We start from the raw sequence: 57,671 nt of genomic DNA, 5'->3' as shown, positions 1-57,671 counted from the left end.
CAATGTCCTCTCGAAGCCAGATTTCCCTTTACCTCGTTGAACTAGCATTATACGCTTAGTATCTTTTTGTTTATTTGCAGTTGGATACAAATAAACATATCCCTTATTTTCTAGCGTACCAATATCTCGAATATCAAGGAACCCTTCAACTAAAAAAGTATTCCCAGAAGCCATATCAGTCCATGCTTTGTTATAGTCATCAATAGAGTAATATTGATTATTTGCTTTCAATTGACTCTTTACATAATTAATTACTTCACGGTTACTGCTGTTTAAAAATTCAACGAAATCAGTCACAAACCTTATGTACTCTACATTTATTCCTACAGTAGGTTTCCTAAGAGTATTTTTCAGACCACTTCGGTAATTGCGATTCTTTTTCTCATCACTACCGAAATTCGATACTCCTTGTTTTATAGGTGAAAAGATATCGCTGTTATCAATTTTTATGACAGTCTTCTCTTTTCTAGATTTTCCTTTTATTCTTTCTCTTAAGGGTATATATGGTGTGCTATATCCGCAGTCCAAAACATGTTCTTCTCCTGGTAATAGAGAGAAAAATCCCTCTTTACGATTGACTACCTTTAGCTTTGCATGGCATTTAGATTTGAAATAGTTTTTGCAATAAAGTGTATAACCTACCTCTTTCTCAATATCTCTTTTGATTAATGCTTCCTTTGGGTCTATCGGTTTTGCTTTTCCATTTTTCATATAAATTGCATCATACATAGAGTCACTACTTTGCCCCATATCCACCCTCCGTTTACCTAAGCAACATGGATTTTATATAAAAGAATGATTTTATTTAAACACCTTGAGTATAGCCTGATTTGTCAATAGTCACGAGATGTTCGATATCTTCGTAATGCTCTGCATTCATAACCTCAAAAATATCAATGCCTAGATTTTTCTTCAAATTGCTTTTTGCATGCAAAACAATCATATTGTCAGCATTAATACCATTTGGCATTTGTGGTACACCCGCATTTGTTTTGATTTCTATTCCATTAACATTGAAGGTTACTTTTACTGTGTTTTGCATTATAACTTCTCCTATTCTCTACGATTTTATGTAGACCTAGAAAACTAGTAATTCCTTCCTAACCTTATAACTTTAGTATACCATTTTTATCCTGAGTGATCGATATGGTTATGATCTTTTTGGAAAATCAATAACTCATGCAGCTCAATGTTTAGGTGTGTACAGACTTTATCTAAAAGCTCTCTTGGATACCGCTCCATTTCATCTCTATAGAGCTTTCTAACAGTCGGATACTCATGATCAATTTCTCTGGATAGTTGCCTGATGCTGATCTTCCTTTCGTCTAATATGGGCTTTAAATTAGATTTAATCATTGTTATCACCTCAGGTTTTGATCACTTAAAATGATCATTAAATTTATAATAAAAGGGTCAAGAATTTTATTGACCCTTCATAAAGATTTATTATCTAATCGAGTCAAGATACAGTCCAATAAAATTTTCAGACCACTTATCATTGCTTAAATCGAATCTATCTCTAATTTTAATCAAGTCACACATAACATGAATCTCATTTTTTTTCATTTTATTATATTCTTTTAAAATTTCACTAAATAAAATCGGTGACAATTGGTACGAAAACTTTAATAGTTCTGAATCTGTAAAATTGCAATATGCCAAGTCAAACCATACACTTATATCAATATGCATATTTGACAATATTATTTTATAATCAAAATCCCCTATTTCAACAGTGAATTGCTTTGATGATGGTTCAAATTCATTATTTATATTTGTTTTTTTCAAGTTTCTTAATAGCTCATAATATAATTCAATTTGAAAAAAGATAATTAAATCAACATCATGTGTACCCAATTTATTGTACAACTGGTCGTTTAATTGATTTTGCAATATTATATAAAATACTTTGACAGAGTGTTCACCTGCATTTTCTCTTATTAAACTAATTATTTTATCTAAGTTCATGTATGGAGCTGTTGCAAAACATCTTCCTATATCTTCAAGAGCATCAATTGTCCAGGCGTCATGTACAATCAAGTTTAATATTTCATTTAAATTTCTTAATGTTTTACTCACTAACAAAGGATCATAGTTTCTTACATCATCGTTATGACTAATCTCTCTTTTCAAACCATAGTGCTTAAACTCAAGAATGTTAAAATGGAGTTCTTCATGAATTAACTTTAACGATGTTTCTAACAACAAAGCTGATTCTCTTTGCTTCGAATATTCAGGGTTGTTTTCTTTAGATAACAAGCTTGTACCAAAATCAAGGATCTTTACCCTTAAATTGTTCTTATTACTGCTGTCTATGTTGTTACTAGTAATCAGAATGTTTTTGGTATGTAGATCACCATGAAACAAATGATTAATATGACATTTTTCTATAGATTCAATTATTTGTTTAAATAACTTATACCTAAATTGAAAAAACACATTTCTATAATCTTTTAACCAATTATATAGAGTCTCTCCCTCAATCCATTCCATTATAGAATAGGAATACCCTTCTGGCGTCTGAGCAGCCAGATATACTTTTGTAATTGCTGGATCATTTAAATTAGCTAACTTAGTTACTTCCTCTTTGTACTGTTTGAAAACCACGTTATAATTTTCCGCATTTTTATTCGGCATCCAAAACTTAACTGCACATTCTCTATTTAGTGTTTCTTGAACACTTTTGATAACAATGCCATTAGCGCCGTCACCAGATAATTCAATATATTTAATATCTTTTATGAATACGTCATTCCATTTGGTTTTATTATTTGCGTATTCAGAAATCCATTGACTTCTTTTTCTTGTATTTTTCGAGTCTAAAGGCATCAATTTTAACACACCTTCAGTAAATTCATAATCAATTGGCGTCCTAGACATAATAATCTCCTATTTTTATATTATTTATTGTATATAAGTATACCTTTTTCACGTTTGAATATATACATTTTTATACAAATGGTGCTACTATTTTATTTAGATTCCATCGGCGATGTTCGAAATCTCCATTACGATTTTATATTTTTACTGTACTCTTTAATTAACCTTCGCTTCTCATAAAATTGTTGTTTTATTCAGAGTTGTTTAAGATGCTTGAATTGAGGTGTATTCAACTCCTCCTCATATTCACTTTCAAGATATTTTCTTATGTCATCAGCAGATGCGTATAGATATGTGAAAGCCATGTCTAATACAGCTTTTCTTTTTCTTATGTCCTTTTTCGTCAACCCTGTTCCTTCGCCTTCATCAATAGAACCAAGCAAATCATATAAAGTTTGGGTGAAGTCTTTTAAAGCATAAGTCATATGGTCAAAGTCTCTGTTTTGCGCTTCTTCAATATCTGATTCATCTAGCCTTTTCATCAGTTGCACAAATTCATTTTCCAAACTGCACCCTCCCTTAATCGTCTGACCCATCGTATAATTCTTGTTCATCATGATCTTCAAGAAATTCAATGAAATTTTGCCATTGGTCTGTTCCATTTTCTATGCAATCAACCAATTGATCTTTCACATGATCATTGCTTATATTGTTTTCTTTCATCCAGTCACGTATTTTATTAGCGGACTCTATTGCATGTTTATAATAATAGCCACTATGTACTATGGCTTTCTTAATATCGTCAGGAACATGCATCACTCCGCATCCTCCTCTAACCCTACTACGAGCCTTTCAACTGCTCCTATCTCATATAAGAACTTTTCAACGTCACGAATCAGGCTATCTATGGTATCTGCCGCATATCCATCTTCCTCTTGTGCTATCTCTTGTAAATCATCCATAGTAAGTATTACTTCTCTCAATGCCTCAGCTTGCTTTTTGTTTATTCTATGACCTTTGAAGTCTTTCATATTCTTCCCTCCATATTCAGAACTCACAAGTTCACCATACGATTTTAGATCACCTATTTTTTCTCTTGTTTTTTTAAACAGTTGAATTTCATCTTCGGTAGCTTCACGCTGAATTGAATCTTTAACCCAATCATTCGTATACAGATCACACACTTGACCATCTTTGATATACAATATTTCCGTACATACAAAGACATCTAGCATATTAGGTTTGTTTGGCAGGATTTTAATTATATTTATTTCAGTGCTTCCTTCTTCTGTGCTTTCGAGAGCATAATATTGTCCTACCTTAATCTCCATATCTTTTTCTCTCCATCCTGTTTATTTCAGTCTGAATTGTTTTCTTATTTTTTCATATTCTCCACTGTTCTTTAACTCTTGAAGAGTTGGATCAGTTTCATCAATAATAGCGTTACCACAGTTGCAATCCCATTGTATAAATGTTTGATTTTCACAAACTAAACAAATCGGGGTTTGGTAATCAGGCGGCGAATAATCTTCTCTATCTTTATATAAAGGATACATTTCATCAAAGAACCTTTTAACTTCCCGATCAGTCATGACAGCTATTGTGCTTGAAACTGTTTTTTCTCCAAGCTTGTTGATTAAGAATTGCACACGTTCTTTCCTTCTTTTTGGTACGGAAGCCATTGTTTAAACACCCCGATTCTGTTTAAAATATGCATTTTATTTAAACAACTCCAACCTGCTCTTCTATAAAGCTAGTAAAATCATCTTGTTTAATTGGTGTGGTAATTTTCTCGTTTATTAATTTCTTATATCTTATAGCCATTCTATTGATCCATATCATGTATTCATAAATTTTATATTCATCACCTGGCTTTATTCCTTGAGATAACATATAGTATCTGAACCTAATTTGACACTCATCATAAGGAGGCGCAATACTCATGTATTTTGTCCTCCTTGTAAGCATCCCAATGTTGCTTCTTCAATATTCAGTCTCAGAATGATTCTCATAATTTCTTCTTGGAACCCTTCACTGTCTTTTTTAAATGAAAGTTCCGTTAACTTTTTCATATCAGTAAGATTAAGTTTTGGTAATACTCTTTTCAAAAATTGATCTTTTGCTTTTGCAAAGTTTTCTTTTTCTTTTTTTGCCTCTCTCATTGATTTTATGCTTACTACCTTTGTTGATTTAACTTCTTCTGGTACTTCATCTACTTGCTTTGTTTCTTCTTTAATTGGCTGAGGTGCAGGATCTGTAATAAAGCTTTCAACTAACTCAGCTTCACCATTTTTGATTAGTTCTAATGCTTCAACTTTTTTAATTGGGAAACTTCTCATTTGAGCCCAGCTATATCTATAGTATCTGTTTCCTTTTTGTTTAATTAACATCATCTTTAACCTCTCCGTCATCATGTAATATTATTTTTATTCTAATTTTATGTAATAAATTCTTATCCCCTTAACTTGTTTTAAGTATAACATGATCATTATAAACTATCAATGGTAATTTTATTTTTATTCTAAAAAATTTATATAAGTTTTCGTTCAGCTTGCTGAACAAAACCGGACGTAAAGCGCCCTTCTTTACGGACGTATGTACTTAAAATGTTCTCCCTTTTTTAAAATTTATTTTTATACCCTTTCCCTAAAGACTTAGGCTCTGAAACCCTTGATATAACTGACTTTTTTTCAAAGTTTAAGAGGTTTGTTCTATTAACCTATTCATTTAACCATTCTAAAAGCAGCTTCCTCATCCTTAAAGATGGAATGAATAATGTTATTTCTTTACCATCTCTTATACCTGATCTCCATATCCACTGTACTAATTCAGATAAAGCAAATAAATCCTGATCAATTGCAATATTATATTTATTCTTAAAATAACTATAAAGGATTGTATTAACGTATCTGTTTATTGTATAAGCTAAATGTTTCTTATGCTTATATTCATTTGTAGCACGTGCATTGCAGGAAACAAAACCTTTTGTATATCCATTACCTTTTATTTTATTCTTATGTTCTGAATAGGTCGTCCACATTGCTTCATCACTTGATGACTTAACAATGTTGTTAAAGTAATTGAATACATTGTTCTTTACTTTTTTGATTGTATAAGGTGACTTATCTTTGTACCAGGTTGATGATAATGAATAATCTAACTGGCCTACAGCATTCAAGTTACCTTCATAAATTTTAATCTTATTACGGATCATTTTCTTAACGTTGTTCTCAAAGTTTTTATTGTATTGAGTAAACCGGTATTCCCCATCTACATAGGATGAGACATATTTTTCATATGCAATATTATTTACATCATAATAATACCTTTGAATCTGAGCATCAAACATGTAAGTTAATATGTAAACCTCTTTAAACAATTTGAATACCTCAGCTGGAAAGTTCCAAATCAATATACTGTCTTTAAAATAAACAAGATTATTGTTCAATGCCATATCTCTAATGTCATTGTAACGTGTCTCATAATCCCTTTTATCTTCATTCCATTTAACAAATCCATCTTCAACATAGATAAGATTAGAATCAAATAGTGTTGTAAGATCATGTGTCTTCACTTGTAGCTGCTCAACTACTTCCATAACCTCATCTAATATTAAAGTATAGTTACCTGAAAGGATAAGCTCTTTTGTTTCATCGTTTGCGTTCTTAAATAAGTTATGTGTTGCAACAATGTTTTTATTCTGTGATAAGAGTTCATGAAGTGATTCAAATTTATATTGAGTCTTATCCCCTTTTGTTCTTACTTTAGGTTCATACATTTGTCTGTTGGTTACACTTTTCTTTATCCGCTCAACCTCATTAAGATAAGGTGTGACAAATATAAAGTTATCTTCTGGGTTAGCGTTGTTCATGTAGTTAATAGCTGCTGATGTCTTACCAGATCCCATTATGGAATCAACTACTTTAACTATATTCATTTAGCATCTCCTTTTCATTTAATTAAAATAAAGGAACGATAAATGTTTACCGCTCCTTATTTACAGTTTGATATTTAACTGGTGTGTTCAAGGTTCATGGTGTTTAACTTTGCTTATCTCTTCTCTGTACTCTAAAAGGTCTGAATCAATTCTGTCAGTTGTTTTCTTGATGGAGTCAATATCTTTCTTGAGCATTTCTAATTCCTTAGCAAGCTGCCGAATAGCATCCAGGAATTTTTTCTCCACTCATCTCACCTCAATGATTAATTATACCATGAGGCCTATAAGATTAGTGTGACTTGTTTCTTAGTTTAAGGAATACAAAATAGATGATCCATAACAGTATGGCAATGATACATGTGACTATGAATGTTGTATTGATTAGTGTTTGTGCTTCGCTGCTGAAGTAATCTTTGATGAGTTGAAACATCAAGAATAATCCAATGAATGTGATATGGGTAAACCATAGTGAGAATCGTTTCATGTTTACAATGTGCTTGATCATGTTATAATATGGGTAGGAACTAAAGGAGAAGTTCATTCCCCTTTAGCTTAGCTCTCATCGGCGTATACGTTGGCGTTGTCTCTTTGGTCGGAGCCGCTTGCGTATACGCTTTTTCTTTTTGCTTGTCCCATTCATTAAGTTTCTTACCTTCTCAACTATTGTGAGGCAGTTAATAGTAAGAACTGTTAATGAGATGAGGAAAGCAACTAAGATACCCACTTTCTCAAGCACTATGTACACCTCCTTTCCTGTGACTCTATTATAACACAATTAATCGTCAAAGTCATTTTATTTTTATTCTAATTAATTATATTTTGTTGGTGATAGTAATGATGAGTATATTCGTCTGTATGATGATTTAGCTGTTAGGATAGCAAATGATATGGGAATGAACATTGGATGGCTTACATAGGTGTTATATTGATTCTGAGAGCGTGGTAGTGTGATAGAGGGATTTGAATTATGAGTGTTGTGTATATGGGTGAGTAAGTCGATGAGTTTAGCGTGTGTGAAGAGTGATAAGCGAAGGATATATGATTATATAAGGTATGGTTATGTATAGTGATGAGTATAAAATAAATATGTCTTCGATTCCCTCGGATTCGTTATAAATACGATTATCTTTAATGAACGGTTATTCATTTTTATATTGCTGATTAATTTAATTTTTTGAAATTTATTCTTGTGTTTGGCCTGGAATTATGTTAGAGCTGTGTTGAATAAGCAGGAACAAGTAATTCCCTACATAAGGTATATTATATGGGGTTTTCACTGCCAGTATATGGGGGTATATTTACATCTAATGGTAAAATAAGAGGAACAAATGTGCCCATAGCACTTCCATTTCCACACCATTTACAAATTTACATTTTCCCAATTTCACATTAAATCGTCCTTTTTCACATCGTAATCGCTATCGTAAAAACATATATTATCAATGTTTTTTTCTCTTCAAATTTCTCCTTTTTCATTAATATCTCCTTAAAACGACTTCTTTCCCCTACTCCCACTTACGTTTTACGAGCGTTTGTCTCCTATTCACTAATTAAAGTGTCAAATATCCTTATGTTTACTGTCTTTTTTAGCCCTTTATAAATTTTTACGATGAGCATGTTTTTCGTGTACAAATAACATTACGATATGCAAACCAAATCCAAAAAATAAAAAAGGTGATCTTAATTTCGATCACCACCTTTTCTTGTGTCTATTCCCATTTTTCATCATCTGATATCCACTTATTTGCTCGTAAATCCAACGACTTATAATCATCATGAATAACAAAGTATGAAGGCAAGTTCATTATATGACCTTGAGCTGCTTTCCAACACTCATAAAACCACTCTGTGAATGCTTTATATTCTTCCCTTTCTATTTCAATATCGTTGTTTTCATAAAACTCGTCAAATTCCTTTTTATTCTCCCTAGATAGTTGAAAATATTTAATATCAGGTATAACTTGAGTGCTCCCTGAAAAGATTGTTTTGTCTTCTCCTTCATAAAACACTTCACTTGCCTCTTTATCCATTGAAAACATTCTTATTGATATCTCAAATCTTGTTGGATCAATAAAGGCCATGTAGTCTACTAAATCAATACCATTATAAAAATTGTAGTTGATTGTTTTTTTGATTTCCCTTGTTAATAAAGCTGAGTGTTGACCGAGATTTTGCTGAACTGTTTTGATATAGTCTTCCAGTGAGAACATTTAATTACCCCTTTTTATTATTTGTTTGCTTAATAAAGTAGTAAACTACCCATCCAATTAAGATGACAGACAGCCCCCAATATTTTTGCTGAGTTGGAAGCATGTAAGATACTAAAATAGCTAAGGCTAGTGACGGCAACATAATCATGTAGTATTTCTTTCTATTTTTCATAATTTTCATCCCCTTTTTATTAATAAACTACATACGTTTATATCGCCTATTAGTTTCGATAATAAAACTCGAAATTAAAAATTTTTGAAATTAGTGTTTACAAGAATAAAAATAAAATATATAATCAAGTCACCTGCTAAACACAGGGATTTTTATTAGTTTTATTTAGAATAAAAATAATATTACTTGTGGAGGTGATTGAATGAAAAAACAGTATATGTTTAGTAACTTAATTGGTTTTCTTGAAACTAAAGTTATTAATGAAACAGCAACACTAGAAGAAGAAAACCTTTATCAAGACTATTTGTGGTACGGAACAGTTAATAAAAAAAGTCATACATACAGAAATTTAGTGTCTCAATATTTAAATAGTAGTTATTAAGAATAAAAATAAAATAGTTAATTAATTTACAAGGGGAGAATTTATTGAAAGGAAAAAAAGACGGTCTAAATAAGCAAGTACATATTTACAGTATTGATACTTCTGCTTTTTATAATGATCAAGAAAACAAATTACATAACAAAATTTTAAAATCATATAGGTACAGAGATCATCTCAAAAAACTTGAACATGTTGATAAAAAACATAAGAAGTACATAACGCAAAGGATTATTTCCTTAAAAGAAAAGCTTTATAACGCCTTTAACAATCATAATCAAATAAGAACACTTAGAACAGATTCACTTAAAGATAATAATGTGATTTCATTATTTGATTCAGTCTTAACTCGAACGTTGGGAATCAAAGAAAACACACTATCTGAAGAGATTATGGTCGTCCAAACTTATCATTTTCAAATTTTAAGGGACATTATTGATAAAGGATTCATACATAACAATGAGAAATACGTTTATTTCACTAGCAGTGCCGGTCAAATACGAACCAAAAAGTCTTGTTTTATCAAGCAAAGCACCTTAGATAAGTATCAAAATGCTTTAACTTGTGGTCTTAGTGTGGAGCAAATCAATGCTCAAGGTGGGAGCAGCATAAACAAATGGAATAGCTACATGGCCTTATCGAATAGCGCCAGCAGTCCATGGGAAATTGATATTGATAAAGCAATTGTTGTAAATGACTTAGAAACAAACGTTTCCAGCCTGGTTGATTATATTGACCGTGATACATATGAAATCACTCGTAAGGTTATGGATATTCCTGTAGAACATACAGATGGTTGCGGAATGATGCTTCCTAGTTTGAGCCAGAAAAGTTTTATGGTCAGATTGCCATGGGTTAAGGGGCTGCTAGTTCCATTTGATTTTAGAAAGTTTGCTGAAAAACACAGTTCATTTACAGTTAAGGACGTCTACGGTAAAGAATGGGACATTATTAAAGATGATATCCAAATTATTTTTACGAAAAGCCAGTTTAAGATGTGGAAGTACTATGATTCATGGGATGACTATCGCCACAAATTCAAAAAGTATAGATGCCTAGGAGCTAAATTGAATGAAGAAGATCCTTCTGTTGAGGGAAAACTGACTTACCAGATGCTACAAACACTCACTGATATCACAGGTGAGGAATTGAAACAAATAAGCTCAAAGACTGTCAGAGAGATTACTCAATTAGGCACTGATAAAGAAACCATGATGAAAGTTTTGGGGGCTACCGAGAAAAATAAACATAAGACAAGTCTTCAAGAAGCTCTACTGATATATCCAGAGCTGCTAAATGATGATCACACCAAAGAAATCATTAAGAATAAGAAGAAGAGTATGATTAAGGACGCCAAATCAGGAAAATTACTAGTTAATGACGCCAGGTATACGTATTTATGTCCAGATCTTTATGCTTTTTGTGAAAAACTATTTCTTGGAATTGACAATCCAAAAGGACTACTCACCGACAGCAATGTCTATTGTTCTTTATATAATGAAGGGCATATTGATATCCTCCGCTCCCCTCACCTATACAGAGAGCATGGCGTTAGGTGGAACAAAAAAGATAAGGAATATGAAAAGTGGTTCATTACCCCAGGTGTTTACACCAGCATTCATGATCCGATATCGAAACTGCTGCAGTTTGATAACGACGGGGATAAGGCCTTAATTATTTCTGATGAGCTAATCGTCAATATTGCCAAGCGTAATATGGAGAACATCGTTCCTTTGTATTATGAAATGTCTGTAGCCCAGAAACAAGAGATCAATAGCAGGAACATCTATGAAGCTCTAACTCTTGCTTATGGAATCAATATAGGGGAGTACAGTAACAACATTACTAAGATATGGAACAGTGACAATATAAACCTGGACGTGATCAAATGGTTATGCATGGAGAATAACTTTACTATCGATTTTGCAAAAACCTTATTCATGCCCACCCGCCCTGATCATGTTGATGAGAAAATCAAAGATTACATAAAAAATAAAGTGCCCCACTTCTTCATCAATGCAAAGAATAAAGAAGAACATAGCGTAGAATTGATTAATGAAAGTACAGTAAATAAGTTAGACTCAATTATCCCATCCGACCGAATTAATTTCGCAGCTATTGCAGGAAGGTTCGATTATCGTTTCCTGCTTAAGAACAAGGAGATTAAAGTGGACGATGCAATTATTAGTGAATACAAACGATTAGACCAGAACAAGAAATGGCTGATGAATGATGAAGACATTAAGCCTGGACAAAAACTTTATGTTTATAGGGTCATTAAAGACAGATTGATGAAGGTTCACTACGACGAGCAATATGTTTCTGATGTTTTGGTTAAGCATTTATATAAAAAGAAAAGCAAATTTAAATCAACATTATGGGAGTGCTTTGGCGAGACTCTATTAGAGAATCTAAGACATAACTTAAAGACTTATAGAGGATGCTGTAGTTGCGGTAAGATGTTCAAATCAGCATCGAACAAGGCGAAATATTGTCCAACCTGTGCAAAGAAAATAGCACAAAAGCAAAAAAACAAGTGGAAAAGGGATAAATGGAGGAAAGAAGAAAAATAGAAAGTGCCTTGAGCCTTACTCCCCCAAGGGGTACAGCGATTTTACCGAAAAAAGTTCAACAAAAAAAGTGCCTTGAACCCTTGGTGCAACTGGGCTGAAAGCCCCTTTTGAGATAATCGCCATAAGGGAGAAAGAAAGCTAATTTCCACATAAAAGGGTGAGTAAGTCTCCCATTTTCCAAAAAAGCGCATACGTTACCGTAATTATACTTTAACACAAAAATAAGCAAAACCACTAGGAGGAATTAAAACATGAACAAAACAGAATTTGGTGGAGCAGTTGCAGAAAAATTAGGAGTTACTAAGAAAGAAGCTACGCCAAAAGTAGAAGCAGTATTTGATGTTATTGTTGAAACACTAGCAAAAGGTGAATCAATCAAGTTTCCTGGAGTTGGTACATTTGAAGTCCGCGAACGTGCAGCACGTAAAGGGAGAAATCCGCAATCAGGCGAGGAAATTGATATTCCAGCAACAAAAGCACCTGCCTTCAAGGCTGCAAAAGCTCTCAAAGATGCAGTGAAAGCTTAACAATCTATAATGAGGGATTAGCATCCCTCCCCTCTCTTCACCTATAAATGCGGTGGCGGAATAGGTAGACACGTAGACTGAGGTGGTATGGCTAACCTTCTGGAAACTCAGGGCCGACCTTCTTACGAAGACTAATAGTCGGCAAATTGCCGTTCATGCGGGGTGCAAATCCTCGTCCGCATTCACTTCAGGTGTTAAGAGAGATTATTTGATTGCCAACATGGGGGTGTTGTCAATCAACCGTTGATTACTGATATATGGGATATCAGTTCTCGACTAATGTCCATTTATGAAGGTAAAGACTAATCTAAATGAATATTAGTGGAGATTCCTCTCCAGTGTGGACTAGCTTTTCTTGATTAAACAATATCTACTCCCTTGTTTTCTGTATCATTCTGACACAAAACTGCGGCTGGTCTTGCAGTTAGTCGGATAATAGTCATTTATGAGGGTGCGAGGTTAACTCGGATGTCTGTATCTTAAGGAGACAGGTAAATGGCTATTATCGGGCTAAACATGTCGGTAAGACCTTTGCTACTCAAGTTTTTTATGTAGGGTGAATCCCATCACAGTCTTACTATGGGTGACATGTGGCCTGAATATTAATTGCGGTGTACTGCTTCGGCTTACACTTAGGTAAGGCAGATGTGTCTTCCTTACCTCAAATTTCACTTAGCAACATATTCGCTATTTATTCGCTACTTCTCCTTCATTCTGAATGGAGACTCATCTTTCCCATGCACATACCTCCTTACACGGGTCAGAGAAAACTGTGCAAAATAAGAGACTGGCGATCTACACGCATTGTATGTAGATAAGGTGTGTGACCTGACATGAAAAGACAGGAATGTCTCTGAAAAGGGTTATATGGGTCTTACCTTTTCGATTACTTTTGATTAAAACGAAGGATAAAATTTGTTTTATTGGCAATTTATTTAAGAATCTATTAGAATATAAAAGATGTATGTCTAAAGGAGAAGATAATAAATGTCAAAAATCGCTTTGTTCGAAGCTTTACCTTTAAGAAATGCAATCTCAAAACGTATTCAGGAACTGTTACAGGAACGAGATAGTGTTGCATATGTTGAACATGATAAAGATGAAAAATATACAAAACCAACAAAAACTGTAGACCAAATCACAGCTGAGCTGGAATCGACTAAAAAAGATTATCGTGAATTGGTAGTACTAATCGCTAAAGCCAACCTGGATGCAAAAGTTTTGTGGGATGAAAAGGAATTATCGATCACAGAAGCGCTTGAATTAGCACAGCAACTTAGAGGTGAAGCGAATAAACTCAAAAGTTACGGTCGTTCTCAGAAAACTGAACGAGTAAATTCTTATTCTGATGTTATTAGTTATCGTGAAGCCTTGTTTGATCCTGATAAGATGCAAACTAAAGGATTAAAGTTAGAAAGAATGGCTAATCGTCTTTCAAACTCTATTGAAAAAGCTAATCATAATTATGAAATTGAGTTTGAAGCAGCAGATAAGTATCTATAAAAGCTAAGGTTTTAACTTAGCTATGAGGGTAAAATCACTTTTATCTTGATAGCTGGGTGTAAAACTGCCCAGCTTGGACAACAGAGAAGTAGAAAGCCGCTTTAGTTTAGAGCGTATCTAAACTGTAATACCAAAACTCATTTATTTCCTAGGTTGGAGACGGATTACGTTTTACAGCTTACGAATTACGAGATTTACGAGTTTACGGACGCAAACCTTTATTAGTGATATTTTAATCAAAAATATACTCTGTTCTCTGTTGTTCCAATAATTTAACTCATGTGCCAAGCTGTACAAGGATTTCCTGAAGACGTCATAATGACGTCTTTTGTTATTTTCAGATTTCCCTGTCGATCCGAAGGCTTACGTTCCTACGCGAGTTACTGGTGTAAGATGGGGGTAAGAAAATAACTAGAACAATAGTATTTAAAAGTCATTTACCCTTTTTTGTAGCTTTTACTTTATCATAACCAAACATATAGCCAAAAGCTATCAATGCTGCCCCACCAAAACGAAGATATTGATGATATTCAAAATCTTTAAAAACAGTAACCGCTCCAACTAACAACAAAACACCTATTATAATAAAGGCATTTAAAACTTTGTCTAACAAAAAAAAAACACCTCTTTTTCAAATTTCATCTACACTTCATTATACCTATTGTGGATTATTTTTCCACACAAAGTACTTCTTGATAACTGGAATGGGTCTGTAATACAAATGTACGAAAGTTATCAATAATCTCCTTCGGGCGTTTCCCCAACGCCTATCCGACTTATCTTTCATCTCCTTTATATCCCCTTCTCGGACGTTACCGATGCTTCGGATCATCGGGCTTCCGAAGGAGCTTATTGTACGTAAATAAAACAAATAATTGGAGGAATCGTCTTGGCTAAAGGAAAAAAAGAATATTCTTTTAAAAAATGCACTGTGAACATTGATGAAGATCAAATTATTGAGTATAAAAATGATGGGATACATATCCACTCATTATCTAAGTACCTAAGAGAAATTGAAAGCAAAACAGAACCGATTGATTTCACTTTAAAAAGCGACAGTGAAGTTGTGCCTCAAGAAACTGAAGGACTTTCTGAGTAGGTGGTGACTGAATGACAGCTATTTTAAACCCTGTGCTGCACCGTGAAAAGGATGAATCCTTTACTGACTACCACATCCGACTTTTTAAAAATAAAGATACTTATCACATTGACACAAAAACGATTGCCGCTCTATTAAACAAAGATCAAGGTACAAATTATGATGAGAGTAAATGGCGCAAAGATTTTAAGCAATATGAACGTTGGAATGATTACATAATTTCCAAGAATTTAGATGAAGAAATTCTGAAGAAATACGAGGAAGTGCGACTACAATCTGAAAAAGAAAAGATTAGAACTCGTGACCAAAAAAGAGAATATAGAAAAAGTATAGCGAATCAAGCTCGCTTTGAAAAAATCAAGGATGATGTAGTCCAAGCTATTGTTAATTTAGAATCAAAAAGACCTCTTCGTTTCACTTTCCCCCTCCCTGCTGCTGCTGAAAAGCATGGGCTTGCTTTATTCAGTGACTGGCACTTCGGAATGGAAATAGATAACCGCATCAATAAGTTCAATAAAGAAATATTCGATGAACGAGTTGAACATCTCACAAACAAAGTAATTGAGTATGGAAAGAAGAATCATGTCTCCACATTACATGTTGCAAATCTTGGCGATTTAATTGGAGGTCTTATACATGTTTCAACAAGAGTTCAGGCTAATGAAGATGCTGTAGAGCAAATTAAATATGTGTCAGAAACGCTTGCTGAGGTGTTAGCTATGTTGGCCAGCGAGTTTCAAGAAATAAAGTTTTACAACGTAGCTGGTAATCACGGTCGTCTCTCCCCTTCTAAGAATGATGTGGGAATAAAAGAAAACTTTGAATACCTCATTAATTGGTATCTCGAAGCTAGATTAAGAGATATTAAAAACATTTCAATTGAACCGGAACAAGATGGTTTTATCCCCGCTAAAATCAACAATCAAGAAGTCGTGTTTGTCCACGGTCACTATGATCGTGTTGATCAATGCGTAACCCGCCTACCTCAATTACTTGGCTATATCCCTTCTTACATATTCGGTGGTCATATTCATCACAACTATGAAAAAGAATATGGCAGCACAACAGTTGTTGTAAATGGAGCGCTTGTTGGCGCAGATGATTATGCAATGCAAGGTCGCTTTGGTACGAAACCGTCTCAAAAGTTTATGGTCTTTGATGATAATGGTATTGAGGCTACATACATAATTCGTTTTAAAAATGAAAAATAAAGGAGGAACATGCTTGGATTTAGCAATGCACGAAGTGTATAACCTTCACTTGTATGATAGACAAACTGAGGAATCTTTAGTTGATTTAACAACACTTCAAGATGTTGAAATTTTTTATAGTGATGAACATGAAACGTATTTGATTTTTGCAAAGAATGCTCTGCTAAATTTTGAGGCGCTTAAATTTTTAGGTGATTATAAAGCTCCTACCTCCTTTGAATCAAAGTTGGGAAAGAAACAATATATTTCTGTTTTAACTGAGACACCTAAGCATGAATTCAAACTGTTGGCTGAAACTGTCGGTTCTCGCCCTGAGTCATCAGAGGCCCATAGAGTCACCTTAGAATTTAACTATGTAGAAATTATTTCTAGAGCTGAATTAAAAGGTGTTAACGGAGAAGTATCGGGTTTAGACTTGATTTTTAAAGTGAACCCAGTTGATAAAGAATTTTTTAAAATTCACTTTTGATAAAACTTTAATTTTATTCAGATTGGAGTAGCGCAAGTGGCTGATTACAAAGATGTTTACGAGTCTTTTTGGAAGCAAATCATAGAAGATGAAACAGGAAACATTAACAAAGATCAACTAATGAAAGAGCTGTGTGTTTATAAGTATCTATTGGACTCTATTCCTGGTGTTTATGAAGAAGTAACTTGTAATACTGTAAGTAAGCCATTTGCTGATCCTAAATATGTTATTGAGTCTCATAGAGAAGCTTTTATAAATAAAAGAATTGCCCTAGATGATTTAAGAAACATGAGTGTGGCAGCAAAACACTATTCACCATATGAGACAGTTGTGAGCCTAGGAGCTATTGAAGGTTTATTAAAGTAATACAAAAAAACGATTGAGGATGATGACGAAAATGACGAATGAAGATTTTAAATACTTAAATAAACACTTAGAAACTCTCTCAGAGTTAAAACAGTCTGGATACAGATGTGATTCTGAGATTAAGCGAGTATTAGAAGCTATTCATTTAACTATTTTTGGAGATAAAATCGAACCGCCATTCAAACGAATGAAAGTTGTTTTTAATGACGTTGATAAATCACTACAAGAAAAGTTCCATAAAAATGCACCTAAGGTTGTTCTGGTAAATGATTCTCAGAGAGGTAAAGGCAAAACAACTCTTCTTCTTAGGTTATCACAAGAGAATAATATTCCTTTACTTGTAGGTGCTCATAAAGAGGTTTACAGAGACTTGGCTAAAGAAAAAGGAATTAGTTGTACTATTATCTCAGCCAATTATTTAGAAGGTAATCATTTTCCGAATGGCGTTTATATTGACTGTACTGTTACTAAAGATCAACTCAAAACAATTAAAAAATTAGGAATTGATGTCAAAGGAGGGTTTCATCACGATGAAGTCCTCTCTTCTTTAGTTTAAACACCTTTTTAGAACGCCCAGTGATGATTGCGGTACTCTCCTTCCGCTCTATTGCTGGGCGTTTCATAAAATGTGTTTACATCAACTAACTTTATGGAGGTGAAATATGTCTGCTGAAAAAATAAAATGCTCATGCTGCGGCAAAGAACACAATGCCAATCAATATTATATCTCAGAATCTCCTTTCAATTCTGCAACTGGCAAACTGTCAGTATGTAAGAGCTGTCTCCAAAATGAATTCCAAAAAGACAAAGATAACTTAAAGAATGTGCAAAATATCTTGAGAATGATTGATCGTCCATTTGTTTACGACTTATGGGTTTCCGCTGTTAATGAATCAGAGTCCAAGAAAAAATCAGCTGGAAATGTGTTAGGTACGTATATGAAAAATATCGGAATGAAAGATTACAAGTCAAAAACTTGGGCAGACAGTGAGTTTGACTTTGAAGAAGAACAAGAATATACAACACAGCTATTACTAGCTAAAAGTACAGAAGATATATCTAAGGAAGACATAGATGAATTAATGCAATTCTGGGGTCGTGGTCTTGATGTTGAAGATTACATTTGGCTTCAGAATGAGTACATTGACTTCACGAATAGATATGAATGTGACTCTAAAGGGATGGAACTTCTTATAAATGAAATATGTTTGACTCGGCTAGATATCCGCAAACGGCGTGAAAATGGTGAAAAAGTCGATCAGCAGCAAAAAACTCTTCAAGATTTACTTGGATCAAGTAATTTAAAACCAGTACAAGAAACTGGAGCAAGTGGAGTGGAACAAGAGTCTTTTGGCACTCTGATCAAAAAATATGAGAACGAGAGACCTATTCCTGAGCCAGAGCCTAGGTGGAAAGATCCTGATAAAATTGGGAAATACATTAAGGTATTTTTCCTTGGGCATCTGTCCCGAATGCTTGGTTTGAAAAATCAATATTCAGAGGAATATTGGGAAGAAATGAATAAGCACACTGTTGAAGAACCTGTTGCAGAAGAAGAGGATCGAGAAAATGACCTCACATAAAAATTTTACAACAGATCGCAACAAGCACAGTCGAGGAATCAATATTTTTAAAAAGGGAAACAACTTTAAAAAGAAATCAAAATCCGAACGATTAATGGATGGTATCGGTGCATGGACTTCTTTCTATAGAGCAAACCCACATCGCTTTGTAAAAGAATACTTGGGAATTACACTTAAATTGTTTCAATGTATTTTAATTTACATGATGGTACATAACCATTATTTTATGTACCTGGCTAGTCGTGGTCAGGGTAAAACTTGGTTAACCTCTGTATACTGCTGTGTGCAAGCCATACTCTTCCCAGGTACTAAAATAGTTATCGCATCGGGCACAAAGGGACAAGCTCGTGAAGTCATAGAGAAAATTGATGACTTACGTAAAGAATCGCCTAATTTAAGGCGAGAAATAGAAGATTTAAAAACCTCAACGAATGATGCTAAAGTGGAGTTTCATAATGGCAGCTGGATTAAAATCGTAGCCTCAAATGATGGCGCCCGCTCCAAACGTGCAAACCTCCTTATTGTAGATGAATTCAGAATGGTTGATTTTGAAATCATCAGTAAAGTACTTCGAAAATTCCTGACAGCTCCCCGTTCTCCTAAATATCTCGAAAAAGAAGAATACGCTCATCTAAAAGAACGAAACAAAGAAATTTACTTGTCTTCCTGCTGGTATAAGGTTCATTGGTCATTTAACAGATTCATAACTTACTACAATGCCATGATTAAAGGATCCAAATACTTTGTTTGTGGTCTCCCTTATCAGATCGCAATTAAAGAAGGCCTTTTGGATAAAGATCAGGTTAGAGATGAAATGGCCGAAGAAGACTTCGATCCTATTGGTTGGTCTATGGAAATGGAAGCTCTCTGGTTTGGTGAATCTGAAAAAGCTTATTTTAAATTTGAAGACATTGAAAAGAACCGCAAGCTTGCTTCTCCCCTCTTCCCTCCTGACTATTACAATCTGATCAAGGATTCCAACTTCAAATATGAAGGCAAGAAACCAGGAGAAATTAGACTTGTAAGCAATGATATCGCTGGAATGGCCGGTAAGGATAATGACGCCAGTGTTTACACTGTATTCAGACTGATTCCAAACTCCAATGGATATGATCGTCATATTGTATACATGGAGAGCATAGTAGGCGGTCACACAGGAACTCAAGCAACAAGAATTCGACAAATATACGAAGATTATGATTGCGATTATATTGTATTGGATACTCAGAGTATCGGACTAGGTGTGTATGATGCATTATGCCAGCCTCTATATGATAAAGAACGTGCAAAAGAATATGAGCCATTTTCATGTATTAACGATGAAAGAATGGCTGAGCGTTGTACTTATCAAAATGCCGAAAAAGTAATTTATAGCATTAAAGGTAATGCACAATTGAACAGCGAAATTGCTGTATTACTCAAAGATGGATTCAAACGAGGGAAAATCAAAATTCCTATCAACGAAAATGAAGGAAAAGAATATCTGAAAAGATTTAAAGGCTATGAAGGGCTATCTCCTGAAGTTAAAGGAAAATTCCTTTCAAGCTATGCTCAGATTACCCTTCTGATAAATGAAATGATCAACTTGGAAGCTGAATATAGCGATAACGGACAAGTTAAGCTTAAAGAGCCAAAGAGTAAACGAAAAGACAGATATAGCTCAGTGGCTTATGGCAACTATATTGCTACTGTATTAGAAAGACAGTTAAACAAACAAACTGAATATGACGTTGAAGATGAACTAGTCTATTTTTAAAAGAAATGAGGTGAAACATGGTAACCTTAAATAAAGTTGACATTGAGTCTGAAGAATATAAGCAAATGCTGAATGACTATTCAACTTATACTTCTACATTTGCTTCCGGCTTTATCTCAAATATGTTTTCCAATGGCATTGTTACGGAAATTGAGGCCGAACAATTAAAGAATTATTTTTCTAACCCCGATGAATTTCAAGAAGAAATTGAAGATCTTGCTGAGTATTTTTACATTTCGACTGCAGAGATTCACCAATTGTTTGAATTGATTGAAGCCCTCCCTACCCTCAACTATAAAATTGACTCCTTTAATAAAGTTAAGTCTTCAGATAAGCACATTTCTCTTTTGAATAAATCCTTACATAAGGTCAAACATAAAAGACTTACTAGGGATCTGTTAAAACAGGTAGCTACAGCTGGCACTCTTGTTGGTATATGGCTTGGGGATGCTAAGAGCCCCTATCCGTTTATTTTTGATGAGATTAAATATGTATTCCCCTCCTTTAGAAGAAATGGAGACTGGGTATGTGTAGTTGACATGGAGCTGTTCACTAAGTATGAAGATGATCACAGAAATGAATTGTTAAAAAGCCTCTCCCCTTATATTAAACAAAGCGATTATGAAAACTTCATGAAAGATCGAGAGAAATATCGATTTAAGGAATTGCCACAAGAAAGAACTTTTCCACTACGCACAGGGACGCTAAAAAGAAATCAAGGATTGGGAACATCTTGGGTTACCCCAGGTCTATATGACGTTCTCCATAAAAAGAAACTTAAAGATGTTGAAAGATCGATTGCAAATAAAATTATTAACGCTGTTGCAGTTCTAACGATTGGAACAGATAAAGGTAATGGCGAATACACAAACATGAAGCTGCCTAAAGCAGTTAAACAAAAAATTCATGGTGGCGTTAAAACAGCTTTGGAAAAAAACCAAAAAGATGGAGTAACTGTAGTATCAATCCCTGACTTTGCTGATCTCAATTTTCCAGATGTTAAAGCAGATGGATTAGATGGAGCAAAATTTGATCATATCAATAGCGACATTCAATCTGCTTACGGCTTATCCGGCTCCCTTTTAAATGGTGATGGAGGTAACTACGCAACTTCGTCATTAAACTTGGATACATTTTATAAGCGTATTGGCGTTTTAATGGAGGATATTGAACAAGAGGTTTATCAAAAGTTATTCAACCTTGTTTTGCCTGCTGCCCAAAAAGACAATTACTATATGAATTACGATAAAGACAAGCCGCTCACTCTCAAAGAAAAAATGGACATCTTAATAAAATTAAACGATAAGGGCTGGTCTATTAAGCACGTAGTTGATAATTTGGCAGGAGTTTCTTGGGAGAGTTACCTTGAACAAACTCTATATGAAACTGAAGAACTTAAACTCCAAGAAAAGATTATCCCTTATCAAACTTCATATACCTTCACCGGGAATGAAGCAGGTCGCCCAAATGAGGGTAATAAAAACAACGACAATACGGTGAAGTCAGCTACCTCCAACGGTAATGACAATCCTATTTAAAACTTCACTTTTGAAGGGAGGTGAAATTATTTGACAAAGAAGCAAAAGAAAAAACTATGCCAACTTCAATTAAATGAGATTAAAACATCAGATGATCCAACAAAGTTGTCATGTAGCTTTGTCATTATTGATTTCGATGTCTCTCACAATAACGCAGTAATTTCTAAGGAAGTTGCTCTTGAAGCTGCTTCAACAATTATTAATAAACCGATAGTTGCAAAGTATTACGAAGTTGAAGAATCAAATACTTCTACAGATGCTTTGGGAACTCATGAAGCTTTTCTAGACACAGACAAGCACGGAGAACTTGAGGTGAAGAGAGATACTGCCCCAATTGGCGTCTTTACATCTGAGGGATACATAACTGAAATTGAAACCCCAGAAGGTAAAAAAGAAGTATTGGCAGCAGATGCAATCCTTTGGAGCTCTCGATTTAAAGATGCATGTGAGCTTTTACTCGAATGGTATGGTCGGGGCATTAACATTAATACAAGTTGTGAGATCCTTTATTCAAATTACACTATGCAAGATGGCATTGAACACCTACAGTCCCCCATCTATTTCGAAGGTCACGCAATTTTAAATTCAGAGAAACGTGGAGAGCATGACATTGTCCTCCCCGCTTATGATTCTTCCAAACTTCTAAGCTTTAATGAAATTCAACAATTTGAAAGATTAGTTGCTCAAGCAGCTACAAGACAAAATAATGAGGAAGGTGAAAAAATGAATAAGTTTAGAAAAGTGTTTGAATTGTCTCATTCTGACGTTCGAACACTTCTTTATAACCAATTAGATCCAACCCTTGACAAGGAGTCAGCATCTTATATTGCAGATGTATATGATGCATATTTCATCGTAAACGTGTATAGCTGGTCAGATGAAAATAGCTATGACAAATACTTTAAGTTCAATTACACAAGAACAGGCGATACCGTTTCTATTGATTTTGACAGTAAAACCGAGGTATTCATGACGCGTAACTGGGAGGAAGTTGTTCCTGAACCTATTCAAACACAACTTAACCAGAAAGATGAACAGATTAAAGATTTAACGAAACAAGTAAATCAAATCAATAAGAATAAGGCAGAAATTGAACAGCAATTCAACACTGCCAGTGAAAAGCTTGTGCAATTAAATTCTGAAGTGGAACAATTGAAACCTTATAAAGAAAAACACGAGAAAACTTTATTTGAACAAAAACTGAATGAGAAAAATGAATTTTATAAAGCGAAATTTGAAGCTTTAAATGCTGAGGATAAATTCAGTACAGAAGAAGTACAAAACCTTATCCATGCTTCCATTAAACAAGGTGAAGAAGGAGAAAAAGCTGTATTACAACTTAACACAATGTTAGTTGATTTAGTTAGTGTTCCTGCTGAAACAAATACAACCATTAGAGAATTTTCAAGTAAACGGGAAAATTTAATCCCTAACGATGACTCTTTTGAATCCCGCTTTTCACAATAAATTTTAAACTTGGAGGAATAAAATATGGCTACAAGATTACAAAAAGCCCTTACTGAAGTAGGTAATCATACTACTGGAAACTTGAATTCTTTAAAAATTAAAACAGTTGCTCACGGTGCAAAAGTAACTGGATCAGACATTGACAACTTTATGCTTGTTGAACTTGGTTTTGATGCTGAAGGGAACCGTACAGCTTCGAAGCTATCAGATAAAACAAAAAAAGCATATTTAATTGCATCTCCTGAAGCACGCTATCTTGGTGAATCAATGAGAGACTTTTATAACGGTGTGGGAGAACATGCTCGAATTGTTATCCTTGAGCCAGCTTATACTCGTTTTGATGTTTCTGCGTTTTCATTTAATACAGGAGTGACTGAGGTTAAACAAGGTCAAGTAGCTCACTTTGATATCGCTACTCAAAAGTATATTATCAGTGATCCTGCTTCACCTCACGAGGATTATGCTGATTCTTCTGCTAAGTTCCTCGTTGTAAATAATGAAGATGACCTTGTTTACACAATGGGACAAAAGCTTGTTCGCCTTGAAGTAATCGAGGCCTAATACATAACAAATAAATTTCAATAAAAGGAGTATTTTAAATGAAATTAGATACTGTGAAAATCAAAGGCTTGTTTAGCCGTGTATTAAATAACAAAATGGACGGTACAGATCAAGCTGATATCCAAACTTACATTAAGAAAGTGTTTGGTGATGGCGGTACTACACCTGATCCTTCCATGCTCCATCAATTTAATAACCTTGTCGTTGAACAAGCAGATGTAATTGCAAAACCAAAAGTAACTCAGCTGCTCTCCCTTTTGGCCAATGTCCAACAAGAAAAACGAGGCAATATTAAAGAAATTAAAATTCCGAAAAAGAATAAAGCAAAAGTCATTTGGTCTGCTACTGGCTCTGGCGTTGATTTAGTTCGTGTTGAAGGGCAAGAGTCAGTTCCTGCTGTTCCGAAAACTATGTCAACAGGTTTCTATTATGAACCTCTAGATCTCGTAACAGATTCAATTGTCTATTTCAATAAATTGGTGAATGATATTGCAGATGCTAAAGTCCGTTTGTATCTCGATAAAATTCATCAATTAACTGCAAGTGCAATTACAGCTGGTAAAATCCCTGCAAAGAATGTTCAAACAGGCTCAAACCTTACTCTTCAACAATACAACAAAGTAGCTTCTGTGCTTCAACGTTATGGTGGAAAACCTATCTTCGTAGCTGATACCCTTCTTATCGACTACTTCGCATTCCAACAAGGAACAGACTCCACGTTTAAGAACTTCTTAACAGAAGAAGTAAAAGGAGAACTCCTTACTGCCCTAAATCCTACTACAATCGGCAGAACAACTGCTGTTAACCTCACTAACCCATTTACAGATGATACAAATAGTAAAGTCGAACTTCCTGTCAACAAAGGTTATATGTTTGCCGGTGGCGTTTCTCAAAAACCATTTTCTGTTGTTGAGTATGGCGGACTGCGTCAATTGACAGAACAAGATATCGAAGATGAAAGAATCAAAATGAAAATTGTTCAAGATGCTTCTGTTAACCTTCTTTTTGGAGAAGCAATCGGCATTATTGAAGAACAAGCTGCAGTATCTATCTAAATCAAAATATGAGGATTTTTTAGGAGGATATAAATTTGACTGAAAAAATTAAGTTAGCACGATACAGAAGTACATCTTATTTTGTAGGGTATACCGGAGATGGTGGACATAAACAATACACTTGGGCTGGAAGTAAAAATGGGAAGGCTGATATTAAAGAAGTTCCAAAAGAGGTTGTTGAATGGCTCACAATGAACAGCGTTTGTTTCGATAAAGGTGAATTAGTTATTGTTGAAGATAATGAGACAACCAAAGAAATTAAAGATTCTATTGTTGAGTCGGAGGCTTATGAAAATAACATCCATACCAAAGAAGAAATTGAAAAGATGATTAAATCGGGAAATATTGCTCAACTAAAAAATAAGCTCGATAAAATCACAGTGGATTCTGAGAAGCAATTTATTATTGACGTTGCTTCAGAATTTAGCGATGACATCGCTGCAGGCAAATTAAAAGTTTTGGCTGATTGGATGGGAGTCGCTGATCCTTCCCTTCTCTTTGACTAAGAGGAGGGATTTTTATGACATCTTATGATCAAATATGGGAAACCTTTTTAAACAACTGCGAGACATCTGATTTTAATGTTCCTCAAACAGAAGAACAAATTTATCAATCAATTCGAAATGCAATCCTTCATTTCAATAACAGGCTCAGAGACAATTTAAAGGCTGATGATTCAACAGAAACTGTAAATAGAGATTTATCTGAGGATGATCTTCTTATTATTGCACATTTCTTGAGATACATCTTTTTGTTAAATAAAAAGACCTTGTTTGAGAGTACGTGGCAACCCTTCACCAATGACGTGGGAATCAAGAACTTTGGTACACAACTCAATTCCCTTAAACAAAGTGTAATAGATCAAAAAAACGAAATTGAACGCTTGATATTGAACGCTGCGGTGGATTATCTATGAGTACAATTAAAGTTAAATCGGCACATAAAGATGGACAAATAAAGCTTGAGGACTTAGATGTTTTTTGCAATAAACTGTGTAAGAGAAACAATTCAGTCCTCTTCAAATTGGAGAAATACCTTAATATAAAGTTGCTAAGTGATCCTGAACTCACAGAAATCAGGGACACTATTTTAACAGTAAGTGGTGAATTAAACAGACTTAGGGATAACTTAGTAACAGACGGTGATTCAAATGAAGGACTACAGTAATTACCACAAAGTTAACATTAATAATAAACTTCTTCATGATGGTAAGCTTATTTTCCAACAAGGCCTTAAGGGGCTTGAATCTGAAAAAGTCACAATTGATGGAATCGAAAAAACAGTAATGATTACCTCTAAGTACTCTAGTGGCGACGGTTCTGCAAGATATATATTAGGTGAAATTGCTGACATTTATCGTGGCGGAGTTGTTAAGTTTAATGATGAAACATGGCTCGTCACCTCCCACCCTCTCAGTAATAAGATTTACAAAAAGGCTGAGATAAAAATATGCGGGACATCATTTTTTCTGACTTCAGAAGACAAGCTAGTCGATACTGGCAAAATTAACGAAATCACCGGTAAGCCAATTTATGAAAAAGTACCTGGTGAAAAAACTGAAGTCCCCTGCATATTCGAAAGGACAACTTCAATAAATGGCACTGAATTGGCCGTAAATCTTCCAGATGGTCAAGCAAACATTACAATTCCTTATCTTGTTCATGAAAAATTGAAAATCGGACTTACCCTCACCTTCTTTGGCGAAGATTATCAAGTCGATGATATAGACTTTTCAAAAGTTTATGGAGACCACGGAACAATAAAATTGGTTGCCAAAAAGAAAGTTGGTGAAAAGAAATGAGCATGACTGTTGAACAGATGACAAAAGTCTTCAGATTAGTTATGGATGATGTTGAACTGAATCGGCTCTTGTATTACAAAACTGATCCTCTCTCCCCTTCTCATCCAGATGTTCAATCACTCGAAAATTATTATGACTCCACAAATGACTCTCCCGCTATAATCAATACCATATTCAAGCGAGCACCTAAAACAGATGATCTATCGGATTCACCATTATGTAGGATGTGTGTTTATTTAGGGAATGCATTGCCTAAGCCGACAAATCAAAGCTTTATGTTATTAAATCAAGATTTGATGATCGATGTATACACACACATTAACACATTTGAGATATCTGAGTATCGAAGTTTGAAAATCATCGACAGGGTTTCAAAATTGTTTTTCAATAAAAATATTGCTGGTTTTGGTGTCACAGTAGATTATAGACGTTTGCTTATAAGTAATCCTCCTGACGGATACCTGGGCTATAAGATGATCTTTACTTTTGGAGCAAGCAAATGAATGAGTTAAAGGATTTCTTTTTCTTGGGAAAACCGATCCAGACTGAAATAGGTGAGATTGATTTCATCCGCTTAAAAGATTATCCTCTCTACACCAAAGAACTAAGCATGTTGAGGATGAATAAGAAAAGTCTCATTAAAGAATATTCAAGGTTTAATGAGGATGGCTCGCTTGACCCATTTATTATTGAAATGAAAAAGAGAGATCTTTATGAAATTGCACATTCGGTACTCCCTGATTTTCACGAGGCTTATTTCAAAGTTTTTTCAAAAGTATTGATAAACAAGGATTCCCTATCGTTGATTGGAAAACATAATTTTCCCCATCTCAGAAAACTAATACTAGACATGCATTGTATCACTGAAGACAAGGTCGTTGACAATGATGAACTTCAGGAGTTCCACGATATAAGTAAATCACTCAAGCAACAAGATTCTCAAAGTGATTTAAAGGATATAGTAAGCTGTGTTGCTGCATTTAACGGATACACATATGAAGAAATATCTGAAATGACGATGTATCAACTATATTTGTCGTTCTACAGGATGGCTGAAGTAATGAATTATAACACAACCACACTTTTTGCTACTGTCTCTCCTGATGTCAAAGTAAGTGATTGGAGCAGTCACATTAATCTTTACAAGGAAGAGTCTTATCACCTGAGCACTAAAGATGCTAAAAATATCGAGCAATTATTCGGAGGCTAATTAACTTTAGTCTCTTTTTATTTTTATTTAGGAGGAAACAATTTGGCAAAACAAACAGTAATCCATGAAGTTGGAAAAATTACAGCTAAACGTCTGAGCGATAATAAGGTTATTGCTTCAGGTGTTACACAAATGACTCAGTTTTCCCAACAAGTTCAACAAGACTTTTTAAAAGGTGGATGGGGTAACCGAGACCTGTATGTTATTAATTCAAGTAAAGAAGTATCGGGTAATGTCCGAAATGCTTTCTTTGATCTTGATTTCATGGCAATGCAGCAAGGCGTAAAAATTGAAAACCAAACAATTTCTGTGTGGGAAGATGAAAGCTTAACAGTTAGTGATGCTGGTACGGTTACTCTTTCTTATCTCCCATTGTCTAAAGTTTCATTAACTAACGAAGATGGAGATCAAATTGAAGTTGACGCTGCATCTAAAACAGTTACTGTGTCTGATACCTTTGCAACCAAGGGTGAAGCTTTAGCAGTTCATTATCAAATTGAAGTTGAAGCCGAGACTGTTGAAATTAACGGTGAAAAATTCTCCGAGAATTACTATTTTGAAATTCACACAATTGAATACGATCCTAAGACTTCAAAAATCTACAGCGACCTGTATATTCAGCTCCCTAAAGTAAACTTTTCTGGTGAAGCAGACATGTCGTTTGAAGCAGGAAATGCATATACTCCGGAAATTGGCTATCGAGCACTTGCCGATAATAACGGAAAAATCGGTAACTTTGCTCGAGTAAAACGTAAAGCTGATGGAACAAAGGGTGTTGTCACTAGCGATGAAGGAACTGGTGGAACTAGCTCAACTCAAAGCTCTGACCTTGGCGGAACAACTGAATAATTAAGGGGGCGTTTATTATTGCTTTTTTAAATCAGGACGGTGATAAATACACCTCTGCAAAAGATGATGGGACAGGTAATCCCATAACAGCTGTATCAATTGAACGTTCCACTGTCCCCTTGGAGGTTGGTTTCAATAATGACCAGCCTCTTAATGTTAATGTGGCCAACGCAGCACTTGATGTAAATATAACTAATACGGCTTCTGTCCCTGTTTTGGTTAAAAACACTGCAGCAATTAAAACCCAAGTTCAAAAATCCTATTCTGAATTTGTTGTTACTGATGCTGATACTGTAGCTACAGGTGCAACTAAGTCTTATACAGTTGATCAAATCGATTCACTTGGTGTTTTCAGAACTTACGGTGTTGCTATGTACACAACACAAACAGACAGCTCAAACAGCAAAGTTTTAGCAAGTATTTATTCCGTACCGAAAAACATCCCATTTTATTCTGCAACTACATCAGGTAATGATAATTCTGTTCTTTTCAACAGCATTGCCTTTGTTCAGAACTATCCTTTGCAAAAACAATTAACTTTCACTGCTCCAAAAATACATCTGACAGTTAAAGCAGCCGGTACAGTTGATCTAACTGGGTTAAAAATCGTTATTTGGGGGATGGAATAATGACATTTGATGAAGTATGTGGTATGTTCACACAATTTGATGGTTTGGAACAAAAATTCCTATTGCTATCAGATGGATCCTATATCAGTGTTGATGATTTCAAGCAACGCTTTGAAGGCGACTTCAATGAGTACGAACCTTTAAGTTCGCTTCAGTCATCCCCTTCTTCTACCCCAGCTTGGGAAGGTATATGGAATAAGCTACAAGAGGATGGGCTTTTTGAATAAGTCCTCCCCTCTTGTTTTTCTAGATAAAAGACAGTTTTTATACAGATTAGGAGGTGGAGTTGTTGACAGAAACGACTGAAAATGTCGTAATCACGATTCCAGACAAAACTTCATTTACTTTTCACGACACTGCAACTACCGCATCAGAAGGTGAAGAATTTGTAGTGGGTCATTTTCGGGAACTTACTGTTAAGATCTCTGGTTCCTCTACTTCCAGGGAATTAAAATTCTTTTCTATTGATGAAAACGGTGAAAAAACGGAGTTGGGAGCAACAAACAAAACAGACTTCCAATTAGGAACAGGTACTTTAAATACTAATGAGAATTGGGATATTGATATCGCCGGCCTGTATAAAATTATGGTTGAAGTGATCTCAGTTAGTGGTGGGGATGTTACAGTGAAAGGAATTGCAGTGAGTTAATGAGTAGCAGCAAATTTGTAGGTCAACTTAAACAAAACAACATACAAATCAACAATCTTAAAGATTCCTTTTCACGTACTGAAAAACATATGACCGATTATGAACAAGAATTATTTACTAAGATCAATTCGTTTATGGAAACACAAAATTTCGAGCTTAAATCACACACTGAAGATATAAACAATCCTCACAAAGTGACTAAGACACAGGTGGGCCTCGATAAAGTTTTAAATGTAACACAAGCTTCTAAAGAAGAGTTTGACATACATACATCAAACATTGAAAATCCGCATAATGTTACAGCTTCTCAGATTGGACTTAGTAACGTCCTGAATGAAAAGCAAGCTACAAAACTTGAATTTGATAATCATGTAAATAATACATCTAATCCCCATTCAGTGACAAAAGAACAGATGGGTTTAGGAAATGTCACTAATGTGGAACAAGCAAGTAAAATCAACTTTGATAACCATACCTTAGATACTTCGAATCCTCATAAGGTGACATCTGGACAAATAGGACTTGATAAAGTTTTAAATGTAGAGCAGGCGTCGAAGACTGAGTTTACTACACATGTCAATGATGCGATAAAACATGTCACGGGTGCAGAACGTACCAAGTGGAATGCAGGACAACTTTTAAAAATAACCAAGGATGACGGTACATTTTTGGTTCGTATTGAAGATACTGATGATTTTCTCAGTAAAATTGTCCAAGCAGGTCGAACATTTGGTACGTTCTATTCAACAGGAAAAGCAACGAATTCACCCAGCACGGCCTCGACAAGAGGGATGTTTCATTTTACCTCACTAGATAGCAATGGATTAGGTACGTTTGGTTATGTAGTTGCTATTGACTATAAAAACAAAATGTATACTAATTACCTTGATTTAAATCAAGGTTGGTCAGGATGGAAACGATCTTTGGACACTGACGATTTGCTCTATTCGTACGCTAACATAACGCTGAAAAACGGAGCAACCGCTGGTACAAGAACGCCATCTTACTCGAAGAACGGCGGTGTTTTATTATTAAGAGGGCATGTCGTAGTTCCCGCCGGGGTTATCTTCGGAACTATCCCGACCACACACGTCCCCACTGGAGGTGCAGTAGTTAACGTCTCAGTGAGTGGTACTTCAGGTTATGCGAAACTAATTATCTATGAAAATGGAGACATGAAAATCACGGATGTCGTCGCAACTGACTCTAGCGCGATTACTGGCTATTGGTTGGACGTTCCAGTATCAATTTAGAAGGAGATTTGACATGCGCCAAGTCTATATGTATGACGAAAATTACATGTTTGTTCAGCCGGTAATTATCGAAGATATTGATGAAACTGGTAACTACACCATTCCAAATAATTGTACTACAATTCAGCCCCAATCATTCTACAAAGCAAAATTTAATCCCGAAACCCAACAATGGTTTGAGTCAGCAACACAGGAGTATATTGATAGTCTGAAGCCGCCTCCCCCAGTTCCAACAGATTTGGATAAAGTAAAGCAACAATTGGGTGACTTGACATTTCAACTCATGATGGGAGGCTTTATTTAATGAATTGGTACGAAATAATTATAGATTATTATAATGATGGAAACGGTGTTTGGGATGAATATCGAGTAAAGCAAGCTGTTATCAAAGGAAAAATCACTCCGGAAGAATACAAAGAAATAACAGGTAAAGAATACATTGAAGACGTGATCTAATTGTGATAATTTGTATTTATGAATATATTAAAAAACTTAATAATTGTATTTCTAATCTTCATAGGAGGATGTTCCACCGCTTCTCACTCATCTATTAAAGGGTCGGGAAATACAGAAAATCCTCCTGTTGGTAACTACAATCCATTGATTATTGCCCACAGAGGAGCGTCTGATTTAGAACCAGAACATACCGTATTATCTTACAAACGAGCAATTAAAGATAAGGCAAATTTTATAGAAATTGACCTGAGACCAACCAAAGATGGCAAGTTAGTCGCAATACATGATAAGGATGTTGAAAGAACAACTAATGGAAAAGGAAAAGTACAGGAACTGACTTTGTCACAATTGAAAAAATTCAATGCAGGTAAAGGTCAAAAAATATTGACAATTGAAGAGATTATAAAAGAATTTGGACTTTCGACCAATTATTACGTTGAAACCAGAGAAGATAATAACGGGAATTTAATAATGGAACAGGAACTTGTCGATATACTGAACAAATATAACTTAATCGCTAAACATAAAGTTGTCTTACAGTCTTTTAGCGAAAAGAGTTTAAAGAAGTTACACTCAATAAATAAAGATATTCCTCTTGTTCGTCTACTTGGTGATGAAGAGGTGAAAAGTTTAACAAGCGATACTCTAAAAAACATCAAAAAATATGCTTATGCAGTTGGCCCTAACGCTAAATTAGTTGATGAGTCAGTTGTAAAGAGAGTCCACGATGCAAATCTAAAAATACATGTGTTCTTTGATGCAGAAAATGAGAGAAAGCTAACCAAGAAAATGCTTGGTTTAAAGGTTGATGGATTGTTTACCAATGATCCAGCTTATACTTTAAATGAGCTAAAATAAAATCATATTGAAGTTTTCCAAGACACCCCTTCTTGCGGGTGTCTTTTGTTATGAAGAGGATAAAAAGGAGGAAATAAAATGGCATCAAAAAAATTGAACTTGGGATTAATCGAGGAAAGCGTCAGTAAATATGACAAGAAAGAGAAAGTCCAATTAACTGATGAGGCGCATGTGTTTATTTATCCACACTTCTCCCCTTCTCGTTTAACAAAAATGTTAGCCGGATTGATTTCTGATCAAGATGAAGCTAAAGAAGCAGGAATCAAATCTTTTAAGGATATAAATCCAGTTCAATGGACATTCTTTTCACTTATAAAAGAATTTACGGACTTGGGCATTCCAAATGACATTAAAAATAAAGTCAAGTGGTATCTTAAACTTGTAGACTCAGAGTACTTCCCTTTAATTATCAATAGCTTTCCTAAAGAGAGCTTAGAAAAACTGGGTAAAGCCACTGTAATGCTGCAACAAAATATAGATGAGCTATCAAAAAAATCTCAGGAAGAAGCAAATAATCTTATCCTGCAGAAGGTCGAAGAAATCGAAGGCAGCACTGACCTAAAATAATGGCAAAAAACATAAAAGAAATTAAACTCATGATTGAGAAAGCTGCTATTCAATCTATACATAAATCTTCCTCCAACGTTAAGCAAGTCATGACGAAAACAGGTCAAGTTCATGTTGAAGAAGATGTTTACGGCACCTATATCCCCCTACTCTATGAACGTACAGGAAACCTTAAAGACGCTTTTATAACAATCAACGAAAGTAACGGGGTATCCTTGGACAATATTAGAGAAGATGACGGGAAAGATGTTGCTACAGTCATTGAGACCGGACGGGGTTATACCTACCCTGATTCATATGGATATGGCTACGGTAAACCTCGTCCTTTTATGAAGTATACTGCCGAGACTCTAAAAGATGGACGATTAACAGAGGCATTAAAAAGAGATTTAAAAGCAGACGGAATTAAAACAGACTAATGGTGGTGAATTAATGACCAAATCAATTGAAAAGAATATGCTCAGATCTCGAGCAACAAAGCTTCCCGAGGTCACGGAATCAATGTGGGAGCAAGTAGATGAGGAGCACAGAAACTTAGTTCAAGAGTTTTTAGATGCTCATTCATTTAGAGAAAAAACACGAAAGCAGTATTATTCCTCCCTTCGCCAATTTTTTTGGTGGGTACATACCTCTCTAAACGGGAAAAAACTTTATAAAATCTCAAAGCGTGATTTTATTAGGTATCAAAGTTTCTTAAAAAATCGTGGAATGTCTTCCAGTGGGATTGCATTAAAAAAAGCTGGTGTATCATCATTAAACAACTATATTGAAAATGTTGTTGCAGAAGATGATGAGAATTATGAGAAATTCAGAAACTTCACCCGTGGACTCCCAGCTATTCCAAAAACCACAACATATGAAAAAGTAAAGGTTACATATGATGATTACAAGCTAATGATGGACGCCTTAAAAGAGGACGAAAATTATTTAGGAATGGCCTGGCTTGCCACAGCTTTTAATGTTGGCGGGCGAAGAGCAGAACTCATACAGCTAAAAACAGAAATATTAGATTACCCTCTCCCCGAAGGTCAATCATATGTGATGAGTCATAAGGTTTTCGGAAAAGGTAAAGGTGAAGGAAAGCCTCTTGAGTACATGATTAACACAGAAGCATTGGATTACCTTCGATTGTGGCATGAAAAACGCGGTTATGACCATGAATACCTCTTCACTACTCAGTATGGCGGAGAGCCTAAACAGATGTCAGAGTCTTGGGCTGATTATTTTTGCTCGGACGTTTTATCAGACATTCTTGGCCGGCGTATTAACCCTCACCTCTTCAAAGCTTCATGCATCACTTATCTCCTAGAAGTTAAGAAAATCAAAATTGAATTGATAAGCAAATATGTAGCTCATCATGAAGATGTCTCAACAACAATCAAACATTATGATTTACGGGATTTTGAAGAAGAAAAGAATCAAATATTTGTTTAGTTAAAATCCCTCTTTTATGCAGAATCAAGATTCCTCGTCCTGAGGAATTTTGCTTATGTATGAAAGCATCTCCTTTGGAAAGTAAGTTCATTTATTCCCTAAAAGGGAACAAATATATATAAAATAAAAAATGTTGATCCTTTTAAGGTTATTTGTTATTATTTTAATGTAAATACAACCATAAAAGGAAGTGTGTCATATGTATGGGCAAAGGTTACGATTTTTAAGAAAATCACATAAATACACCCTAGAATATATTGGTGAGAAAATAGGTATTGCGAAGTCGAGTTATGGTGGTTATGAATCTGAAAGTAAAAAACCGCCATTAGACAAACTTATAGAATTGGCTAAAATTTACGATGTCTCAGTAGACTATATTTTAGGAATAACTGATGATCCAGATCCTAAAAAAGAGCGTAAAAATATATCAGAATTCTTAGAAAAGGATAATCTCCATTGGAACGGGCACCCTCTTTCCCCTCAGGAGATTGAACCGATTAAACAAATATTTAAACTAATTGTTAGAAATAAATAAATTATTCACTTCCTCTTGTTCCGCCCCGATATGGAAATCGTGATATAATGCAGGAAAATGGTACCGGTGGTGGTTGAATGATTTGGGCAATTATTGTTTTGTTAGTAATAGCTGCTTTCTTTATAATAGGGGATTTTGGAGCAGATAAACAAAAGGAAATAGAAAAACAAAATTTAGAGAAAATAATTTCTGCAGGAAATTACCCAAAGGATTATAAGTCATATCTAACCCCAGATAAAAATAAAAAGCTGACTTTGGTTGAATCCGAAAATAAGTTTGTAATTCATCATTTCAATGAAATATTGGCAATTGAAGAAAAATCAATCCCATTTAGCAAGATAATCGAAGCTGAGATAGCTATTGATGATCAATCCATAACAAGAGTTTCTAGAGGTAGTCAAATGGCAGGAGCCGTTATCGGAGGACTTGCTGCAGGAGGTATTGGGGCTCTTGTTGGAGGGTTATCTTCAGACAGAACTGAGTCCAAATATTTTAGAAAGATTGATCTTAAGTTAAAACTTGATGATTTTTCTAACCCCATAACTAAAATAGAGTTCTTACCAAGTAAAACTGATACTGGCTTACAAAACACTAAAGGATTTAAACAAGATGATCAAAAAGTTAAGGAAGCTTTATCTAATGTTGAAATTTGGCAAGGGATTATGGAAATAGCAATACGCAAAGGAAGTAAAGTCGCTCAATAGCTGAGTGGCTTTTTTATTTTCCCCCTCCCCTACTGAAAGGAAGTGATTCTTACTTGAGTCAAAACCTCAAAATCATATTAACCCCGCAAGCTGATACCTCATCAAAAACTGTCGAACAGTTAAATCAGCAAATCAAATCTTTAGAAAAAAAGCTTAACTCCCTCGAACTAAACACAAATATTGATTCTACAACCTTAAAAGCTCTGCAAGAATTCTCTTCTGCTGTAGATGCGTATCAAAAAAATCTAAAATCCTATAATCAAACAGTAAAAGAAACGTCCACAGTAATTAAGAATGCTGATGGATCAGTTGAAAAGCTCACCCAGCAATACAAGAAAAACGGTGAGATTCTTCAACGTGAAACTAAAATAATTAATAATCGCAATGCTGCTCTAAGGCAAGAAACTCAAGAAGTTAACAAACTCGCTCAAGCCACTGAAAAATTAGGTCAAGTACAAAAAAAGACCGAACAAAAGAACTTACAAGGCCGAACCACAAAGGTTGTACAGAAAAACCGTAACGGTTTTGAAGACATCGTCTATACGACTGACTCTAAAAATAATGCAACTTCTTCAAGAACCACAACCAATTACGATCAACAAAGGAAAGCAATTGAACAATTAAACCAAAGCCTGGAAAAGTTAAGAGAAAAAGGGTTAGTCTCTTCCCAGGTGCTCTCTCGACTTTCCACTTCAATTAACGGTGCTCAAACTGCGGCTCAAATTGATCAAATTGCAAATCGTATTAAACGACTTGATGATTCCTCTACTGCTAAAGCAAAAACAAAAGAACTTGAGCATCAAGTTCAATTATATCAACGTCAAGCGCAAATAAATGTTCAAAACCTCAGTGCCCGTTACGGCAACTCCCTTAGTACCGCTAACTCCTCTGCCCTTCAGAATTATCTCAACTCAGTTAACCAACTTACGGCAAGAACCCCTAATTTAAGAACACAAATGCAGAATCTAAATATGCAGTTCAGAGAAGTATCTGCGAATGCATCATCTGCTTCTTCTAATGTTTCAGGCTTTGGAGAACAATTAGCACAATCATTTAGTCGTATGCCCGCATATTTTCTGAGTGGGACGATGTTCTATTCAGGAGTTCAAGCATTAAAGTCAATGGTGGAACAAGTCATTCAAATCGATACTTTAATGACAGACATTAGACGAGTAATGGACTTACCTGATTACAAATTTAATGAACTACTGCAATCCTCAATTGATCTTGGTGATCAGCTATCTAATAAAATTTCGGATATCCTTGAAATCACTGGTTCATTTGGACGAATGGGCTTTAGTGAATCTGAACTTGGAGATGTAACTAAAACCGCTCAGGTCTTACAGAACATTTCTGATTTGAATCCTAACGATACTGTTAACACCTTAACAGCTGCAATGCTTAACTTTAATGTCGCAGCCGGTGATTCTATATCAATTGCAGATAAGTTAAATGAAGTCGATAACAACTATGCAGTCAGTACCTTAGACCTTGCAAACAGTATTAGAAAAGCCGGCTCTACAGCCTCTACTTTCGGTGTTGAATTAAACGACTTGATTGGTTACACAACAGCAATTGCCAGCACTACTCGTGAGTCAGGAAATGTTGTAGGTAACTCACTAAAGACCATTTTTGCTCGTATTGGTAATAACCAAAGTTCAATCAAGGCATTAGAAGAGATTGGTATCTCAGTTAAAACAGCTGGTGGTGAAGCTAAGTCTTCGAGCGAATTAATTGAGGAACTCGCTGGGAAATGGGATACGTTAAGTGATGCTCAGAAACAAAATACATCAATAGGCGTTGCGGGTATTTACCAGTTATCTCGTTTTAACGCAATGATGAATAACTTCTCCATTGCCCAAAGTGCTGCGAATACTGCTGCTAATTCAGTCGGTAGTTCATGGAAAGAGCAACAAAAATATGCCGATAGCTTGCAAGCAAGAGTTAATCGTTTATCCAATGCTTTTACAGAAATGTCTGTGGCATCAGGTGAAGCGTTAATATCTGATAGTATCGTAGTGTTCGCTGATGCGTTAAAAAGTTTAATGCAATTAAGTGCCCAAGTAACCAAGTCCGTTGGATTACTTCCGCAAGTATTTGGAGCAGCGACAGCTGCAGTTATATTATTTAACTCTTCACTTCGTGCAAGTGCTATAACTTCAGGCACTGCAATGGGTGCAGCTCTAAAAAATCTTATCCTTAATTTTAATACTTTTACGGTTGGAGTTACAGCAGCTTCAGCCAAAACAGCAATTTGGAGTAAAATCACAACTGCTTTTTCAACTTCACTTTCGAACTTAAAAAAGGCAGCAATGACTACAGGAGCTTTCTTAGCCGGTAGCTTCCTTCCTATGGCAGCAATGATGGCTTTTGGTGTTGTTATTGAGAAGCTAATATCCTCATACTCCAAATTAAAACAAGCACGAGAAGATTTTGAACAAGCTAAAATTACAAGCATTGAAGCAATTACGACCAATAAAGACACAACAGATCAATTAATTGCTCAATATAAAGAGCTTCAAAAAGCAAAAGAATCAGGTACTTTAAGTTCTGAAAAAGAACAGGAGTATCTTCAGGTCACGCAACAATTAGCTCAAACGTTTCCTAATTTAGTTGCTGGTTACGACTCACAAGGGCAAGCAATAATTAAAAATAATGACGCTCTACAAGATGCCATCAAATATACACAAGAACTAGCCGACCTCAATAAGAAAGATATTCAAACGGGTGCCAAAGACACTTTTTCGGATAGTTTGAAAGAAATTAAGGATCTTCAGGCTGAAATTGATCAATATAAAAAGATGGCTGACACATACTCAAAAGGAAAGGGTTTCTGGTCATTCTTTGAAAATCCTTTTGCAGATGACAGCTCAATTAAAAATCAAGGTGTTAAAGCTGAACAAGAAGCTCTTCGTGTTGAACAATCTCTATCTAGCTCACAGTCAAAAATCCGTGAACAAGTTTCCAAAACAGTCGAAGCATTTAACTCCATAAAAATTAATCCTCAGCTCACCAAGGAAGTCAATGATGCATTTAACAAAATTGATTTCACCAAAATGGATGCATCACAGTTAGAGTCCTTTTCTATCAATGTGTCTCAATATATGGATAAGATACAAAAGGCTCTACAATCAGGAAATCAGACAGACTTTTCTAAAGCATCTCAAGGTCTTGAAAACCTCATAAGTCAATATGTAAATGGTTCTGATAAGGCAAATGGCCTTGTACTCTCTTATGGGGATCTTAAGGATGCTATTGACTCAACAAACAATTCAGCCGAATCAGCTAAAGTAACATGGGATGAAAATGGAGAAGGCGTAGATGCTTTAGGAGAATCTGTTGGCACCCTATCTGACAAACTTAAAGATGCCAAAGGTGACTTCGAAGCAATTAGCTCCATTATTAGTGACCTTGTTGATTCTAAGCAAAATGATTTAGCCATTTCCGCAATGCAAAACGATGCTTATGATGCCATGGCTGATAACATCTCCCCTTTAAATGAATTGCTTGAGAAAATGGCAGAAGGTAAGAGTTTATCAGCTTCAGAAGCTATGAAGCTAATCCAGAAAGAAAACGATCTTGCAGACGCTATTTCAATTGAAAATGGCGTTGTGAAAATAAACAGAGATGCAGTTGTTAAGCTGCGTGACGCCAAGCTAAAAGCATACAATGACATGCAGCAGTCTGTTAAGCAGGATCTAATAAATCAAGCTAATGCTTTAAACAAGAAGATTAATATGTATAAATCTGAAGTTAAAGCGATCAAAACTGTTCAAGATGCTTATAATTTGAAATCAGATCTTGAAAAACAAAAGCAGAAAATTCTTGAGGAAATGAAAAAAGGTAATGGCGGAGCAATTCAATACCTTCCTAAAACTCAAGAAGATTTAAATCAAGTTACTGACATTACTGATCAACTTGATGAACTTGATAAATTAGCTGATTTAGCTTCCTCTTCTCTATCAGAGACTGGCACATCAATGGAAGATATGTCTTCATCTGCAGAAAAAGCTTCTGAAGAAGTAAAAACTTCTATGTATGTTGTTGATAAATACAAGGAAGCATTAGAAAAAGTTAATGCTGAGATTGACAAATACAACAAGCAGGTCAATGATTATCCGAAATACTCTCAGAAATATCGAGATGCAATTAAGAAAGAAATTAAAGCACTTCAGCAAAAGAAAAAGCTTATGCAGGAACAAGCTAAGCTGCTTAAAGATCAAATTAAATCCGGTAACATTACTCAATACGGTATTGTAACTACTACATCTTCATCTGGGGGAACCTCTACTTCAACTGGTGGCTCATATACTGGAAAGTATTCAAGCTACATAAATTCAGCAGCTAGTAAATACAATGTTGACCCTGCCCTTATAGCAGCTGTAATTCAGCAAGAATCAGGGTTTAATGCTAAAGCACGATCTGGTGTAGGTGCCATGGGATTAATGCAACTGATGCCAGCAACAGCAAAAAGCTTAGGAGTAAATAACGCTTACGATCCTTATCAAAATGTTATGGGTGGAACAAAGCACCTCGCCCAACAACTTGAAAAGTTTGGCGGTAATGTTGAAAAAGCATTGGCTGCATATAATGCTGGGCCTGGTAACGTAATTAAATATGGTGGTATCCCTCCTTTTAAAGAAACACAGAATTACGTCAAGAAGATCATGGCCAACTACAGCAAATCCCTCTCCTCTGCCACTTCTTCAATCGCCAGCTATTATACAAATAATAGCGCTTTTAGGGTAAGCTCCAAATATGGACAACAGGAATCCGGTCTCCGCTCCTCCCCACACAAAGGAACTGATTTTGCTGCAAAAGCAGGTACAGCAATTAAATCTCTTCAAAGTGGTAAAGTCCAAATTGCTGGCTACAGTAAAACTGCAGGTAACTGGGTTGTTATTAAACAGGATGATGGAACAGTTGCCAAGTACATGCACATGCTTAACACTCCTTCTGTAAAAGCAGGTCAATCAGTTAAAGCCGGTCAAACTATTGGTAAAGTTGGTAGCACAGGGAACTCAACTGGGAACCATCTTCACCTACAAATTGAGCAAAATGGAAAAACAATCGATCCTGAAAAGTACATGCAAGGTATTGGAACTTCTATTTCAGATGCGTCACAAGCTGAGGCAGAACGGCAACAAGGAATAGCCCAGGCTAAATCTGATCTTCTCTCCCTTCAAGGAGATATCAGTTCAGTCAATGATCAGATTCAAGAACTTCAGTATGAACTAGTTCAATCTAAACTCGATGAGTTTGATAAAAGAATTGGGGATTTTGATGTTCGGATAGCTAAAGATGAATCAATGGCTAACCGATACACTTCTGACAGCAAGGAATTCCGCAAATACACCTCTGATCAGAAAAAAGCTGTGGCAGAACAAGCTAAAATCCAACAACAAAAAGTTAATTGGATTCAAAAAGAAATAAAAACAAATAAAGCATTGAACTCTGCTCAACGTGCACAGCTTCAAGAAGAGCTTAAACAAGCCAAGTTAGATTTAATTTCTGTTCAAGACCAGGTTCGTGAGCTACAGAAACAACTTGTTCAATCTAAAGTTGATGAGACACTCAAGTCAATTGAAAAGTCATCTTCTAAAACCCAAGGGAAAATTAAGGATGTCGATAACAAAATTTCAATGACTGAAGAAGATGAAGACAAGGTTAAATACTATAGCAAGCAAATAAAGCTCATTCAACAACAACAAAAGGAAGCCAAGAAATACATTAAGCAGCTTGAAGAACAAAAGAAAGCTGCGAAAGGTTTCCCTGACATCCAGGAACAGATCACTGAAGAAATCGAAAACTGGAAAGATAAACAGAAAGATTTTAATCTTGAGCTTTATAACACCAAGAAGTCGATCAAGGATATCTATAAATCATTGGCTGATGAAGTTGTATCCATCTACAAAGAGATGTACGAAAAAATGCGGGATATAGAGCTAGAAGCCCATCAGAAAGCGACACAAGATAAGATTGATGAGATCGACAAAGAAGACGAAGAAGCTAAGTATCAAAAGGAATTGAGGGAGAAAAACCAGGCAATACAGGAAACAAAAGATAAGATCAATAAGCTTTCCATGGACGACTCCTCTGAGGCTAAATCTCAAGTCAAAGACCTAGAAAAACAGCTTCAAGAACAACAGGAAGCTTTGGATGAGTATATTAAAGATCGTAGCAACACAAAACGAAAAGAAGCCCTTCAGGATCAGCTTGAAAAAGATGAAGAGTCAATCAACAACAAGTACGATGACCTGGTAAATGATGAACGAGCATTTAAAAAGCTTGAAGATAAGCTTATGGATGGTAAAATCACTGACATCGCTAAGCAGCTTAATGAATTCACCAAGTTCATAAACGAGAATATGAATTCGATTGGGAAAAGTATCTCCAATAACTTGATTGATAAGCTTAAGGACGCTGCCAGTGCATTAAATACCGTTACAACTGGAAATACAACAGGTAAAAAGGTATCATCATTTGCTTCTGGTGGATATACAGGTACAGGACTTGGAGCAGGAAAGCTTGCATTCTTACATGACAAGGAACTTATTTTAAATAAGACAGATACTGAAAACATGCTGGAAGCTGTAAAGCAAGTTCGTCAAACGCCTACTGATAGTTCAACAAAGACTGCCTCTAAATGGGGTCAACCTGGTAAAATTTCAGATGTTTTAAGTAAGAGTATCGCCCTTGTCACCCCAGCAATGAACGCTGCAGTTACTAGCCAAACAAATCTAACTAAAGGCTTAATTCCAGCTCTTAAGAACTTATCAACACCTACTGTATCCCCTTCTACACCTCAAGGGAATACTTCAAACAATCAGAACTCATTCACAATTAATGTAACAGAAGCTAGTAATGCTAAAGAAACTGCAAGCTTAGTGTACAAACAATTAGCAAATGGTCTTAAAAATACCGGACTGAATTTCAACATAACATGAGTCGGCTAAGGCCGGCTCTTTTTATATTGGGGGTGAAAAAGTGATTAGACAGAGCCAATATTTCATGTTTGATAACGTAAAGTCGATCGACTACGGTGTAGAAAACGTTAATACAGAATCAGGGTTAGTTGAGGAATCTTTTTTGGGCTCACGATCAGTTAATGAAACCTATGTAAAAGGAAGATCAGAGCCATACACTGAAGGGGTCAAAAGAGAATCAAAACAATTCCCTTTAAACTTTTACGTTGGTGAAAATTATGATGAGAATAAAATAAGAGCAATTAAGCGTTGGCTAGATGTTGATGATTACAAGCCATTAGCTTTCAGTGAAAATTTAGACATTGTGTATTATGCAATGCCCGTGGATACCAGTGATTTAGTCCATAATGCGGCCAGACATGGATATGTTCGTTTGACAATGAAATGCAACTCCCCTTATGCATACAGTCGAAACACAAGTACCCATTCCTTTGATATATCATCAGAAATGAAAATCATTGAACTCCATAACAAAGGTGATGTTGCAATTTACCCTACTGTTGAAATTCTTAAAATTGGCGACGGCGATGTGAAAATCGAGAACCTAAGTGATTATACTGAACCCTTTATATTCAGCAATCTAAAAGACAGAGAAATTGTTAAAGTGAATGGCGTCAAAGAAATTATTGAGTCGTCTTTATATGGGAATGAAAGATATGATGATTTTAATGACAATTATATTAGATTAGATTACGGAAAAAACCGATTAAAAGTGACAGGGAAATGCAAACTGAGATTCGCTTTCAGATTTAAGTATCGGTAAGAAGGTGAAAAATTGATAACTATTCGCAAGGATACAGAAATAAAAAACATACGCTTATCCCTTGCTAAGCCAGACAAGACTAAAATAGCCAACATTGATGAAGTTCTGAATCCAACTGTAACTTTAAATCATGGAAGCAGCGTTCACGAACTCTCCTTCTCTATTCCGCTTAAGGCCACCTATGATGGGGTCGCTAAAAGAAATCATGTTGTAGATCTACTAAAACCCTGGTACCTAATTAAAACAGAGTTCTATGGGCTTACGATTTGGTTTATTATCACTAAAAGAACCAAGTCTTTCAGCAGTGAAATGGATACTGTACAAGTTGAGTGCAGATCTCTTCAACATGAATTGAGCAGAATAAGCGTTCTTAAATATGAGGAGACATCTAAAAACCTCCAGGAAGTAGTTACAGACTGTTTAAAGAATACCAGTTGGACGGTTGGATACATAGACACTCTCTTTAACATAAAACGAAGACAGTTTGATGTATCATCAACTAACAAGCTTGATTTTTTATATTCAATCTGCGAGAAGTTCGATGCAGTTCCAGTCTTTGATACAGTAAAAGAAACTGTAAGCTTTTATAAAGAATCTGACATTTCCAAATACAAAGGCCTTAAACTTAACCCCCGACAATATATGATTAGCATGGACGATTCGGATGATGCAGACGAATTGGTAACAAGACTGTATGCTACTGGAAAAGATGGCATAAGTATTAATTCAGTGAACCCAACTGGACAATCGTATATTGATGATTTCTCTTATTTCCTCTTCCCTTTTCAACGTGACGAACAACGAAATGTTATTTCCCACAGTGCCTATATGCCAGATGAACTATGTCATGCAATTCTTGATTACAATGACCTAGTTAATAACGAAGGAAATGCGTTTAATAAACTTCTCACCCAAAAGAACAAAGCTGAAACTGGTTTAACCGAATTGAATAATGAGCTTTACACACTTGATCTAGAAGTCCAAAAGTTATTAGATCGAATTGAAGTTGCGAAGAAAGCTGGAGATGACACAAGTCAACTAAAAGCTCAACTTGCCGTAAAGCAGAAAGCAGTTGCAGAAAAGAAAAGCCAAATTGCTACAGTCGAATCAACAATTTCTCAAATATCTACTTCAATTTCCAAGCTTAAAGAAAAGCTCTCTTTTGAGAGAAATTTTAGTGAAAATCAGCAAAAACTGCTCTCACGCTTCATTTCAACAACTGAATGGTCAAATGACAGCATCTATGATGAGAATGAACTTTATGATGATGCCAACCAAGAACTCGAAAGTCGCAATACACCGCCAGTAAATGTAACACTCGATATAGTAAACTTTTTTAACTGTCTTAGTGAAAAACATAACTGGGATAGGCTCAGTTTAGGAGACATAGTACGAGTTCAACAGAATGATTTAAATACCGATATTAAAGCCATACTTTCAGCAATAACAATTGATTTTGAACAATCAAATATTAGTGTCACAGTTACAAATGGAAAAAGAGTTCAATCTGATTTTGAGAAAATCATAAAAACCGTTTACAGAACAAACAAAATAAGTACTGAATTAAACAAAAGAAAGATTGAATGGGACAAAGTAACTGAAAACTTCAATATCCGAAATGACAGAATCTCAGTACAGCCCGCCCCTCCTGCCATTGCTTCTGATGGCACTGCAATTACCCATAAGGTAAATGATAACGGATCAGTGGATATTACCGTTCAGTGGAGTTATGTTGATTCCAATGAGGACAAATACAACATCGATGGGTTTGAGGTTTACTTACACGGTAGTGATGAAAATGAGGAGTATACATTTGGGTCTGTGCAAGCTAGTGAGAACTTACAAAATGTTAAATATGACAGACGTACAGCCACTTTCACCGGATTACCTTCAAATATGTACTACACTATTGGTGTTCAAGCATATCGAAGAGTAGATGCAGATATAGATATAAATCAGATTCTTCTTTCGGATATAGTTAAATCAAGTCATCCTTCTGAAAACCCCTACCTCCCTTCTCCTTCAATTGAAGTAAAAGGAAGCCTTAGTGGAAAAGTTAATGGTCTCTATACAATCTCCACGGAAGCTAAGCCAGAAGATCCAGAAACAGGGACAATTTGGATTGACCCAAAGACTAATAAACAGGAACTTTTTAACGGAGAGGAATGGATTGTCTCATCTGCAGGATCAGCAGACTCCTTGAATGGTTTTCCTGCTTCTACAACAACTTCCCCAAACTCAATCCCCGTTCGAAATGAATCAGGGATAATTAGTGGTTCAATAGATGGTAATGCAGAGATGTTAGGTGGACGGGCAGCATCTGATTATGTATTAGTTGAAGATATCCTCACACCCCCACAGTTTGCAAAGGGTTCTTATATAGGTGACGGTACTCCAAGTAAAGCAATCTCACTCACCTTTACTCCCGATTTGGTAAAAATAACTCCAATTTCAACCGAAGACAGTCAACTAGTTATTGAAAGTACTTTGGGCGGTTATGCCTATCAGGTAACTTCAACCGGATTATCCTTAAAAGGTGGAGATACAGGTTACGGCGCTTTAGGCAACTTCATGTTTATTACAGGAGCAGATAGCAATTTTAGGGGCAATAAATTAAACGTTAAATATATCTGGGAAGCTTATCAACAAAATTAACGGAGGTGATTAAACTGGCGGATTTTGCTGAATTATACAATGACCCGATACTAAGTAAAAAGAGAATAGGTTCAGTTGAAGACCCGTACCTAACTTACAATGAAACATTGACAATATTTAATGGAAGAGCACTCCTAACTGAGATTCCGAACAGAGAATTTCGTGTTGAAGTTACTGGGGACAACAAGGAATGGCGAGAGATTGAAGATGGAGAACTTGACGACAACTATTTTAAGGTTGATTACCTTATGGGAGTTGTCTTTTTTAATGCTTCAAACGAAGGAAAATCACTTACCTTCAATTACAGTGGCGAAGGAGCTTCCTTCTTTCCCGCCTCTCGAATTTGGATAAAGCGTCAAGGGAATATGGTAATTGAAACTCTACAAGGGCTTATTGATGAAGCTGAAGATGCAATAATTCGAATGAATGAACGGATTGCTGAATGTGAACGTGTTACAAAGCGATGTATTGAAATAACTAAATGGTGCAGAGAAGCTACATCCGATTATGAATATGTTGTTGAAAACACAAGAAAAATTTATAAGCCTTCAGTTTATACATACGCCGATATTATTACAACGTATCCAAACCCACTTATTGGCTGGACTGTTGCAGTTAAAGAAACAAAAACAGTCTATAGGTGGGATGGATTTGACTGGGTAGACATTGGTACTTCAGAAGTATATGAAGGTTTTAATATTTTATTAAGTGCTGTCGAACCGTTTAGTGCGAATTATATATGGTATCAAGATGAAGGCTTGGCACCTGAAAAACAAAGAGTAGTCATATCAAATGTTGCACCTGAATCAGGTATGGTTTGGTATGAAATTGATTAGAAAGAGAATCTACTAGTCTCTTTTTTAATTTGGAGGAATTAGATGGGATTTAAATATTATGATAAAAATACTGGTTCCTATGTTCCCATGTCGATTGAATTGCTTAAATCAGATGGCGTTTCTTACACTGCGCCATCAATTAAGCAAACTTTCGAGGATATCCTAAAACAAGTAAGCAGTGTTTCAAGTAGTTTCACTGAGAAAGTTGATGGACTATCTAATCAAATTGGGAACATAGATGATTTTCATTATACGGGTACAAACCTTGTCGAGAAGATATTAAATGCATTAATTCAGCGTAGAGTTAGCGTTACGGATTTTGGAGCTAAAGGCGATGGTGAGACTGATGACACTGCAGCCTTTAACAAAGCTTTTGACATGGGATATGCAGAAGTATTTGTGCCAGCTGGAACATATATGGTTAAAGGATTGAAAGTTCCATCCTATACTAGATTATATGGAACAGGTAAACTCTCAGTTATTAAACTTCATAAAGATGCCCCCGCATACAGCCACGTCATCACAACTGTTCAAAATTCAAAGTATATTATTTTTGAAAACCTCTTGCTTGACTGGAACCTTCAGAAGACTAACAACAGCATTTCCTCTGGCCCCAACTCAAGTTGCTTAAACATTACCAATTCACAATTTGTATGGGTAAATAATGTTCATGCAAAAGATGCAGGATTACACGGGTTTGATGTAACCTCTCCTTCTTATAACTCCCTTACTGATACAGAAGATGTCTATCAACCAGGTGGAAGTAAATACGTTTGGATTAATAACTGTACAGCAATGAACTTTGGCGACGATGGTTTCACAACCCACTTCTCAGAGTATGTTTTTATAACAAATTGTTATTCATATGATGGAAACGGATCAGCTCATTCATCAGGCGCCAGCAACACAAATGGATTTGAAATTGATGATGGTTCAATGAAAGTGTGGCTGATCAACTGTGTCAGTAAGAATAACTGCCGAGGATTTGAAGCTAAAGCTCATGAACATGCACCAGCAGCACAGAATGTCACCTTTTTAAATTGTGTATCTGAAAATGACATTCGAAGTTTTGATTTTAGACACATTGGATTCCATAAAGCTAGTGACCCAGAATCTAAAACTGCAAGAAATATAATGGCTTCTAACTGCACAGCAATAAAACCAATTTTCAACGATAGGTTATACGCTGGAATGACACCAAGAGCTTTGGTTATTTCTGCTTACAAAAATGTTAACATTTCTAATTTCACAGCTATCGGTGACCCTTCTTATGACTATAAAGGTAATCCAGCTATTGCAACTCAATATAAAAGCAGGAACATTACTTTTAATAATGTTTCTTCATCTGGATTTAAAACAGCTGGCGCAGATATTTATATTTATGGAGGAAGTCAAAAATCTGACTTTGTGTCCTTATCAAATATAAATGTTCTTGAGTCTGCATTAATTGGCATCAGAATTGGCAGTGCAATTAAGAACGCTAGTGTAAATCAAGCAAGTTTAATTGGTTACAGCAAAGAAGGCTCGATTGGCTTGTATTGTACAAACTCTCAAGTTGACATTAACGCAGTTAATTGTGATAAATACGCTATCCCCTCGAAGATTGCCGGAAAAACCTATACATCCTTTGTACCAAAAAATATTAAAGGTGGCACAAGGATTGCGACAACTTCTGGCTACGCTGCTAAAAATACTAGTCTTGTAGCTGCTTCTTCTGGTGGTGGACAAGCAACGGGTACTGCTTCTGCAGTTATAGCAACAACTGGTGGATCTAAAGCCGATGGCCCTCGAAACGTAGTAATCGCTTCATCTGGCGGTTCTAAAACCACATCTGAAGGCAGTCGTTCAATGGTTGCTGCTTCAAATAACTCTTCTATTGAAGGCACTGGATCATCTCGGATGGTCATAGCTTCCCAAGGTGTTGCCAATAAAACAGGTTACACAGTTGCTTTAGGATATGCTGCTACAGGTGCACCCTCTACAGCAAATACAAAGATTCAATTAGATGCAAAGAATGGGAATATTAATCTAACCGGTCAAGTTAAAGGTGCCTCAACATTCTCAGATTACGCCGAATATTTTGAATCTCTAGATGGAAAAGCCATCCCTTCTGGTTATTTTGTAACTCTAGAAGGTGACAAAATCAGAAAAGCTAACGCAGGAGATAAAGTTTTAGGAGTGATTTCTGAAACAGCTGGTGTAGTTTTAGGCGAAGCAGCATTTAACTGGCAAGGCCGTTATTTGAAGAACGAATTTGGCGGTTTGATTTACAAAGATATTGATGTAACAGTTACAAATGAAGACGGTACACAAAGAATCGAAACTAAAACAGTTCCGAAAGAAAATCCTTATTATGAACCTTCTGAAGACTATATTGCTCGGTCTGACCGTCCTGAATGGAATATCGTAGGAATGTTTGGTCAAATATTTGTACGTATTGATGGGACTGTTACAGCTGGTGATCGTATTATTCCTAAAGCCGGTAAAGGTTCAAAATCTGAGGACGGTTCAGGTTACTATGTAATGCGTATCACAACACCGTATTCACAAGAACGAGGATATGGTGTAGCACTTTGTCTTATCACCCCTACAATCTAAATTCGTTAAAATTAAGGGGGTGGTTATGTTCTAGATAAAATATAGATTTTATTCAAAATACATACTTGAAAAACAGAGATAACAAGAGCATACGTGAGATAAAGAGAGATTGGATTTAGTCCCCTTCTCTCTTTTTTGTGCTCAAATTTAATTATTAGGAGAGATGTTTTTATGACAATTCAAGCGAGACAAATGCTCGTACCATCAAGCAAATATACAATTAAATGTCCCTATGCAATGACAGCTGAATATATCACATTCCATAATACAGCCAATGATGCATCAGCAAATAATGAAATTAGCTATATGAGAAATAATAACGCAACCGTATCATATCATTTCGCTGTAGATGATAAAGAAGTTGTTCAAGGACTTCCTACAAATCGGAATGCATGGCACTGCGGTGATGGAGAACATGGCACAGGAAACCGCAAGTCAATTGGTGTGGAAGTTTGTTACTCTAAATCAGGTGGAGAACGTTATAGAAAAGCAGAAGCACTGGCAATCAAGTTCATTGCACAACTACTCAAAGAACGTGGCTGGGGAGTTGAGCGAGTTAAGAAGCACCAAGAGTGGTCTGGCAAATATTGTCCTCACCGTGTTTTAGATGAAGGTCGTTGGGATGAAGTTAAAGCTGCAATTGCTGCTGAATTAAAAGCTCTCGGTGGCAAATCAACTACTACAACTAAAACATCAACCAAACCAACTACATCCTCTTCATCAGCAGCAAGTGGTTCCCTTAAATCAAAAGTTGACGGTCTTCGTTTCTACTCAAAACCATCATGGGAAGATAAAGATGTTGTCGGCACAGTAAATAAAGGCATTGGATTTCCTACAGTTGTTGAGAAAGTTAAAGTCGGATCTGCGTATCAATACAAAGTTAAGAACTCTAAAGGCGCTACATATTACATCACTGCTTCTGACAAATATGTTGATGTTACAGGATCAGTTAAAGCCTCTTCTCCTGCCCCAAAAACAACATCAACTTCTTCAAGCTCCTCATCTATTAAATCCGTGGGAAAAATTAAAATTATCGGTGTATCAAGCGCAGCAATCGTAATGGACAAACCTGATCGAAATAGTTCTAAAAATATTGGCACAGTCAAGCTTGGAAGCACTATTTCAATTTCTGGTTCAGTTAAAGGTAAAAACAATTCCAAAGGTTACTGGGAAGTTATTTATAACGGTAAACGTGGATACATCTCAGGACAGTTTGGTTCAAAAATCTAATTATATTCAATTATCTCGGAGGATATTTCTTGATCTAATGTATCAGTGACTATCCTCTTAATTTAGGAGGTGATGTAATGTCACCTTTCTATATTCATTAAAGGTTGGTGACAAATGGATAATTTTGAGCAAAGCACCATTTCAAGATTAAGTGCACTAGAAGAAAAAGCAAAACACACTAATAACAAGATTGACTCTCTTGAAGAAAGAACAAATGTTATCGGTCGTATAGCTACGCTCGTTGAGCAACAAGTCGAAATTAATAAAGACTCTCAAGCACAATCAAGAGAACAGTTTAGTACTCTTAACGAAATGAGTAACAGTTTAAAAAATCTAAGTAAATCGTATGAAAAACTGGACAATCGAGTTGAAATATTGGAACGCTCTGATTCCACTCGAAAAATTGACCCCTCTCAATTTACAAAAGACCTTGTATTCAAGGTGCTACCAAGTGTGATTGCAACTATTATTGGTGCATGGTTACTCATACATTTTGGCCTCAAATAAAATTAACAGGAGACGATTAAATGACTAAAATCAACTGGAAAGTAAGACTGAAAAAGAAAACATTCCTTGTTGCGATTTTCTCTGCAACGCTGTTATTCGTACAAGCTATTGCCTCTGCTTTTGGATACGACTTAACTGTATTTGGTGACGATTTAACAGAGAAATTTAATGCACTTCTAACTTTTTTAACTGCAATGGGTATCATCGTTGATCCAACAACTCAAGGTATTTCTGATAGTGAACAAGCAATGGATTATGATTCACCAAGATAACCCCCTACCCTTCTCTTAATTGAGGAGGGTATTTTTTTCGTTTTTTCAAGTTTTGAGCATATAATCAATTTATTTGTAATTTTCATACAAATCTCTTTACATTTCTTTCCTCCAGTGCAACTATATAATAAAAAGGACATGAAAGGGGTTTGAAACTTGAAGACTGAAAAAGTCATTCCTTATGACTTAGTAGCGACAAAAATGAATCATTGGTATGTGGCAATTAAAAAGAATTGGGTCGGTAGAGCAGAGGAAGTGCGAAAAGAAGTTATGCAAGAAATAAAGGTTATGGAAGAGAATCAAGATGTCTTGCTATACTACTCTCTACTCGAATTTAGACATAAATTAATGTTAGCGTACATGTACCCTAACGCCATAAAGGACATTGAGAAAAATTATGGTGAGTTAAAAGAATATGCAGGTCATGAAAACTTAACAGGAATGCTCGAATATTACTATTATTTTTTCATGGGCATGTTCTATTTTAGACAAAAAGAGTTGACGTTCTCCCTTAATCACTATAGACAAGCAGAGAAACATTTGGACTCCATCGATAGCGAAGATATTGAAGTTGAAAAAGCTGAATTTTATTTTAAATTATCAGAAGTGTATTACCACATGAAACAAACTTATTTTTCAATGAATTATGCTATGAGAGCCTATAATATTTTTAAAAAGCAACCTGATGTTGATGGAAACTCTACATACGGGGTACAAAAAGTACGCTGTCAATTCGTCATATTTGGCAATTTGCTGGACAGCATGAAGTTTGATGAGGCGTTAAAAAGAGCATATAAAGCTTACCAAGAAGCAGAAGAGCTGAATAAAAATGAGAAGAATCGTGGACATTTAATACGTTCAGCACTGTTTAATATTGGATTATGTTATAATCAAATGGAAGAACTTGATAAAGCATTTTTTCACTTTAATAAGTCGCTCCAAATCATTGAGCCAGAAAACCATGATTATGCAGCTAAAACATTGTTTGTTATCTCCTTCTTAAAAGGAAGGCAAAACGATACTAAAAATGCTCAAGCGTTTTATGAACAATCAAAGCAGATAGCAGAACAGTACAACAATGAAGTAGTTATTGAAAAGCTGAAAATGGTTAAAGGTCTTTTCTTGGACTCGGATTTAAATTTAGTAAGAGAAGCGTTCCAGTTCTTCAGAGAAAGAGGTATGTACCCTGATATGGAAAGCTATGGAGTTGTTATAGCTGATTTTCTCACAGCAAAAAAAGAAGCTTGGGGTGCAATTGAATTTTATCGTTTGGCAAATGAAGCAAGAAGACAAATTAAAAGGGGAGAAGCAATATGAAAACAAAACTAATTATCTGCGCAGTTCTATTATTCGGTGTTGCCGGAACAGTGGGTGCTTCCTATCTCCAACAACAAAACGATACGCTCAAAGTTGCTGAAAGAGCCGAAACGTAAAAACTAATAACTAAGTAAGGAGAATGGAGGGAGCTTCCCTCTATTCTCATGATTTATGTCCACCAGTAAGCCCAGCTCTGTGAAGCGCAGTGCCAGCAGGTGTATAAGAAACTGCTCTTAGAATGGCTTTCGATCCATACTTGCTTCTAATCCCATCCATTACAAACCCGAGTCTCCTTCTCTTTTCATTATCCACTTCAAATAAACTCAACTGCTGATTAACATCATCCTCAATATTTGATAACGTAACTGAGATACTTCTCACTGTCTTACCCAAGTAAAACTTATTAAAGAGCATCAGGCAGCATCTATAAATGTCCATCGTGATATTTGTGGGAAGATCAATTGTTTTGGATCGATGAAATCCACCACCAAGCTCATCCTTGCTGTATCCAATTCCTAGACTTATTGTTCGACCAACTTTATTATGCGTACGTGCCCTTCTTGCAACTCCTTCACAAATCTCCAAGAGAACAGCTTTAATCTCTTCCCTCTTTGTATAATCCCTCAGTAAAATCTGACTCTTACCAAAACTAATCTGCCCCTGCATTAACGGAGCTCCAATTTCGGATAAATCGATTCCATGTGCATGGTAGTACAGCTGGTTTCCCATTATTCCAAATTTCTTCTCAAGCAGCTCTAAGGGAAACTTAGCTAACTGACCTACAGTTGATATCCCCATTCGGTTCAGGGTTCTTTCCATCCTCCCTCCTATTCCCCACATTTTAGACAACGGGTGAACCTTCCAGAGTTTATTTGGCACATCTTCATATCTCCAACGTGCAATACCACTCTTTGTTTTCTTACTCTCCAGGTCAAGTGCAAGCTTACTGAGTAACATATTGTCTCCAATACCTACTGTGCACATCAAGCCAAATTCTCTCCACATGCTGCTTTGTATTGCTTTGGCCATTTCTTCAGGATCTTCTTTTCCTGCATCTAAAAAAGATTCATCAATTGAATAGGTATGTACACATTTTTCAGGAACAAACCTGTAAAATAGCTTTGTAATCTCAGTCGAAACTCTGATGAAAAGCTTCATTTGCGGATTTACAATGTGTATTCTTGGATCTTCAGGTATCTCAAATTGTCTCGATCCTGTTTTGATTCCAAAATCTTTTTTAAGTGCAGGAGATGCAGCTAATACCACACTTCCCTGTCTATCCGTATTCCCTACAACGGCAAGATAACATGTTAAAGGATTAAGCCCCATTGTTACAGCCGATACAGAAGCATAAAAGGATTTCATATCGACACAAAGTATATTCTTACGTGGAAATTGTGAGTAATCAATCATTGTATGTAACTCCTATGATGTTATTCATGTTGATATAAACTGTATTGTCGTTCTGGTCTTTTACGTGAAGCTTTTGTTGTTCAAAATTAATGTAATGGACTCTGCCGGCGACATTTTCAACAAATCCATTATTAAAAAGTTTGAATTTCAATTCTTTATTAAATTCAAGTGCCTCAGAGACGAGAATATCCATCTCTTCAATTTGTTGGTCATCTAAGGATGGCTTTTCAATTTTTGATACATCAATCAAATCTTGTTTTAGCTGTGTTAAATGTTCTGGAAGCATCATTGATGTCCATTTGATTGTTCCTCGATCTCTAAGCATATCGACTCACTCCTTTATTGATCTAATATTAACAGAACAAACGTTCTTCATTCAATACAAATGAGAACAATAGTTCGATGTAAATGTTGGTAACGATATTCATCTAATAAATATTTAATAATCGTTCATGCATATGAAAAAAAAAATAAAAGCACCCTTAATATAAGGTGCTTTTAAAACTGTTCTTTTTAAAAAGATTATTAGTATAACTCATTTAAAAGGTTTTTCCTCAATCCACTTTCTACAAATAATTTTTATTCACTCTATTCGCTTTTTAGATTAGACTTCTTCATTTCCGCAATTTCAGTTTCCAGTTCTTTAATCCTTTTATCTTTTAGTTTACCTTCTTTTATTTTTTGTGGAAGAAACGCAATCACTGCTCCCAATCCAAGTAAACTATAAAAATTTGTATAAGCTCCCAAATCATTAATTGTATCAATTGGTAAGTGTGGCATTACTATTATCGCAAAAATACCCATGAAATATAAAATGATTTTTAATTTTTTCTGTTTTGGTTTTTCTGTATCCATTAAATCGGAGAATGTAAGAAAACAGGCACAAACTGATATTCCAAAAAGATAATTGTTGCCTAATTCTAGCCCACCTAAACTCAAAACCCCTAGAAACATAATACAGACACCTAATACTCTTACTATTTCTTCATTATCATCCATAGGGAACCTCTTTCTAAATATCCACTACAACTAATTAATTGTGTTTATTTATTGAGTATGTCAATTATTATCATAAGTCTTTATTGAAGTATATCCACTGTTGAATATCGGTAAATGCGTACAAAATGTTTACATTTGATATAAAAAAAGAACTTACTTTAAGCAAGTTCTTTTCATACTGGAAATTTATTATGGATATGTCAAGACAAGGACATTTATCTGTTGTATAATTAATCTTGTACATTATGGCTCAATCAAAGGAATTTGCTCACCTTCCATGTCAGACGACGGAAGAGGTGAGAAATTTGACTGTCTACCAATCATTAATGATTATGATCAACTTTTGCGGTTTAATATTGAATACCGTCTTATTGATAACTAATATGATGATGTTTTTAATAACCAGTCAAAAAAGAACGTAGCACCCCCAAACTTCCTACGGTTCTAGGGTGCCTTGCCTTACCCAAGTATTAATGAGCAAGTTCTTTGATGAGCTAGTGTGCCAGGGTGTGTGCAGCACCCTGATTTTTTTACTTTTTTAGATTGCAGACACTCATATGTCTTACACTTTTGATTATAACACATTAAATGAAACCATTGAAATAATTTGCAAAACTTTTGTTTTATGGATAAAACCATTATTTTATTGAATTGGAGATGCTTATTTCTGCAAGATCTCATACAATTGCAATACTTTTGCTTAGTCGTCTAAACTAACTTTCAATGCATCAGCTAGCATGGTGTTAAAATCATCAAATTTGTTCATCGGCGTTCCAGAGGGTTTATCAAGCTCTAAGTATTCATTCTCAATTACATCTAAACAATACCAAGCTGTATCTGAGTCACCAAAAAACAGATATTTTTTCTGCTCATCATTTTCGTGCCACTGTTCATTTGTTTCAATAAAACCATAAACTTCTTCATCATTTTCTTCTTCCAATAAATCATTGTCGATTCCGTAAATCACTAAACCATTGAAATCTAATCCGTTTACACTTTGAAGGAATTCCTTATATCCTGTAGGAATCTCATTTATAGGAAACTTGCCTACAACCGCCGCTTCAAATTTATTAATTTCTTTTTCTGTAGCAGAGGAGTTTGGTTCATCTCCATACTTTGCTTCTTTTTTGCGAATATCTTCTAATAAATTTACCGACATAAAACTGCCCCCTTTTATCCCGGCTACATTCTAAACTACCGCTATTCTTTAATAAAAAAGCTGTCCTATTGAGAGCTTAAAACATTATCTTTGCAATATCTTTTCTTAACTGTTTAGTAAGTCATCATCTAATTCAATATACAGAATCCCATCATCTTCTTCATCAGTTTCAATTGGTTCATCAACTAAACTTAAGATAAACTCCTCAAACGAATTGGCAATCAGGAAAAAGTCTTTATCTGGATGACTTAACTCATGATCCCAAAACAATATCTTTTCATTATCGATATCCATACATATTTCATTCCCGCCTGCAGAGCTTGCAATAGGAATTATATTTCTAGGAAAACGATCAGAATATGTATCGATCGCTTTTTGAATACTGCTATGATCGTTCGCTAAACCGTAAAAATCCTCTAACAATTGCGTATCATCGTCCTTACCCATCCAAGGATCTTTCTCTAAAGGTTTATAGCAAACGTCATACTCAATTTCATCTGTTGTTTTTTTACTTTCTAGATAACAGCCGCCATATTCCTTCAAAAAATCCTTATAATTAGAAGGTAATTGTTTTCCTATGTTCATTTCAATTTCTTTGAGTTGTTCATTTTTATTGATGCTGGGATCTGTTTTTGCATCAATTGAAAACTCTTTCAACTTTTGTTTGATATTATAGAAGCTCACTTTATTTACCCCTTCATATGTATGGAAAAATGAGTTAAAGACCTTCTTTCAGTTTTAGTCGTCCCAGTCTTCATCCTCTTC

Annotated in this window: 67 protein-coding genes (2 of these 67 running past the window's edge); 44 read left to right on the top strand and 23 right to left on the bottom strand. The window is 35.4% G+C overall.

Going from position 1 to position 57,671, the window contains the following annotated elements; translation table 11 throughout:
* The 16 genes from KHQ79_RS20810 to KHQ79_RS20735 form a co-directional block, all read right to left on the bottom strand.
* On the bottom strand, positions 1 to 750 hold the 5' portion of the coding sequence (locus KHQ79_RS20810) for a hypothetical protein (protein WP_101501582.1). Its footprint begins 492 nt before the window's first position; only the first 750 of its 1,242 coding nucleotides appear in the window; its start codon is at positions 748 to 750; its stop codon lies beyond the left edge, outside the window.
* A 55-nt stretch (positions 751 to 805) separates the two neighbouring features.
* A complete protein-coding gene (locus tag KHQ79_RS20805; protein WP_225516780.1) occupies positions 806 to 1,042 on the bottom strand; it encodes a hypothetical protein in 237 nt (78 codons plus the stop codon).
* A gap of 86 nt (positions 1,043 to 1,128) precedes the next feature.
* Positions 1,129 to 1,356 carry a helix-turn-helix domain-containing protein gene (locus tag KHQ79_RS20800; RefSeq protein ID WP_225516779.1) on the bottom strand — a complete coding sequence of 76 codons (228 nt, stop codon included), beginning with the start codon at positions 1,354 to 1,356 and terminating at the stop codon, positions 1,129 to 1,131.
* Positions 1,357 to 1,446: 90 nt separating this feature from the next.
* Entirely contained in the window at positions 1,447 to 2,880 is a 1,434-nt protein-coding gene (locus tag KHQ79_RS20795; RefSeq protein WP_225516778.1) for a protein kinase domain-containing protein, read from the bottom strand.
* A gap of 194 nt (positions 2,881 to 3,074) precedes the next feature.
* Positions 3,075 to 3,386, bottom strand: coding sequence for a hypothetical protein (locus KHQ79_RS20790; RefSeq protein ID WP_225516777.1), 312 nt, complete (start codon positions 3,384 to 3,386; stop codon positions 3,075 to 3,077).
* Positions 3,387 to 3,399: 13 nt separating this feature from the next.
* Positions 3,400 to 3,636: a hypothetical protein gene (locus KHQ79_RS20785; RefSeq protein WP_225516930.1), complete on the bottom strand. Its 237-nt coding sequence runs from the start codon at positions 3,634 to 3,636 to the stop codon at positions 3,400 to 3,402.
* Entirely contained in the window at positions 3,636 to 4,151 is a 516-nt protein-coding gene (locus KHQ79_RS20780) for a hypothetical protein (RefSeq protein WP_225516776.1), read from the bottom strand. Before KHQ79_RS20780 ends, KHQ79_RS20785 begins: the two co-directional genes overlap by 1 nt.
* A 21-nt stretch (positions 4,152 to 4,172) precedes the next feature.
* Positions 4,173 to 4,502, bottom strand: coding sequence for a hypothetical protein (locus tag KHQ79_RS20775; RefSeq protein ID WP_225516775.1), 330 nt, complete (start codon positions 4,500 to 4,502; stop codon positions 4,173 to 4,175).
* Positions 4,503 to 4,542: 40 nt separating this feature from the next.
* Entirely contained in the window at positions 4,543 to 4,764 is a 222-nt protein-coding gene (locus tag KHQ79_RS20770) for a hypothetical protein (protein ID WP_225516774.1), read from the bottom strand.
* Complete coding sequence (locus KHQ79_RS20765) at positions 4,761 to 5,213, bottom strand: hypothetical protein (RefSeq protein ID WP_225516773.1); 453 nt, start codon at positions 5,211 to 5,213, stop codon at positions 4,761 to 4,763. The genes KHQ79_RS20770 and KHQ79_RS20765 overlap by 4 nt, the downstream gene beginning before the upstream one ends.
* A gap of 326 nt (positions 5,214 to 5,539) precedes the next feature.
* Entirely contained in the window at positions 5,540 to 6,757 is a 1,218-nt protein-coding gene (locus KHQ79_RS20760) for a hypothetical protein (RefSeq protein ID WP_225516772.1), read from the bottom strand.
* Positions 6,758 to 6,844: 87 nt separating this feature from the next.
* The gene (locus KHQ79_RS20755) at positions 6,845 to 7,003 is read right to left on the bottom strand and encodes a hypothetical protein (RefSeq protein ID WP_225516771.1); all 159 of its coding nucleotides are present in this window, start codon (positions 7,001 to 7,003) and stop codon (positions 6,845 to 6,847) included.
* Between the two features lie 43 nt (positions 7,004 to 7,046).
* Positions 7,047 to 7,298 (bottom strand): hypothetical protein, encoded by a 252-nt coding sequence (locus KHQ79_RS20750; protein WP_071582334.1) that lies wholly within the window; start codon positions 7,296 to 7,298, stop codon positions 7,047 to 7,049.
* An 18-nt stretch (positions 7,299 to 7,316) separates the two neighbouring features.
* Positions 7,317 to 7,493 (bottom strand): type I TA system toxin YonT, encoded by a 177-nt coding sequence (yonT, locus tag KHQ79_RS20745; RefSeq protein WP_225516770.1) that lies wholly within the window; start codon positions 7,491 to 7,493, stop codon positions 7,317 to 7,319.
* 973 nt (positions 7,494 to 8,466) lie between these two features.
* Positions 8,467 to 8,967, bottom strand: a complete 501-nt coding sequence (locus KHQ79_RS20740) for a hypothetical protein (protein ID WP_225516769.1) — start codon at positions 8,965 to 8,967, stop codon at positions 8,467 to 8,469.
* Positions 8,968 to 8,971: 4 nt separating this feature from the next.
* Positions 8,972 to 9,139, bottom strand: a complete 168-nt coding sequence (locus tag KHQ79_RS20735) for a hypothetical protein (protein WP_225516768.1) — start codon at positions 9,137 to 9,139, stop codon at positions 8,972 to 8,974.
* Positions 9,140 to 9,341: 202 nt separating this feature from the next.
* On the opposite strand from KHQ79_RS20735, the gene KHQ79_RS20730 reads away from it, so the two are divergent.
* The 4 genes from KHQ79_RS20730 (at position 9,342) to KHQ79_RS20715 (ending at position 14,121) form a co-directional block, all read left to right on the top strand.
* The gene (locus KHQ79_RS20730; protein ID WP_225516767.1) at positions 9,342 to 9,521 is read left to right on the top strand and encodes a hypothetical protein; all 180 of its coding nucleotides are present in this window, start codon (positions 9,342 to 9,344) and stop codon (positions 9,519 to 9,521) included.
* A 44-nt stretch (positions 9,522 to 9,565) separates the two neighbouring features.
* Positions 9,566 to 12,091, top strand: a complete 2,526-nt coding sequence (locus KHQ79_RS20725; protein ID WP_225516766.1) for a hypothetical protein — start codon at positions 9,566 to 9,568, stop codon at positions 12,089 to 12,091.
* A 251-nt stretch (positions 12,092 to 12,342) separates the two neighbouring features.
* Positions 12,343 to 12,618, top strand: coding sequence for an HU family DNA-binding protein (locus KHQ79_RS20720; RefSeq protein ID WP_225516765.1), 276 nt, complete (start codon positions 12,343 to 12,345; stop codon positions 12,616 to 12,618).
* Between the two features lie 987 nt (positions 12,619 to 13,605).
* On the top strand, positions 13,606 to 14,121 hold the full coding sequence (locus KHQ79_RS20715; RefSeq protein WP_061187729.1) for a hypothetical protein: 516 nt from the start codon (positions 13,606 to 13,608) through the stop codon (positions 14,119 to 14,121).
* 433 nt (positions 14,122 to 14,554) lie between these two features.
* On the opposite strand, the gene KHQ79_RS20710 is transcribed toward KHQ79_RS20715, so the two are convergent.
* Entirely contained in the window at positions 14,555 to 14,734 is a 180-nt protein-coding gene (locus tag KHQ79_RS20710) for a hypothetical protein (RefSeq protein WP_225516764.1), read from the bottom strand.
* A gap of 276 nt (positions 14,735 to 15,010) precedes the next feature.
* On the opposite strand from KHQ79_RS20710, the gene KHQ79_RS20705 reads away from it, so the two are divergent.
* The 39 genes from KHQ79_RS20705 (at position 15,011) to KHQ79_RS20515 (ending at position 53,335) form a co-directional block, all read left to right on the top strand.
* Positions 15,011 to 15,220: a YonK family protein gene (locus tag KHQ79_RS20705; protein WP_225516763.1), complete on the top strand. Its 210-nt coding sequence runs from the start codon at positions 15,011 to 15,013 to the stop codon at positions 15,218 to 15,220.
* Positions 15,221 to 15,231: 11 nt separating this feature from the next.
* Positions 15,232 to 16,431, top strand: coding sequence for a metallophosphoesterase family protein (locus KHQ79_RS20700; RefSeq protein WP_225516762.1), 1,200 nt, complete (start codon positions 15,232 to 15,234; stop codon positions 16,429 to 16,431).
* A 13-nt stretch (positions 16,432 to 16,444) separates the two neighbouring features.
* Entirely contained in the window at positions 16,445 to 16,900 is a 456-nt protein-coding gene (locus tag KHQ79_RS20695; protein ID WP_225516761.1) for a hypothetical protein, read from the top strand.
* 36 nt (positions 16,901 to 16,936) lie between these two features.
* Positions 16,937 to 17,266 carry a hypothetical protein gene (locus KHQ79_RS20690; RefSeq protein ID WP_225516760.1) on the top strand — a complete coding sequence of 110 codons (330 nt, stop codon included), beginning with the start codon at positions 16,937 to 16,939 and terminating at the stop codon, positions 17,264 to 17,266.
* A 31-nt stretch (positions 17,267 to 17,297) separates the two neighbouring features.
* A complete protein-coding gene (locus tag KHQ79_RS20685; RefSeq protein WP_216394115.1) occupies positions 17,298 to 17,822 on the top strand; it encodes a hypothetical protein in 525 nt (174 codons plus the stop codon).
* Between the two features lie 106 nt (positions 17,823 to 17,928).
* Positions 17,929 to 18,849 carry a hypothetical protein gene (locus tag KHQ79_RS20680; RefSeq protein ID WP_225516759.1) on the top strand — a complete coding sequence of 307 codons (921 nt, stop codon included), beginning with the start codon at positions 17,929 to 17,931 and terminating at the stop codon, positions 18,847 to 18,849.
* A complete protein-coding gene (locus tag KHQ79_RS20675) occupies positions 18,836 to 20,605 on the top strand; it encodes a terminase large subunit domain-containing protein (RefSeq protein WP_225516758.1) in 1,770 nt (589 codons plus the stop codon). The genes KHQ79_RS20680 and KHQ79_RS20675 overlap by 14 nt, the downstream gene beginning before the upstream one ends.
* A 17-nt stretch (positions 20,606 to 20,622) precedes the next feature.
* Positions 20,623 to 22,143 carry a hypothetical protein gene (locus KHQ79_RS20670; RefSeq protein ID WP_225516757.1) on the top strand — a complete coding sequence of 507 codons (1,521 nt, stop codon included), beginning with the start codon at positions 20,623 to 20,625 and terminating at the stop codon, positions 22,141 to 22,143.
* Between the two features lie 30 nt (positions 22,144 to 22,173).
* Positions 22,174 to 23,610: a coiled-coil domain-containing protein gene (locus KHQ79_RS20665; RefSeq protein WP_225516756.1), complete on the top strand. Its 1,437-nt coding sequence runs from the start codon at positions 22,174 to 22,176 to the stop codon at positions 23,608 to 23,610.
* A gap of 24 nt (positions 23,611 to 23,634) precedes the next feature.
* A complete protein-coding gene (locus KHQ79_RS20660) occupies positions 23,635 to 24,171 on the top strand; it encodes a hypothetical protein (protein ID WP_225516755.1) in 537 nt (178 codons plus the stop codon).
* A gap of 38 nt (positions 24,172 to 24,209) precedes the next feature.
* Entirely contained in the window at positions 24,210 to 25,226 is a 1,017-nt protein-coding gene (locus KHQ79_RS20655; protein WP_225516754.1) for a hypothetical protein, read from the top strand.
* A 35-nt stretch (positions 25,227 to 25,261) separates the two neighbouring features.
* Positions 25,262 to 25,732 carry a hypothetical protein gene (locus KHQ79_RS20650; protein WP_019712890.1) on the top strand — a complete coding sequence of 157 codons (471 nt, stop codon included), beginning with the start codon at positions 25,262 to 25,264 and terminating at the stop codon, positions 25,730 to 25,732.
* Positions 25,733 to 25,746: 14 nt separating this feature from the next.
* Positions 25,747 to 26,142 carry a hypothetical protein gene (locus tag KHQ79_RS20645; RefSeq protein ID WP_225516753.1) on the top strand — a complete coding sequence of 132 codons (396 nt, stop codon included), beginning with the start codon at positions 25,747 to 25,749 and terminating at the stop codon, positions 26,140 to 26,142.
* The gene (locus KHQ79_RS20640) at positions 26,139 to 26,393 is read left to right on the top strand and encodes a hypothetical protein (protein WP_225516752.1); all 255 of its coding nucleotides are present in this window, start codon (positions 26,139 to 26,141) and stop codon (positions 26,391 to 26,393) included. The genes KHQ79_RS20645 and KHQ79_RS20640 overlap by 4 nt, the downstream gene beginning before the upstream one ends.
* The gene (locus tag KHQ79_RS20635) at positions 26,377 to 27,027 is read left to right on the top strand and encodes a hypothetical protein (protein WP_225516751.1); all 651 of its coding nucleotides are present in this window, start codon (positions 26,377 to 26,379) and stop codon (positions 27,025 to 27,027) included. Before KHQ79_RS20640 ends, KHQ79_RS20635 begins: the two co-directional genes overlap by 17 nt.
* Positions 27,024 to 27,530 carry a hypothetical protein gene (locus tag KHQ79_RS20630; protein WP_071580916.1) on the top strand — a complete coding sequence of 169 codons (507 nt, stop codon included), beginning with the start codon at positions 27,024 to 27,026 and terminating at the stop codon, positions 27,528 to 27,530. The genes KHQ79_RS20635 and KHQ79_RS20630 overlap by 4 nt, the downstream gene beginning before the upstream one ends.
* Positions 27,527 to 28,237: a hypothetical protein gene (locus KHQ79_RS20625; RefSeq protein WP_225516750.1), complete on the top strand. Its 711-nt coding sequence runs from the start codon at positions 27,527 to 27,529 to the stop codon at positions 28,235 to 28,237. The genes KHQ79_RS20630 and KHQ79_RS20625 overlap by 4 nt, the downstream gene beginning before the upstream one ends.
* A 42-nt stretch (positions 28,238 to 28,279) precedes the next feature.
* Positions 28,280 to 29,086, top strand: coding sequence for a hypothetical protein (locus KHQ79_RS20620; protein ID WP_225516749.1), 807 nt, complete (start codon positions 28,280 to 28,282; stop codon positions 29,084 to 29,086).
* A 17-nt stretch (positions 29,087 to 29,103) separates the two neighbouring features.
* On the top strand, positions 29,104 to 29,715 hold the full coding sequence (locus KHQ79_RS20615) for a hypothetical protein (protein ID WP_225516929.1): 612 nt from the start codon (positions 29,104 to 29,106) through the stop codon (positions 29,713 to 29,715).
* A complete protein-coding gene (locus KHQ79_RS20610; protein ID WP_225516748.1) occupies positions 29,715 to 29,942 on the top strand; it encodes a hypothetical protein in 228 nt (75 codons plus the stop codon). The genes KHQ79_RS20615 and KHQ79_RS20610 overlap by 1 nt, the downstream gene beginning before the upstream one ends.
* A gap of 62 nt (positions 29,943 to 30,004) precedes the next feature.
* Positions 30,005 to 30,364, top strand: coding sequence for a CBM20 domain-containing protein (locus KHQ79_RS20605; RefSeq protein ID WP_225516747.1), 360 nt, complete (start codon positions 30,005 to 30,007; stop codon positions 30,362 to 30,364).
* A complete protein-coding gene (locus KHQ79_RS20600) occupies positions 30,364 to 31,617 on the top strand; it encodes a hypothetical protein (protein ID WP_225516746.1) in 1,254 nt (417 codons plus the stop codon). The genes KHQ79_RS20605 and KHQ79_RS20600 overlap by 1 nt, the downstream gene beginning before the upstream one ends.
* Positions 31,618 to 31,630: 13 nt before the next feature.
* Positions 31,631 to 31,921: a hypothetical protein gene (locus KHQ79_RS20595; RefSeq protein WP_099043147.1), complete on the top strand. Its 291-nt coding sequence runs from the start codon at positions 31,631 to 31,633 to the stop codon at positions 31,919 to 31,921.
* Positions 31,921 to 32,073: an XkdX family protein gene (locus KHQ79_RS20590; protein WP_225516745.1), complete on the top strand. Its 153-nt coding sequence runs from the start codon at positions 31,921 to 31,923 to the stop codon at positions 32,071 to 32,073. Before KHQ79_RS20595 ends, KHQ79_RS20590 begins: the two co-directional genes overlap by 1 nt.
* An 18-nt stretch (positions 32,074 to 32,091) precedes the next feature.
* Positions 32,092 to 32,931 (top strand): glycerophosphodiester phosphodiesterase, encoded by an 840-nt coding sequence (locus KHQ79_RS20585; protein WP_225516744.1) that lies wholly within the window; start codon positions 32,092 to 32,094, stop codon positions 32,929 to 32,931.
* Between the two features lie 78 nt (positions 32,932 to 33,009).
* On the top strand, positions 33,010 to 33,498 hold the full coding sequence (locus tag KHQ79_RS20580) for a hypothetical protein (protein ID WP_225516743.1): 489 nt from the start codon (positions 33,010 to 33,012) through the stop codon (positions 33,496 to 33,498).
* Positions 33,498 to 33,917: a hypothetical protein gene (locus tag KHQ79_RS20575; protein ID WP_147772122.1), complete on the top strand. Its 420-nt coding sequence runs from the start codon at positions 33,498 to 33,500 to the stop codon at positions 33,915 to 33,917. Before KHQ79_RS20580 ends, KHQ79_RS20575 begins: the two co-directional genes overlap by 1 nt.
* Before the next feature lie 13 nt (positions 33,918 to 33,930).
* Entirely contained in the window at positions 33,931 to 34,932 is a 1,002-nt protein-coding gene (locus tag KHQ79_RS20570) for a tyrosine-type recombinase/integrase (protein ID WP_225516742.1), read from the top strand.
* Between the two features lie 199 nt (positions 34,933 to 35,131).
* Complete coding sequence (locus tag KHQ79_RS20565) at positions 35,132 to 35,467, top strand: helix-turn-helix domain-containing protein (RefSeq protein WP_225516741.1); 336 nt, start codon at positions 35,132 to 35,134, stop codon at positions 35,465 to 35,467.
* Positions 35,468 to 35,544: 77 nt separating this feature from the next.
* A complete protein-coding gene (locus KHQ79_RS20560; RefSeq protein WP_225516740.1) occupies positions 35,545 to 36,171 on the top strand; it encodes a hypothetical protein in 627 nt (208 codons plus the stop codon).
* A gap of 53 nt (positions 36,172 to 36,224) precedes the next feature.
* Positions 36,225 to 43,118: a phage tail tape measure protein gene (locus KHQ79_RS20555; RefSeq protein ID WP_225516739.1), complete on the top strand. Its 6,894-nt coding sequence runs from the start codon at positions 36,225 to 36,227 to the stop codon at positions 43,116 to 43,118.
* Between the two features lie 40 nt (positions 43,119 to 43,158).
* Positions 43,159 to 43,920 carry a distal tail protein Dit gene (locus KHQ79_RS20550; protein ID WP_225516738.1) on the top strand — a complete coding sequence of 254 codons (762 nt, stop codon included), beginning with the start codon at positions 43,159 to 43,161 and terminating at the stop codon, positions 43,918 to 43,920.
* A gap of 12 nt (positions 43,921 to 43,932) precedes the next feature.
* Positions 43,933 to 46,575 carry a DUF7361 domain-containing protein gene (locus KHQ79_RS20545; protein ID WP_225516737.1) on the top strand — a complete coding sequence of 881 codons (2,643 nt, stop codon included), beginning with the start codon at positions 43,933 to 43,935 and terminating at the stop codon, positions 46,573 to 46,575.
* 14 nt (positions 46,576 to 46,589) lie between these two features.
* Entirely contained in the window at positions 46,590 to 47,411 is an 822-nt protein-coding gene (locus tag KHQ79_RS20540; protein WP_225516928.1) for a hypothetical protein, read from the top strand.
* A gap of 42 nt (positions 47,412 to 47,453) precedes the next feature.
* Positions 47,454 to 50,009 (top strand): peptidase G2 autoproteolytic cleavage domain-containing protein, encoded by a 2,556-nt coding sequence (locus tag KHQ79_RS20535; protein ID WP_225516736.1) that lies wholly within the window; start codon positions 47,454 to 47,456, stop codon positions 50,007 to 50,009.
* A gap of 171 nt (positions 50,010 to 50,180) precedes the next feature.
* The gene (locus tag KHQ79_RS20530) at positions 50,181 to 51,239 is read left to right on the top strand and encodes a peptidoglycan recognition protein family protein (protein WP_225516735.1); all 1,059 of its coding nucleotides are present in this window, start codon (positions 50,181 to 50,183) and stop codon (positions 51,237 to 51,239) included.
* 114 nt (positions 51,240 to 51,353) lie between these two features.
* A complete protein-coding gene (locus KHQ79_RS20525) occupies positions 51,354 to 51,746 on the top strand; it encodes a hypothetical protein (RefSeq protein ID WP_017696898.1) in 393 nt (130 codons plus the stop codon).
* Positions 51,747 to 51,766: 20 nt separating this feature from the next.
* A complete protein-coding gene (locus KHQ79_RS20520) occupies positions 51,767 to 52,018 on the top strand; it encodes a phage holin (protein WP_017696899.1) in 252 nt (83 codons plus the stop codon).
* A 156-nt stretch (positions 52,019 to 52,174) separates the two neighbouring features.
* Entirely contained in the window at positions 52,175 to 53,335 is a 1,161-nt protein-coding gene (locus KHQ79_RS20515; protein WP_225516734.1) for a response regulator aspartate phosphatase, read from the top strand.
* Between the two features lie 162 nt (positions 53,336 to 53,497).
* Here KHQ79_RS20515 and KHQ79_RS20510 read toward each other — a convergent pair whose 3' ends face one another.
* From KHQ79_RS20510 to KHQ79_RS20500, 3 genes are all read right to left on the bottom strand, one after another.
* Complete coding sequence (locus tag KHQ79_RS20510; protein WP_225516733.1) at positions 53,498 to 54,748, bottom strand: Y-family DNA polymerase; 1,251 nt, start codon at positions 54,746 to 54,748, stop codon at positions 53,498 to 53,500.
* Entirely contained in the window at positions 54,741 to 55,073 is a 333-nt protein-coding gene (locus KHQ79_RS20505) for a YolD-like family protein (protein WP_225516732.1), read from the bottom strand. The genes KHQ79_RS20510 and KHQ79_RS20505 overlap by 8 nt, the downstream gene beginning before the upstream one ends.
* Before the next feature lie 263 nt (positions 55,074 to 55,336).
* Positions 55,337 to 55,747, bottom strand: a complete 411-nt coding sequence (locus tag KHQ79_RS20500; protein WP_225516731.1) for a hypothetical protein — start codon at positions 55,745 to 55,747, stop codon at positions 55,337 to 55,339.
* A gap of 305 nt (positions 55,748 to 56,052) precedes the next feature.
* On the opposite strand from KHQ79_RS20500, the gene KHQ79_RS20495 reads away from it, so the two are divergent.
* Positions 56,053 to 56,169 (top strand): putative holin-like toxin, encoded by a 117-nt coding sequence (locus KHQ79_RS20495; RefSeq protein WP_225516730.1) that lies wholly within the window; start codon positions 56,053 to 56,055, stop codon positions 56,167 to 56,169.
* 278 nt (positions 56,170 to 56,447) lie between these two features.
* Here KHQ79_RS20495 and KHQ79_RS20490 read toward each other — a convergent pair whose 3' ends face one another.
* The 3 genes from KHQ79_RS20490 to KHQ79_RS20480 all read right to left on the bottom strand — a co-directional run.
* Entirely contained in the window at positions 56,448 to 56,906 is a 459-nt protein-coding gene (locus KHQ79_RS20490; protein ID WP_003241734.1) for a YrhA family protein, read from the bottom strand.
* Between the two features lie 105 nt (positions 56,907 to 57,011).
* Positions 57,012 to 57,590 carry an SMI1/KNR4 family protein gene (locus KHQ79_RS20485; RefSeq protein WP_225516729.1) on the bottom strand — a complete coding sequence of 193 codons (579 nt, stop codon included), beginning with the start codon at positions 57,588 to 57,590 and terminating at the stop codon, positions 57,012 to 57,014.
* A gap of 54 nt (positions 57,591 to 57,644) precedes the next feature.
* Positions 57,645 to 57,671, bottom strand: the 3' portion of a protein-coding gene (locus KHQ79_RS20480) for an SMI1/KNR4 family protein (RefSeq protein WP_003241729.1). 432 nt of this gene lie beyond the right edge of the window; the window shows 27 of its 459 coding nt (coding positions 433-459); its start codon lies beyond the right edge, outside the window; its stop codon occupies positions 57,645 to 57,647.

The sequence above is a fragment of the Bacillus sp. TSO22 genome (assembly GCF_020223595.1).
Taxonomy (GTDB): Bacteria; Bacillota; Bacilli; order Bacillales; family Bacillaceae; genus Bacillus; species Bacillus inaquosorum.
Note: the sequence above shows the minus strand (reverse complement) of the source record. Positions and strands in the feature narration are given on the sequence as shown.

Coding starts and splice junctions, on each gene's coding strand:
- KHQ79_RS20610 (WP_225516748.1), top strand. CDS start 29,715: ATGACATTTGATGAAGTATGTGGTATGTTCACACAATTTGATGGTTTG.
- KHQ79_RS20730 (WP_225516767.1), top strand. CDS start 9,342: ATGAAAAAACAGTATATGTTTAGTAACTTAATTGGTTTTCTTGAAACT.
- KHQ79_RS20795 (WP_225516778.1), bottom strand. CDS start 2,880: ATGTCTAGGACGCCAATTGATTATGAATTTACTGAAGGTGTGTTAAAA.
- KHQ79_RS20635 (WP_225516751.1), top strand. CDS start 26,377: ATGAAGGACTACAGTAATTACCACAAAGTTAACATTAATAATAAACTT.
- KHQ79_RS20655 (WP_225516754.1), top strand. CDS start 24,210: ATGAAATTAGATACTGTGAAAATCAAAGGCTTGTTTAGCCGTGTATTA.
- KHQ79_RS20490 (WP_003241734.1), bottom strand. CDS start 56,906: ATGTCGGTAAATTTATTAGAAGATATTCGCAAAAAAGAAGCAAAGTAT.
- KHQ79_RS20660 (WP_225516755.1), top strand. CDS start 23,635: ATGGCTACAAGATTACAAAAAGCCCTTACTGAAGTAGGTAATCATACT.
- KHQ79_RS20785 (WP_225516930.1), bottom strand. CDS start 3,636: ATGCATGTTCCTGACGATATTAAGAAAGCCATAGTACATAGTGGCTAT.
- KHQ79_RS20590 (WP_225516745.1), top strand. CDS start 31,921: ATGAATTGGTACGAAATAATTATAGATTATTATAATGATGGAAACGGT.
- KHQ79_RS20760 (WP_225516772.1), bottom strand. CDS start 6,757: ATGAATATAGTTAAAGTAGTTGATTCCATAATGGGATCTGGTAAGACA.
- KHQ79_RS20675 (WP_225516758.1), top strand. CDS start 18,836: ATGACCTCACATAAAAATTTTACAACAGATCGCAACAAGCACAGTCGA.
- KHQ79_RS20595 (WP_099043147.1), top strand. CDS start 31,631: ATGCGCCAAGTCTATATGTATGACGAAAATTACATGTTTGTTCAGCCG.
- KHQ79_RS20740 (WP_225516769.1), bottom strand. CDS start 8,967: ATGTTCTCACTGGAAGACTATATCAAAACAGTTCAGCAAAATCTCGGT.
- KHQ79_RS20765 (WP_225516773.1), bottom strand. CDS start 5,213: ATGATGTTAATTAAACAAAAAGGAAACAGATACTATAGATATAGCTGG.
- KHQ79_RS20735 (WP_225516768.1), bottom strand. CDS start 9,139: ATGAAAAATAGAAAGAAATACTACATGATTATGTTGCCGTCACTAGCC.
- KHQ79_RS20580 (WP_225516743.1), top strand. CDS start 33,010: ATGGCATCAAAAAAATTGAACTTGGGATTAATCGAGGAAAGCGTCAGT.
- KHQ79_RS20805 (WP_225516780.1), bottom strand. CDS start 1,042: ATGCAAAACACAGTAAAAGTAACCTTCAATGTTAATGGAATAGAAATC.
- KHQ79_RS20600 (WP_225516746.1), top strand. CDS start 30,364: ATGAGTAGCAGCAAATTTGTAGGTCAACTTAAACAAAACAACATACAA.
- KHQ79_RS20565 (WP_225516741.1), top strand. CDS start 35,132: ATGTATGGGCAAAGGTTACGATTTTTAAGAAAATCACATAAATACACC.
- KHQ79_RS20645 (WP_225516753.1), top strand. CDS start 25,747: ATGACATCTTATGATCAAATATGGGAAACCTTTTTAAACAACTGCGAG.
- KHQ79_RS20720 (WP_225516765.1), top strand. CDS start 12,343: ATGAACAAAACAGAATTTGGTGGAGCAGTTGCAGAAAAATTAGGAGTT.
- KHQ79_RS20500 (WP_225516731.1), bottom strand. CDS start 55,747: ATGGATGATAATGAAGAAATAGTAAGAGTATTAGGTGTCTGTATTATG.
- KHQ79_RS20775 (WP_225516775.1), bottom strand. CDS start 4,502: ATGGCTTCCGTACCAAAAAGAAGGAAAGAACGTGTGCAATTCTTAATC.
- KHQ79_RS20525 (WP_017696898.1), top strand. CDS start 51,354: ATGGATAATTTTGAGCAAAGCACCATTTCAAGATTAAGTGCACTAGAA.
- KHQ79_RS20780 (WP_225516776.1), bottom strand. CDS start 4,151: ATGGAGATTAAGGTAGGACAATATTATGCTCTCGAAAGCACAGAAGAA.
- KHQ79_RS20530 (WP_225516735.1), top strand. CDS start 50,181: ATGACAATTCAAGCGAGACAAATGCTCGTACCATCAAGCAAATATACA.
- KHQ79_RS20535 (WP_225516736.1), top strand. CDS start 47,454: ATGGGATTTAAATATTATGATAAAAATACTGGTTCCTATGTTCCCATG.
- KHQ79_RS20680 (WP_225516759.1), top strand. CDS start 17,929: ATGTCTGCTGAAAAAATAAAATGCTCATGCTGCGGCAAAGAACACAAT.
- KHQ79_RS20570 (WP_225516742.1), top strand. CDS start 33,931: ATGACCAAATCAATTGAAAAGAATATGCTCAGATCTCGAGCAACAAAG.
- KHQ79_RS20585 (WP_225516744.1), top strand. CDS start 32,092: ATGAATATATTAAAAAACTTAATAATTGTATTTCTAATCTTCATAGGA.
- KHQ79_RS20770 (WP_225516774.1), bottom strand. CDS start 4,764: ATGAGTATTGCGCCTCCTTATGATGAGTGTCAAATTAGGTTCAGATAC.
- KHQ79_RS20715 (WP_061187729.1), top strand. CDS start 13,606: ATGTCAAAAATCGCTTTGTTCGAAGCTTTACCTTTAAGAAATGCAATC.
- KHQ79_RS20640 (WP_225516752.1), top strand. CDS start 26,139: ATGAGTACAATTAAAGTTAAATCGGCACATAAAGATGGACAAATAAAG.
- KHQ79_RS20560 (WP_225516740.1), top strand. CDS start 35,545: ATGATTTGGGCAATTATTGTTTTGTTAGTAATAGCTGCTTTCTTTATA.
- KHQ79_RS20575 (WP_147772122.1), top strand. CDS start 33,498: ATGGCAAAAAACATAAAAGAAATTAAACTCATGATTGAGAAAGCTGCT.
- KHQ79_RS20625 (WP_225516750.1), top strand. CDS start 27,527: ATGAATGAGTTAAAGGATTTCTTTTTCTTGGGAAAACCGATCCAGACT.
- KHQ79_RS20630 (WP_071580916.1), top strand. CDS start 27,024: ATGAGCATGACTGTTGAACAGATGACAAAAGTCTTCAGATTAGTTATG.
- KHQ79_RS20700 (WP_225516762.1), top strand. CDS start 15,232: ATGACAGCTATTTTAAACCCTGTGCTGCACCGTGAAAAGGATGAATCC.
- KHQ79_RS20505 (WP_225516732.1), bottom strand. CDS start 55,073: ATGCTTAGAGATCGAGGAACAATCAAATGGACATCAATGATGCTTCCA.
- KHQ79_RS20670 (WP_225516757.1), top strand. CDS start 20,623: ATGGTAACCTTAAATAAAGTTGACATTGAGTCTGAAGAATATAAGCAA.
- KHQ79_RS20510 (WP_225516733.1), bottom strand. CDS start 54,748: ATGATTGATTACTCACAATTTCCACGTAAGAATATACTTTGTGTCGAT.
- KHQ79_RS20685 (WP_216394115.1), top strand. CDS start 17,298: ATGACGAATGAAGATTTTAAATACTTAAATAAACACTTAGAAACTCTC.
- KHQ79_RS20800 (WP_225516779.1), bottom strand. CDS start 1,356: ATGATTAAATCTAATTTAAAGCCCATATTAGACGAAAGGAAGATCAGC.
- KHQ79_RS20750 (WP_071582334.1), bottom strand. CDS start 7,298: ATGAACTTCTCCTTTAGTTCCTACCCATATTATAACATGATCAAGCAC.
- KHQ79_RS20520 (WP_017696899.1), top strand. CDS start 51,767: ATGACTAAAATCAACTGGAAAGTAAGACTGAAAAAGAAAACATTCCTT.